This is a genomic window from Pandoraea sp. CB10b_02 (genome assembly GCF_002216225.1).
GTDB classification, from domain to species: domain Bacteria; phylum Pseudomonadota; class Gammaproteobacteria; order Burkholderiales; family Burkholderiaceae; genus Pandoraea; species Pandoraea nosoerga.
Window position 1 is genome coordinate 115,344 of the sequence record NZ_NJGW02000009.1, and the last position, 57,454, is coordinate 172,797.

The 57,454-nt window shown below is 65.9% G+C and carries 49 protein-coding genes (2 of these 49 only partly in view); 16 read left to right on the forward strand and 33 right to left on the reverse strand.

The window, feature by feature from the left end; translation table 11 throughout:
• From CDN36_RS11880 to CDN36_RS11915, 8 genes are all read right to left on the reverse strand, one after another.
• Window positions 1-260: the beginning of an inorganic phosphate transporter gene (locus CDN36_RS11880; protein WP_150555936.1), read on the reverse strand. Its footprint begins 751 nt before the window's first position; the window shows 260 of its 1,011 coding nt (coding positions 1-260); its start codon is at window positions 258-260; the stop codon falls past the left edge of the window.
• Between the two features lie 21 nt (window positions 261-281).
• Window positions 282-908 (reverse strand): DUF47 domain-containing protein, encoded by a 627-nt coding sequence (locus CDN36_RS11885; protein ID WP_150555937.1) that lies wholly within the window; start codon window positions 906-908, stop codon window positions 282-284.
• A gap of 113 nt (window positions 909-1,021) precedes the next feature.
• Window positions 1,022-2,389 (reverse strand): replicative DNA helicase, encoded by a 1,368-nt coding sequence (locus CDN36_RS11890; RefSeq protein ID WP_150556016.1) that lies wholly within the window; start codon window positions 2,387-2,389, stop codon window positions 1,022-1,024.
• Between the two features lie 306 nt (window positions 2,390-2,695).
• Window positions 2,696-3,148: a 50S ribosomal protein L9 gene (gene rplI, locus CDN36_RS11895; protein WP_150555938.1), complete on the reverse strand. Its 453-nt coding sequence runs from the start codon at window positions 3,146-3,148 to the stop codon at window positions 2,696-2,698.
• A 27-nt stretch (window positions 3,149-3,175) separates the two neighbouring features.
• Window positions 3,176-3,457, reverse strand: coding sequence for a 30S ribosomal protein S18 (gene rpsR / locus CDN36_RS11900; RefSeq protein ID WP_010803800.1), 282 nt, complete (start codon window positions 3,455-3,457; stop codon window positions 3,176-3,178).
• Between the two features lie 2 nt (window positions 3,458-3,459).
• Complete coding sequence (priB, locus tag CDN36_RS11905) at window positions 3,460-3,762, reverse strand: primosomal replication protein N (protein ID WP_150555939.1); 303 nt, start codon at window positions 3,760-3,762, stop codon at window positions 3,460-3,462.
• A gap of 46 nt (window positions 3,763-3,808) precedes the next feature.
• On the reverse strand, window positions 3,809-4,186 hold the full coding sequence (rpsF, locus tag CDN36_RS11910; RefSeq protein WP_150555940.1) for a 30S ribosomal protein S6: 378 nt from the start codon (window positions 4,184-4,186) through the stop codon (window positions 3,809-3,811).
• Window positions 4,187-4,370: 184 nt separating this feature from the next.
• Complete coding sequence (locus tag CDN36_RS11915; protein ID WP_150555941.1) at window positions 4,371-5,282, reverse strand: LysR family transcriptional regulator; 912 nt, start codon at window positions 5,280-5,282, stop codon at window positions 4,371-4,373.
• 135 nt (window positions 5,283-5,417) lie between these two features.
• Here CDN36_RS11915 and gcl point away from each other — a divergent pair, with 135 nt between their 5' ends.
• The 3 genes from gcl (at window position 5,418) to glxR (ending at window position 9,361) form a co-directional block, all read left to right on the forward strand.
• Window positions 5,418-7,184 carry a glyoxylate carboligase gene (gcl, locus tag CDN36_RS11920; protein WP_150555942.1) on the forward strand — a complete coding sequence of 589 codons (1,767 nt, stop codon included), beginning with the start codon at window positions 5,418-5,420 and terminating at the stop codon, window positions 7,182-7,184.
• A 188-nt stretch (window positions 7,185-7,372) separates the two neighbouring features.
• Window positions 7,373-8,164 carry a hydroxypyruvate isomerase gene (hyi, locus tag CDN36_RS11925; RefSeq protein ID WP_287496817.1) on the forward strand — a complete coding sequence of 264 codons (792 nt, stop codon included), beginning with the start codon at window positions 7,373-7,375 and terminating at the stop codon, window positions 8,162-8,164.
• A gap of 228 nt (window positions 8,165-8,392) precedes the next feature.
• Window positions 8,393-9,361 (forward strand): 2-hydroxy-3-oxopropionate reductase, encoded by a 969-nt coding sequence (gene glxR / locus CDN36_RS11930; RefSeq protein WP_277396696.1) that lies wholly within the window; start codon window positions 8,393-8,395, stop codon window positions 9,359-9,361.
• A 280-nt stretch (window positions 9,362-9,641) separates the two neighbouring features.
• Here glxR and CDN36_RS11935 read toward each other — a convergent pair whose 3' ends face one another.
• The 6 genes from CDN36_RS11935 to CDN36_RS11960 form a co-directional block, all read right to left on the reverse strand.
• Window positions 9,642-10,682: an asparaginase gene (locus tag CDN36_RS11935; RefSeq protein WP_150555945.1), complete on the reverse strand. Its 1,041-nt coding sequence runs from the start codon at window positions 10,680-10,682 to the stop codon at window positions 9,642-9,644.
• 238 nt (window positions 10,683-10,920) lie between these two features.
• Window positions 10,921-11,859, reverse strand: a complete 939-nt coding sequence (locus CDN36_RS11940) for a CysB family HTH-type transcriptional regulator (RefSeq protein WP_039410720.1) — start codon at window positions 11,857-11,859, stop codon at window positions 10,921-10,923.
• Between the two features lie 144 nt (window positions 11,860-12,003).
• On the reverse strand, window positions 12,004-13,080 hold the full coding sequence (locus tag CDN36_RS11945) for a sulfate/molybdate ABC transporter ATP-binding protein (RefSeq protein ID WP_150555946.1): 1,077 nt from the start codon (window positions 13,078-13,080) through the stop codon (window positions 12,004-12,006).
• A 49-nt stretch (window positions 13,081-13,129) separates the two neighbouring features.
• The gene (gene cysW, locus CDN36_RS11950) at window positions 13,130-14,035 is read right to left on the reverse strand and encodes a sulfate ABC transporter permease subunit CysW (protein WP_241013946.1); all 906 of its coding nucleotides are present in this window, start codon (window positions 14,033-14,035) and stop codon (window positions 13,130-13,132) included.
• 20 nt (window positions 14,036-14,055) lie between these two features.
• Window positions 14,056-14,919: a sulfate ABC transporter permease subunit CysT gene (gene cysT, locus CDN36_RS11955; protein ID WP_150555948.1), complete on the reverse strand. Its 864-nt coding sequence runs from the start codon at window positions 14,917-14,919 to the stop codon at window positions 14,056-14,058.
• 24 nt (window positions 14,920-14,943) lie between these two features.
• Window positions 14,944-15,984 (reverse strand): sulfate ABC transporter substrate-binding protein, encoded by a 1,041-nt coding sequence (locus tag CDN36_RS11960; protein WP_150555949.1) that lies wholly within the window; start codon window positions 15,982-15,984, stop codon window positions 14,944-14,946.
• A gap of 248 nt (window positions 15,985-16,232) precedes the next feature.
• On the opposite strand from CDN36_RS11960, the gene lexA reads away from it, so the two are divergent.
• Together lexA and CDN36_RS11970 are read left to right on the forward strand one after the other, a co-directional pair.
• Window positions 16,233-16,886 carry a transcriptional repressor LexA gene (gene lexA, locus CDN36_RS11965; RefSeq protein WP_287496818.1) on the forward strand — a complete coding sequence of 218 codons (654 nt, stop codon included), beginning with the start codon at window positions 16,233-16,235 and terminating at the stop codon, window positions 16,884-16,886.
• Window positions 16,887-17,119: 233 nt separating this feature from the next.
• Entirely contained in the window at window positions 17,120-17,548 is a 429-nt protein-coding gene (locus CDN36_RS11970; protein ID WP_287496819.1) for a hypothetical protein, read from the forward strand.
• A gap of 158 nt (window positions 17,549-17,706) precedes the next feature.
• On the opposite strand, the gene CDN36_RS11975 is transcribed toward CDN36_RS11970, so the two are convergent.
• Both CDN36_RS11975 and typA read right to left on the reverse strand, forming a co-directional pair.
• Complete coding sequence (locus CDN36_RS11975) at window positions 17,707-18,819, reverse strand: enoyl-CoA hydratase/isomerase family protein (protein WP_287496820.1); 1,113 nt, start codon at window positions 18,817-18,819, stop codon at window positions 17,707-17,709.
• Between the two features lie 251 nt (window positions 18,820-19,070).
• On the reverse strand, window positions 19,071-20,891 hold the full coding sequence (gene typA, locus CDN36_RS11980; protein ID WP_150555953.1) for a translational GTPase TypA: 1,821 nt from the start codon (window positions 20,889-20,891) through the stop codon (window positions 19,071-19,073).
• Window positions 20,892-21,169: 278 nt separating this feature from the next.
• On the opposite strand from typA, the gene CDN36_RS11985 reads away from it, so the two are divergent.
• From CDN36_RS11985 to CDN36_RS12005, 5 genes are all read left to right on the forward strand, one after another.
• The gene (locus tag CDN36_RS11985; protein ID WP_150555954.1) at window positions 21,170-21,700 is read left to right on the forward strand and encodes a MarR family winged helix-turn-helix transcriptional regulator; all 531 of its coding nucleotides are present in this window, start codon (window positions 21,170-21,172) and stop codon (window positions 21,698-21,700) included.
• A 116-nt stretch (window positions 21,701-21,816) separates the two neighbouring features.
• Window positions 21,817-23,334: an efflux transporter outer membrane subunit gene (locus CDN36_RS11990; RefSeq protein ID WP_150555955.1), complete on the forward strand. Its 1,518-nt coding sequence runs from the start codon at window positions 21,817-21,819 to the stop codon at window positions 23,332-23,334.
• Between the two features lie 92 nt (window positions 23,335-23,426).
• Entirely contained in the window at window positions 23,427-24,659 is a 1,233-nt protein-coding gene (locus CDN36_RS11995; protein ID WP_150555956.1) for an HlyD family secretion protein, read from the forward strand.
• Window positions 24,660-24,696: 37 nt separating this feature from the next.
• Entirely contained in the window at window positions 24,697-26,247 is a 1,551-nt protein-coding gene (locus CDN36_RS12000) for a DHA2 family efflux MFS transporter permease subunit (RefSeq protein WP_150555957.1), read from the forward strand.
• A 512-nt stretch (window positions 26,248-26,759) separates the two neighbouring features.
• Window positions 26,760-27,254, forward strand: coding sequence for an acyl-CoA thioesterase (locus CDN36_RS12005; RefSeq protein ID WP_150555958.1), 495 nt, complete (start codon window positions 26,760-26,762; stop codon window positions 27,252-27,254).
• A 210-nt stretch (window positions 27,255-27,464) separates the two neighbouring features.
• On the opposite strand, the gene truB is transcribed toward CDN36_RS12005, so the two are convergent.
• From truB to scpB, 7 genes are all read right to left on the reverse strand, one after another.
• On the reverse strand, window positions 27,465-28,451 hold the full coding sequence (truB, locus tag CDN36_RS12010; RefSeq protein WP_150555959.1) for a tRNA pseudouridine(55) synthase TruB: 987 nt from the start codon (window positions 28,449-28,451) through the stop codon (window positions 27,465-27,467).
• A gap of 246 nt (window positions 28,452-28,697) precedes the next feature.
• Window positions 28,698-29,123, reverse strand: coding sequence for a 30S ribosome-binding factor RbfA (gene rbfA, locus CDN36_RS12015; RefSeq protein WP_150555960.1), 426 nt, complete (start codon window positions 29,121-29,123; stop codon window positions 28,698-28,700).
• 83 nt (window positions 29,124-29,206) lie between these two features.
• Window positions 29,207-32,158, reverse strand: coding sequence for a translation initiation factor IF-2 (gene infB / locus CDN36_RS12020; protein WP_150555961.1), 2,952 nt, complete (start codon window positions 32,156-32,158; stop codon window positions 29,207-29,209).
• Between the two features lie 80 nt (window positions 32,159-32,238).
• Entirely contained in the window at window positions 32,239-33,714 is a 1,476-nt protein-coding gene (gene nusA / locus CDN36_RS12025; RefSeq protein WP_150555962.1) for a transcription termination factor NusA, read from the reverse strand.
• On the reverse strand, window positions 33,711-34,169 hold the full coding sequence (gene rimP, locus CDN36_RS12030) for a ribosome maturation factor RimP (RefSeq protein ID WP_039410682.1): 459 nt from the start codon (window positions 34,167-34,169) through the stop codon (window positions 33,711-33,713). The genes nusA and rimP overlap by 4 nt, the downstream gene beginning before the upstream one ends.
• A 369-nt stretch (window positions 34,170-34,538) precedes the next feature.
• A complete protein-coding gene (locus CDN36_RS12035) occupies window positions 34,539-36,227 on the reverse strand; it encodes a pseudouridine synthase (RefSeq protein ID WP_287496844.1) in 1,689 nt (562 codons plus the stop codon).
• 209 nt (window positions 36,228-36,436) lie between these two features.
• Window positions 36,437-37,702: an SMC-Scp complex subunit ScpB gene (gene scpB, locus CDN36_RS12040; RefSeq protein WP_287496821.1), complete on the reverse strand. Its 1,266-nt coding sequence runs from the start codon at window positions 37,700-37,702 to the stop codon at window positions 36,437-36,439.
• A 516-nt stretch (window positions 37,703-38,218) separates the two neighbouring features.
• On the opposite strand from scpB, the gene fnr reads away from it, so the two are divergent.
• Both fnr and CDN36_RS12050 read left to right on the forward strand, forming a co-directional pair.
• Window positions 38,219-38,947: a fumarate/nitrate reduction transcriptional regulator Fnr gene (fnr, locus tag CDN36_RS12045; protein ID WP_287496822.1), complete on the forward strand. Its 729-nt coding sequence runs from the start codon at window positions 38,219-38,221 to the stop codon at window positions 38,945-38,947.
• 358 nt (window positions 38,948-39,305) lie between these two features.
• The gene (locus CDN36_RS12050; protein WP_150555966.1) at window positions 39,306-39,740 is read left to right on the forward strand and encodes a YybH family protein; all 435 of its coding nucleotides are present in this window, start codon (window positions 39,306-39,308) and stop codon (window positions 39,738-39,740) included.
• A gap of 65 nt (window positions 39,741-39,805) precedes the next feature.
• Here the strand turns inward: CDN36_RS12050 and CDN36_RS12055 are convergent, their stop codons facing one another.
• On the reverse strand, window positions 39,806-40,753 hold the full coding sequence (locus CDN36_RS12055) for a LysR family transcriptional regulator (protein WP_287496823.1): 948 nt from the start codon (window positions 40,751-40,753) through the stop codon (window positions 39,806-39,808).
• A gap of 147 nt (window positions 40,754-40,900) precedes the next feature.
• Here CDN36_RS12055 and CDN36_RS12060 point away from each other — a divergent pair, with 147 nt between their 5' ends.
• A complete protein-coding gene (locus CDN36_RS12060; protein ID WP_150555968.1) occupies window positions 40,901-41,917 on the forward strand; it encodes a zinc-binding alcohol dehydrogenase family protein in 1,017 nt (338 codons plus the stop codon).
• 230 nt (window positions 41,918-42,147) lie between these two features.
• Here CDN36_RS12060 and CDN36_RS12065 read toward each other — a convergent pair whose 3' ends face one another.
• The 5 genes from CDN36_RS12065 to hrpA all read right to left on the reverse strand — a co-directional run bounded on the left by CDN36_RS12065 (window position 42,148) and on the right by hrpA (window position 50,584).
• Window positions 42,148-42,987 carry a competence/damage-inducible protein A gene (locus CDN36_RS12065; RefSeq protein ID WP_150555969.1) on the reverse strand — a complete coding sequence of 280 codons (840 nt, stop codon included), beginning with the start codon at window positions 42,985-42,987 and terminating at the stop codon, window positions 42,148-42,150.
• Window positions 42,988-43,134: 147 nt separating this feature from the next.
• Window positions 43,135-44,076 carry an EI24 domain-containing protein gene (locus tag CDN36_RS12070; RefSeq protein WP_150555970.1) on the reverse strand — a complete coding sequence of 314 codons (942 nt, stop codon included), beginning with the start codon at window positions 44,074-44,076 and terminating at the stop codon, window positions 43,135-43,137.
• Window positions 44,073-45,110: a sterol desaturase family protein gene (locus CDN36_RS12075; protein WP_287496824.1), complete on the reverse strand. Its 1,038-nt coding sequence runs from the start codon at window positions 45,108-45,110 to the stop codon at window positions 44,073-44,075. Before CDN36_RS12075 ends, CDN36_RS12070 begins: the two co-directional genes overlap by 4 nt.
• Before the next feature lie 64 nt (window positions 45,111-45,174).
• Window positions 45,175-46,173, reverse strand: a complete 999-nt coding sequence (locus CDN36_RS12080; protein ID WP_150555972.1) for a YVTN family beta-propeller repeat protein — start codon at window positions 46,171-46,173, stop codon at window positions 45,175-45,177.
• Window positions 46,174-46,498: 325 nt separating this feature from the next.
• A complete protein-coding gene (hrpA, locus tag CDN36_RS12085; RefSeq protein ID WP_287496825.1) occupies window positions 46,499-50,584 on the reverse strand; it encodes an ATP-dependent RNA helicase HrpA in 4,086 nt (1,361 codons plus the stop codon).
• Window positions 50,585-50,628: 44 nt separating this feature from the next.
• Between hrpA and argA the strand changes: the two genes are divergently transcribed.
• Window positions 50,629-51,978: an amino-acid N-acetyltransferase gene (gene argA / locus CDN36_RS12090; protein ID WP_150555974.1), complete on the forward strand. Its 1,350-nt coding sequence runs from the start codon at window positions 50,629-50,631 to the stop codon at window positions 51,976-51,978.
• Between the two features lie 221 nt (window positions 51,979-52,199).
• The gene (locus CDN36_RS12095; RefSeq protein ID WP_039410655.1) at window positions 52,200-52,475 is read left to right on the forward strand and encodes an oxidative damage protection protein; all 276 of its coding nucleotides are present in this window, start codon (window positions 52,200-52,202) and stop codon (window positions 52,473-52,475) included.
• Between the two features lie 259 nt (window positions 52,476-52,734).
• Here the strand turns inward: CDN36_RS12095 and CDN36_RS12100 are convergent, their stop codons facing one another.
• Window positions 52,735-53,802: a serine endopeptidase gene (locus tag CDN36_RS12100; RefSeq protein ID WP_287496826.1), complete on the reverse strand. Its 1,068-nt coding sequence runs from the start codon at window positions 53,800-53,802 to the stop codon at window positions 52,735-52,737.
• Window positions 53,803-53,817: 15 nt separating this feature from the next.
• Window positions 53,818-54,510 carry a ribose-5-phosphate isomerase RpiA gene (gene rpiA, locus CDN36_RS12105; RefSeq protein WP_150555976.1) on the reverse strand — a complete coding sequence of 231 codons (693 nt, stop codon included), beginning with the start codon at window positions 54,508-54,510 and terminating at the stop codon, window positions 53,818-53,820.
• A 228-nt stretch (window positions 54,511-54,738) separates the two neighbouring features.
• On the opposite strand from rpiA, the gene tal reads away from it, so the two are divergent.
• On the forward strand, window positions 54,739-55,689 hold the full coding sequence (gene tal, locus CDN36_RS12110; protein WP_502920360.1) for a transaldolase: 951 nt from the start codon (window positions 54,739-54,741) through the stop codon (window positions 55,687-55,689).
• A gap of 36 nt (window positions 55,690-55,725) precedes the next feature.
• On the opposite strand, the gene rlmB is transcribed toward tal, so the two are convergent.
• Window positions 55,726-56,517, reverse strand: a complete 792-nt coding sequence (gene rlmB, locus CDN36_RS12115) for a 23S rRNA (guanosine(2251)-2'-O)-methyltransferase RlmB (protein WP_150555978.1) — start codon at window positions 56,515-56,517, stop codon at window positions 55,726-55,728.
• A gap of 182 nt (window positions 56,518-56,699) precedes the next feature.
• A protein-coding gene (gene rnr / locus CDN36_RS12120) for a ribonuclease R (RefSeq protein WP_287496828.1) crosses the window boundary here: on the reverse strand, window positions 56,700-57,454 show its 3' end. Its footprint extends 1,795 nt past the window's final position; only the last 755 of its 2,550 coding nucleotides appear in the window; its start codon lies off the right edge, out of view; it ends in the stop codon at window positions 56,700-56,702.

The window sequence follows — 57,454 nt, forward strand, 5'->3', positions numbered from 1 at the left end:
AAAATCACGTAGTGATCGACGATCTCCGGGTGAACCGTGCCCTTGCCCACCGTCGCGGCCACTTTCAGGTGAAAGATGAACAGCGCGATGATATTGAACATGGCGGCGAAAGCCACCGCCTGGTGCGGCTTGAGCACGCCCGTCGACACCACCGTGGCGATGGAGTTGGCGGCGTCGTGAAAGCCGTTCATGAAGTCGAACAGGAGCGCCAGCGCGACCAGCAGTCCGACCAGCCAAAGGCTGATGTGCAGCGTTGCCATCGAAAATCTCCGCTCGGGCGCTCAGGCGTTTTCCAGCACAATGCCTTCGATGATGTTGGCAACGTCCTCGCACTTGTCGGTCACCGACTCGAGCAATTCCGACACGGCCTTCTGCTTGATGAGCTCCTTCACGTCGGCCTCTTCGCGGAACAGCTTGGAGAGCGAGGCGCGCAGCAGACGGTCGGCTTCCGACTCGAGTCCGTCGATCTCTTCGCACAGTTTGAGGATCTCGCGCGCCCGGTCCATGTCACCCAGCAGCGCCACGGTGCTTTGCACGCGCTCGCAGCACTTCACGCAGATCTCGCCGAGCGTGCGGGCCTCGGCCGGCACGCGCTTGATGTCGTACATCCAGACGGCCGTGGCGACGTCTTCCATCAGGTCCAGGATGTCGTCCATCGTGCTGATCAACTTGTGGATCTCGTCGCGATCGAACGGCGTGATGAACGTCTTGTGCATCAGGTCGATGGTCTCGTGCGTGATGCGATCCGCTTTCTTCTCGTTGTTCTGCACGGCGACGGTGCGTGCCTCGGCATTGGGCAGATCGTTGAGCATGGCAGACAGCTCGCGACTGCCGGCAACCATGCATGCCGCATGCTGGTTGAACAGCTCAAAGAACTTGCCCTCGGTGGGCATGAAGCGACCGAACATTATTGGAAAACTCCGGGTATTGAGAGGGGACGGGTCGACACAAAAACGTCACATTCTACCCTGTGCGGGCGTGCGCCGCCGCACGCCGATGGGCACAGGCAAAAATTTGCGTATCAGTACTGCGGACCGGCCAGATTGTCGAACTTCGTATAGGCCCCGATGAACGCCAGACGCACGTGACCGATCGGACCGTTACGCTGCTTCGCGATAATGATCTCGGCCGTGCCCTTGTCGGGCGTATCGGGGTTGTAGACTTCGTCGCGATAGATGAACAGGATGATGTCGGCATCCTGTTCGATAGCGCCCGATTCGCGCAAGTCTGACATCACGGGGCGCTTGTTCGGACGCTGCTCCAGACTGCGGTTGAGCTGCGAGAGCGCAATGACCGGCACGTTCAGCTCTTTGGCGAGGCCCTTGAGCGAACGCGAGATTTCGGAAATCTCGGTCGCGCGGTTCTCGCCCCCGCCCGAGCCGCTCATGAGCTGCAGGTAATCGATGATGATCAGCCCCAGCTTGCCGCACTGGCGCGCCAGGCGGCGAGCCCGTGCGCGCAGCTCCATCGGGTTGAGCGCAGGCGTCTCGTCGACGAACAACTGCGTCTCGTTCATCTTCTGCATCGCATGCGTGAGCTTCGGCCAGTCTTCGTCGATCAGCTTGCCCGTGCGCAGGCGATGCTGATCCAGACGCCCGACCGAGCCCAGCATACGCATGGCCAGCTGCGTGCCCGGCATTTCCATCGAAAACACGGCGACGGGCAGCCCCTCTTCCACGGCGATGTGCTCGCCGATGTTCATCGAGAAGGTCGTTTTGCCCATCGACGGGCGGCCCGCCACGATGATCAGATCGCCGCCATTGAAGCCCGAGGTCATGCGATCGAGATCGACGAAGCCGGTCGGAATGCCGGTGATGTCGCTGCCGCCCTCGCGGTGATAGAGTTCGTCGATGCGCTCGACCACCTGCGTGAGCAGCGGCTGGAGTTCGAGAAAGCCGCTCGAGCTACGCGAGCCTTCCTCGGCGATCGCGAAGACCTTGGCCTCGGCCTCGTCGAGCATCTGGCGCACTTCCTTGCCCTGCGGATTGAAGGCGTCGGAGGCGATCTCGTCGGCTACCGTGACAAGCTTGCGCAGCACCGCACGGTCGCGCACGATCTCGGCGTAACGGCGAATGTTGGCCGCGCTCGGCGTGTTCTGCGCCAGCGCGTTGAGATAGGCGAGTCCGCCCACCTCTTCGCCCTTGCCGGCGCTCGACAGCGATTCGAAGACGGTGATGACGTCCGCGGGACGATCGGAGGAAATCAGGCGACCGATGTGCTGGTAGATCAGCCGGTGGTCGTAGCGGTAGAAGTCCGACTCGGACACGAAGTCGCCGATACGATCCCAGGCGCTGTTATCGAGCAGCAGCCCGCCGAGCACGGACTGCTCCGCCTCGATGGAGTGCGGCGGCACTTTTAGCGAATCGAGCTGGGGATCGGGCGCGTTCATGCCGGGCATTATACCGTTCCCGCGATCGCGGTCCGAACCGGCATATTCCCGCTTGCGAGACGATTTTTCCGAACGTGGTTTGCTCAGTAGTTTCCCTGGAGGCAACATAAGGCGGAGCTATCGAACGAGACTAACGTGGGACGGCGCGCAACCGGGAGGCGGTCGGCGTTGATCAGTGTAATCCGTGCTTGCGTGACAAGCTGCCGCATCGGAAGGCTTTGAGACAGGCAGACATAAAAAAACGGAAGCCGGTAGACCCGACTTCCGTCCTTTTTATTCGCGTCGGGAAGCTGACGCGGATGCGACTTAGGCGTGCTCGCCCAGCACCGACACGTTCACGTCGACGACGACGTCCGTGTGCAGGGCCACTTGGACCGGGAAGTCGCCCACGGTCTTGAGCGGACCGTTCGGCAGGCGCACCTGCATCTTCTCGATCTTGAAACCTTGGCCGTTCAGGGCTTCGGCGATGTCGTAGTTGGTGACCGAACCGAACAGACGGCCGTCGACACCGGCCTTCTGCGAGATCTGAACGGTCAGGCCAGCCAGCTTTTCGCCTTCGGCTTGCGCGGCAGCCAGCTTCTCGGCGGCAGCCTTTTCCAGCTCGGCGCGGCGAACTTCGAATTCGGCGATGGCGTCCTTGGTGGCACGGCGAGCCAGCTTGGTCGGGATCAGGTAGTTACGTGCGAAACCGTCCTTGACCTTCACGATGTCGCCCAGGTTACCCAGATTGACGACCTTTTCCAGCAGAATCACTTGCATTATCTATTCTCCTTCGTCGACCGGCGATTAAGCACCGTGCAGATCGGTGTACGGCAGCAGCGCCAGGAAACGCGCGCGCTTGATGGCCGTATCGAGCTGGCGCTGGTAGTGCGCCTTCGTGCCCGTCAGACGAGCGGGGGTGATCTTGCCGTTGTCGCCGATGAAGTCCTTCAGCGTTTCGACATCCTTGTAATCGATCTGCTCGACACCGGCAACGGTGAAGCGGCAGAACTTCTTGCGCTTGAACAGCGGGTTCTGCTGTTGACGGCGACGATCAAACTTCTTGTTTTTACCGTTAGGACGCGGCATGTTCAACAATCCTTTTCAAATTCTTGCAATGCTGTGATGTGAAACACCAGGGTGCGGCTATTGCGATGCTTCTTGGCCAGGAACCCCGCCCACTGGGCCGGTCTCCCGAGTCCCAGCGCCGTGACCTTGGCACTGATGGGACCGATCGCAACCGCCGGTATCGAGAACTCGGTCTGACGGGGTACGCCCGCCTCTTCGACTGTTCCCTCGTGCGTCAGCGTGACATCGATCACGGGAAGTCCGGCCGGGGTATAGCGCAGCGTGCCGATTTCGGCGATGCTGGCCTCGAGCCGCAAGCGATTCACGTGGTCGACGTATCCGTTGACACCCTGATGCGTTCCGGTGCGCGACTTACGAAGCAGCGGCTTCGGTGGCGGGCGTCGCGGCAGCCTTCTTGGCTTCTTCGCGGGCCACTTCCTTCATCATCGGCGACGGGGCCGTCTCGGCCTTCTTCATGCGGACCACCAGGTGGCGCAGCACGGCGTCGTTGAACTTGAAGGCGTGCTCGAGTTCGTCCAGGGTTTCCTGGTCGCACTCGATGTTCATGCACACGTAGTGAGCCTTGGCCAGCTTCTCGATCATGTAGGCCAGTTGACGGCGGCCCCAGTCTTCGACGCGGTGGATCTGGCCAGCCTTGGCCGTCACCATGCCCTTGTAGCGCTCGATCATCGCAGGCACTTGCTCGCTTTGATCGGGGTGAACGATGAATACGATTTCGTAATGACGCATGTGAGCTCCTTATGGGCAAAGCTGCCTGGGCGTCAGAACCAGTGCAGCAAGGTTGCAGAACCCGCGATTCTAGCGGATTTCATGTCGATCATCAACTCCCGCCCTATCGGTGCCAGCGTGCACGGCCGGTCGGCGGCCTTGCCCCCTCTTGTCTCCTCTTGCCCCGTGGCTTCCCGCCCGCCCCTCAGGCGTTCTCCAGCCAGTAGTTAGGGCGCGCGTAGATCTGGCGCAGCTGCTCGATGAAAAGCCGCACGCGCGCCGGCTGGAAGCGTTGCTGCGGGTACACGGCGAGGATGTCGTAGTCGGGCAGCGCGTACTCGTCGAGCACCGTTTCGAGCTCGCCGGAGAGCAGCTCGCGCTGGATTTCCCACGTTGAGCGCCACCCCAGCCCGAGCCCTTCGAGCGCCCAGCGGTGCAGCAGCTCGCCGTCGTTGCAGTCGAGATTGCCAGCTACGCGGATCGTCACGAGCTTGCCCTGACGCTTGAAGTACCAGCCGCGCTGCTGGCCGCCCTGCAGGTTGAACGCCAGGCAATTGTGCCTGGCGAGGTCTTCCAGCGTCCTGGGACGGCCGTGGCGGGCGAAGTATGCGGGCGTGCCGCACACCACGCGCCGGTTCTGGGCGAGCTTCACGGCGACGAAGTTCGGATCGACCGAGCCGCCGATGCGAATGCCCATGTCGTAGCCCTCGCGCACGATGTCGACCACACGATCGGTGAGATTGAACGAGATCTGCACGTCCGGGTGCTGGCGCAGGAAGGCGGGCGCGTGCGGCGCCACATGCTTGCGGCCGAATGCCGCCGGCGCCGACACGATCAGGTGCCCCGACACCGCGTGACGTCCCGCGCTGATCTCGTTTTCCGCCATCTCCCAGTCGCCCAGCAACTGCTTGCACCGCTCCAGGAAAGCGCCGCCCTCCTCCGAGAGCGCCAGGCGGCGCGTCGAGCGGTACATGAGCTTGATGCCGAGCCGCTTTTCGAGAGCGTCGATGCGCCGCCCGAGGATCACCGGCGACACGCCCTCCTTGAGCGCGGCGGCGGCCAGACTGCCCGCTTCCGCGACCTGCACGAAGGTTTCGATCTGCTTGTAACGGTCCATCGCGTCTCCATTCGATACTTTTTGTTCTTAAAAAAACGATCTTTTGTGATCTTATCAAACAAATCGTACCGGCTTACAGTTGGCTCCAACGTCCATATCCCAACATAGCTACCCATTACCCATTGGAGGAGTCACATGGCCAAGATGACCGCCGTAGAGGCCGCCGTCCGAGTGCTCGAGAAGGAAGGCATCACGACCGCATTCGGTGTGCCCGGCGCCGCCATCAACCCGTTCTACTCGGCCCTGCGCAAGGCGGGCAGCGTCGAGCACGTGCTCGCACGCCACGTCGAGGGCGCCTCGCACATGGCCGAAGGCTACACGCGCGCCGAGGCGGGCAACATCGGCGTTTGCATCGGCACCTCGGGCCCGGCCGGCACGGACATGATCACGGGCCTGTACTCGGCCTGGGCCGATTCGATCCCCATCCTGTGCATCACGGGTCAGGCGCCGCGCGCCCGCCTGTACAAGGAAGACTTCCAGGCCGTCGACATCGAGTCGATCGCCAAGCCGGTCACCAAGTGGGCGGTCACGGTGCGCGAGCCCGCGCTCGTGCCGCGCGTGTTCCAGCAGGCGTTTCACCTCATGCGCTCGGGCCGCCCGGGTCCGGTGCTCATCGATCTGCCGTTCGACGTGCAGGTCGCCGAGATCGACTTCGATCCGCAGACTTACGAGCCGCTGCCGGTCTACAAGCCCGCCGCCACGCGCGCCCAGATCGAGAAGGCCATCCAGATGCTGATCGCCTCGGAGCGCCCGCTCATCGTCTCGGGCGGCGGCGTGATCAATGCCGACGCGGCCGACCTGCTCGTCGAATTCGCCGAGACGGTCAACGTGCCGGTCGTGCCCACGCTCATGGGCTGGGGCACCATCGCGGACGACCATCCGCTCATGGCGGGCATGGTCGGCCTGCAGACCTCGCACCGCTTCGGCAATGCCACCATGCTCGCCTCCGACTTCGTGATGGGCATCGGCAACCGCTGGGCAAACCGCCACACCGGCAGCATCGACGTCTTCACGAAGGGCCGCAAGTTCGTGCACGTCGACATCGAGCCGACCCAGATCGGCCGCGTGTTCGGCCCGGACTACGGCATCGTCTCCGACGCCAAGGCTGCGCTCACGCTGTTCGTCGAAGTGGCCAGGGAACTCAAGGCAGCTGGCCGTCTGCCGGACCGCTCGCAATGGGTGGCCGAGTGCCAGAAGCGCAAGCGCACCATGCTGCGCCGCACGGACTTCGACCAGGTGCCGATCAAGCCGCAGCGCGTGTACCAGGAAATGAACGCGTTCTTCGGCCGTGACGTGCGCTACGTGTCGACCATCGGCCTGTCGCAGATCGCCGCCGCGCAGTTCCTGCACGTGAACAAGCCGCGTCACTGGATCAATTGCGGTCAGGCCGGCCCGCTCGGCTGGACCGTGCCCGCCGCGATCGGCGCCAAGGTCGCATCGCCCTCGTCGGACGTCGTGGCGATCTCGGGCGACTACGACTTCCAGTTCATGATCGAAGAACTGGCCGTGGCCGCGCAGTTCAAGGTGCCCTACATCCACGTCGTGGTGAACAACTCGTACCTGGGCCTGATCCGTCAAGCGCAGCGCAACTTCGACATGGACTACTGCGTGCAGCTCGCGTTCGAAAACGTGAACTCGCCGGAAGTAAACGGCTACGGCGTGGACCACGTGAAGGTCGCCGAAGGCCTCGGCGTGAAGGCAATCCGCGTATTCGAGCCGAACGACATCCAGCCCGCGTTCGCCCAGGCCCGCAAGCTGATGGCCGAGTTCTCGGTGCCGGTGATCGTGGAAGTGATTCTCGAGCGTGTGACCAACATCGCGATGGGCACGGAAATCGACAACGTCAATGAGTTCGAGGAAATCATCGACGTGGTGGAGGAAGACAACGCAGTGACCGCCTGAGCGCGGCACCCGCGAGACCGGTTTGCGGGGCGTGTGCGTCCCCTCCGGCTGCGACTAGACCCCGTGACCGGCCAAAGTTCGCGCCCCGCAATCCTTGCAAGACCCCGAGACGCTTTGCAGCACGCCGTCTCACCCTGCTTCGAAATCGTCGAAACCACCCCCTAAAAAAAGAGAGAGGAGTCAGTGCAATGCCGAAATTTGCCGCCAACCTGACCATGCTGTTCAACGAGGTGCCGTTCCTCGACCGCTTCAAGGCGGCCGCCGCAGCCGGCTTTCGCGGCGTGGAATTCCTGTTCCCATACGCGTTCCATCGCGACCAGATCGCGGACAAGCTCAACCAGTACCAGCTCGACCTCGTGCTGCACAACCTGCCGGCGGGCAACTGGGATGCCGGCGAGCGCGGCATCGCGATCTTCCCCGACCGTGTCGCCGAATTCCGCGACGGCGTTGGCGAAGCGATCACCTATGCCAAGGCACTCGGCGTGAAGCAGCTCAATTGCCTCGTGGGCAAGCAAGGTGCGGATCTGTCGACGCAGGCCGCACGCGAGACGCTCGTGGGCAACCTGCGCTTCGCCGCCGATGCGCTCAAGGCCGAAGGCATTCGCCTGCTCGTCGAGCCGATCAACACATACGACATTCCCGGCTTCTTCGTGAATCGCACGAAGCAGGCGCTGGAGATCTTCGACGAGGTCGGCTCGGACAACCTGTTCCTGCAGTACGACATCTATCACATGCAACGCATGGAAGGCGAGCTCGCCAAGACCCTCGAGACGAATCTGGCGCGCATCGCCCACGTGCAGCTCGCGGACAACCCGGGCCGCAACGAGCCGGGCACGGGCGAGATCAACTACGCCTACCTGTTCGCGTTCCTCGATCGCATCGGCTACGGCGGCTGGATCGGCTGCGAGTACAAACCCGCGACCACCACGACCGAGGGCCTGGGCTGGTTCAAGGCCGCGGGCCTGCGTGAAGCGGCCTGAATCTTAGCGGCCTGAGTCCAAGCGGCCTGGGTCTTAGCGGCCCGAGTCTCTCGGACCACGGCGGGCACAGGCCTGCGCACACGCAGGACCCGCGCGTCGCTCCCCCTAGCGACAGGCAGCAAGACATGACGGCGTGCGCGCGCAGGACGGCACGCCGGCCGACGGTGTTTCGACGAGGAGGGCCCCGCCGGCCGCATGCAGGGGGCATGCGGCCGGAGCACGGGGACGATGGCGACAGTCGTGTCGCCGCCCTGCCCGGTTCGCGACATCGCCGGCACACCCCAACATCAAACTTTGGCAACAAGGAGTCTCGAAATGGCACAACTCGGTTTCATTGGTCTGGGCATCATGGGCGCGCCGATGGCGAAGCATTTGCAAAACGCCGGCCACAAGCTGTTCCTGTATGAGCGCCGCACGCCCCCGCAGGAGCTCATCGACGGCCAGGCTACGGTCTGCACGTCGGCCAAGGAAGTCGCCAAGCGCGCCGACATCGTCTTCGTGATGGTGCCGGACACGCCGGACGTGGGCGCGGTGCTGTTCGGTCAGGACGGCCTGGCCGAGGGCCTGAGCGCAGGCAAGATCGTCGTCGACATGAGCTCGATCTCGCCGATCGAAACGAAGGAATACGCCAAGAAGATCAAGGCGCTGGGCTGCGAGTATCTGGACGCGCCGGTCTCGGGCGGTGAAGTCGGCGCGAAGGCCGCCACGCTGTCGATCATGGTCGGCGGCTCGCAGGCCGCGTTCGACGACGTCAAGCCGTTCTTCGAACTGATGGGCAAGAACATCACCCTCGTGGGCGAGAACGGTGCGGGCCAGACCTGCAAGGTCGCCAACCAGATCGTGGTGGCACTCACCATCGAAGCCGTGGGCGAAGCGCTGCTCTTCGCATCGAAGGCGGGCGCCGATCCGGCCAAGGTGCGCGAGGCGCTGATGGGCGGCTTTGCCTCGTCGCGGATTCTCGAAGTGCATGGCGAGCGCATGGTCAAGCGCAATTTCGAGCCGGGCTTCCGCATCGCACTGCACCAGAAGGATCTGAACCTCGCGCTGCAAAGCGCGAAGGCGCTGGGCGTGTCGCTGCCGAACACGGCTACCTGCCAGGAGCTGTTCAACGCTTGCGCCGCCAACGGCGGCGCCGCGTGGGATCACTCGGGCATGGTGCGCGCGCTGGAAATGCTCGCCAACCACACGGTCGCCTGAGGCCCACCGTCGGAGACGCATCACGCGGCGTTTCCCTATCGGCATGACTTGCGCGACAGGGAAACGCCGGCTCACCGGGTAGTTCGCGAGAAGACCGAGAAACGGCGGCCGCATGACCGGCAAAGCCGTCGGCACGGGAGTTGAGAGGACCGGAAGACGGCCAGGACGGCCTGCCCGAGAACGGGCGGCGCGCTGCCGATCGTGACGGCGCCAGTCGAATGACTCGCGCCGTATTTTTTTGCCCCCCGCCAGAACGCGGCGGCCAAAGACGACGGTCGTCTCAGTATTCGTCGAAAAGGCTCTGCATGCGCTCGCGCGGCACGCCGGCCTGAAGCGCGAGCATCAGCAATACGCGCGCCTTGAACGGATGCAGGTTGCCTGCGCTTACGAAACCGTACTGATCGTCGGGCGCCGCGCCGTTGTGCATGACGTGACCGCTGCCCACGCGCGAGGCGCGCACCACGGTCACGCCGCGCTGCACCGCCTCGGCGAGCGCCTGCTGCAGCTGCGAGTGCAGCGAGCCGTTGCCCGTGCCCGCCACCACGATACCCTGTACGCCCGCCTCGACGAGGGCGTCGACGGCGATGCGCGAGACGCCCGCATAGCTCGACACCACCTCCACGGCAGGCAGCTCGCCCGACAGGCCGACGAACTCGCTCTCGACCGTGTGGTACTGCATGGCCGCGCGCTGGAACGCCACGCGCTCGTCCTGCACCCACCCCAGCACGCCGATCTCGGGCGAGTGAAACGCGTCGACCTTGTAGGTGCTCGTCTTGACGACGTCGCGCGCACAGTGGATCTGGTTGTTGATGGCCACCATCACGCCGCGTCCGACCGAAATCGGATCGGTCGCCACGCGCACCGCATTGAGCAGGTTGAGCGGGCCGTCGGCAGACAGCGCCGTTGCCGGGCGCATCGCCGCCGTGAACACCACGGGCTTGCGGCTGTTGACGGTCAGATGCAGGTAGTAGGCCGTCTCTTCGAGCGTGTCGGTGCCATGCGTGATGACCGCGCCCGCCACATCGGGCTGCGCCAGCAAGGCATTGACGCGCGCGGCCAGCTTTTGCCAGAGCGCCACGCTCATGTCCTTGCTGTCGATCTGCGCGACCTGTTCCGCATGGATGTGCGCAATGCTGCCCAGCGCGGGCACCGCCGCGAGCAGATCCTGGATGCCGAGCGCGCCGGCCTGATAGCCAGCCGTGCGGGTGGCGTCGGCCGCGCTTCCCGCAATCGTGCCGCCCGTGGCGAGCAGCGCAATGCGCGGCAGATCGCCTGCCGGCACGGCGTAGTGAGGCGTCGGATGGAAAGTGGTCAAGGTCATGCCAGCGATTGTATCCAATACTGCCGCGCTTCCCAATCGCCGAAAAAAGCCGCTAGAAAATGCCGCTGAAACAAGCGATTGCGCCGGGCGGCGAAACCGCCGCCGGCGTCATGACGATGTCGTGTCCGGCACTGCCGGCGCAGCCCGGGCATGGCCGTGAGCTCGCGCAAGTCGGCACGCGAACTTGATGCAGCGAATTCGGGCAGCGAATTCGGGCAGCGAACTCGGGCAGCGAAGTTCAGGCTGCAAATTCGAGCGCTTCGCGAAGCTGCGTCGAGATGTCCTGTTCCTTGAGCGCCGGAGCGAGCATCTCGATGAAGCGATATGCGTAGGAGCGCAGGAACGCCCCGCGGCGCAACCCGATGCGCGTGGTGCTCGGCTCGAAGGCGTTGTCCAGCTCGAGCACGGCCAGATCCTGGTCCTTGCGCGGATCGACCGCCATTGCGGCCACGATTCCCACGCCGAGTCCCAGCTCGACGTATGTCTTGATGACGTCCGTATCGAGGGCGGTGAGCACGATGTCGGGCACGAGCCCCTGATCCTGGAACGCCTTGTCGACGTGCGAGCGGCCCGTGAAGTCGCCGTCATACGTGATGATCGGGTATTCGGCGATGTCGGCGAGCGTCACGTTCTCGCGTCCGACGAGCGGATGCTCCTTCGGTACCACGGCCACGTGGTGCCACGAATAGCACGGGAAGGTCACGATGTCGGGGAAGCGGTCGAGCGCCTCGGTCGTGATGCCGATGTCGGCCTCGCCGTCGATGACCATCTGCGCGATCTGGCGCGGGCTGCCCTGGCGCAGCGCGAGATGCACCTTCGGGTACACGCTCGTGAACTGCTTGATGACCTGCGGCAGCGCGTAGCGTGCTTGCGTGTGGGTGGTGGCGACCACCAGATGACCGCTGTCCTGATCGGCGAACTGGCGCGCGACGCGACGCAGGTTCTCGGCGTCGAGCAGCATGCGCTCGATGAGCTGCAGCACGGCCTTGCCCGGCTCCGTGAGGCCCGTAAGGCGCTTGCCGCGACGCACGAACACGTCCACGCCGAGTTCGTCCTCGAGGTCTTTGATCTGCTTGCTCACGCCCGACTGCGAGGTGTAGAGCGCGCTGGCAGCCTCGGTGAGGTTCAGGTTCTGCCGGACTGCTTCGCGCACGTAGCGCAATTGCTGGAAATTCATGATGTGACTCCGCCCTATGGCTTGTCTGTCCGTGTTGACTGTTTTGGTTATGAACGGCTTGTCCTGCCCGGGCGCGCCGGCGTCCGACCGGCGTTGGCCCGTGCCGGCCCTTGCGCCTATGCACCCTTATGCCTGCGCCGCCCCTTATGCCTGCGCCGCAAATACGCGCAGCTGACGCGGCACGGCGCGCAGCGTCGCTCCGGCGTCCGCCTTCAACGCCTGCCAGCCCGAGCGCGTGAGCTCCGCTTCCCATACCGCGTTGCCGGGTGCGGCAAGCTCCACTCGCACGGTGCCGCCGAGCGGGATCGCGCGACGCACGGCCACGTCGACGCCCGGGCCGCCGTCGTGCGCGGGCAGCAGCGCGAGATCGTGCGGCCGCACGTAGGCGATCGCGCGGCCGTCCTGCGGCAGCGCGGGCAGGTCCTCGCGCGGCACCGTCACACGATACGCGCCGGCGTCCGCGATGAAATCGTGCGTGCGCAGCTCGCCCGGGAGCCGGTTGGCCGCTCCGAGGAACTCGTACACGAAGGCGCTCTGCGGCGTGTCGTACACGTCCTGCGGCGCGCCGATCTGCTCGACCTTGCCGCGATTCATCAGCACGATGCGGTCGGCGACTTCCAGCGCCTCTTCCTGGTCGTGCGTGACGAAGATCGTGGTGATGTGCAGCTCGTCGTGCAGCCGGCGCAGCCAGCTGCGCAGCTCCTTGCGCACTTTCGCATCGAGCGCGCCGAACGGCTCGTCGAGCAACAGCACCTTCGGCTCGACGGCCAGGGCCCGCGCCAGCGCGATACGCTGGCGCTGTCCGCCCGAAAGCTCGGCCGGATAGTGGTCGGCGAGCCAGTCGAGCTGCACCAGCCCCAGAAGTTCATGCACCTTGGCGCGAATCTGCGCGTCCGAGAGACGTTCTCGGCGCGACTTCACACGCAGGCCGAACGCCACGTTCTCGAATACCGTCATGTGGCGAAACAGCGCGTAATGCTGAAATACGAAGCCGACCTGCCGCTCGCGTGTGCCAACCGAGGCGACGTCTTCGCCATTGAGGACCACGCGCCCGGCGTCCGCGAACTCCAGCCCGGCGACGATGCGCAACAGCGTGGTCTTGCCGCAGCCGGACGGCCCGAGCAGCGCCACGAGCTCGCCCGTGGGGAATTCGAGACTGACGTCGTCGAGCGCCGCGAAATCGCCGAAACGTTTCGAAACCTGTTGTACCTGGATACTCATTCGTCTTGCTCCTCGATGCGTTGCCGCGTTGCCGTGCTGCCGCGGCGGCTCAGGCCTGAACGGCGTCTTCGCGCCGCGCGGCCTTGTCCAGCGCCAGCTTGCGCTCGGCCCACAGCTTGAGCGCGAGCGTGGCGAGCGCGAGCAGCGCGAGAATCGATGCCGCCGCGAACGCGCCCACCGTGTGGTAGTCGTTGTATTCGATCTCCACATGCAGCGGCAGCGTGTTGGTTTCGCCGCGAATGTGGCCGGAGACGACCGACACCGCGCCAAACTCGCCCATTGCCCGGGCGTTGCACAGAATCACGCCGTACAGCAGCCCCCATTTGATCTTCGGCAGCGTCACGCGCGTGAACACCTGCCAGCCGCTCGCGCCGAGCACGCGCGCGGCCTCTTCTTCCTCGCTGCCCTGCGCCTGCATGAGCGGAATCAGCTCGCGCGCCACGAACGGGAAGGTGACGAACACCGTCGCGAGCACAAGCCCCGGCAACGCGAACACGATCTTCAGGTTGTTGGCGTCGAGCCAGGCCCATAGCGGCCCCTGACGACCGAAGAGCAGCAGGAACGTCATGCCCGCAATGACCGGCGAGACCGAAAACGGCAGATCGATGAGTGTGGTGAGAAAGCTCTTGCCACGAAATTCGAAGCGCGCAATCGCCCACGACGCCGCCACGCCGAACACCAGATTGAGCGGCACCGCAATGAACGCGATCACGAGCGTGAGACGAATGGCCGAGAGCGCGTCCTCGTTGGTCAGCCCTTCCCAGTACGCGGCAAAGCCCTTGCCGAGCGCGGTGACGAACACCGACACGAGCGGCAGCACCAGGAACAGCGCGAAGAACAGCAGCGCCACACCGATGAGCACGGCCTTGACCGGCGCGGGCTCGTCGGTCGGGTCGGCGCGGCGTGCGGCGCTCGAGTGCGGCAAGGCGGGCGACAGTGCGAGTGAATCGGACATGATGGAAGCGTTCCCTGAAATCACACGCCGGCGGCGCGCCGACCCGAATGGCGGTTCTGCAGCCACCATTGCAGGGTATTGATGAGGAGCAGCAACACGAAGGAGATGCCCAGCATTACCACGGCCAGCGCCGCGGCGCCCGCGTAATCGAACTGCTCGAGCTTGGTCACGATGAGCAGCGAGGTGATTTCCGAGACCATCGGGATGTTGCCTGCGATGAAGATGACCGAACCGTATTCGCCGACGGCGCGCGCGAAGGCCAGCGCGAAGCCTGTCAGCAGCGCGGGCAGCACGGCCGGCAGGATGACGTGGCGCACCGTCTGCCAGCGCGATGCGCCCAGGCACGCCGCCGCCTCCTCCTGCTCGCGTTCGAACTCTTCGAGCACGGGCTGGAGCGTGCGCACGACGAACGGCAGACCGATGAAGGTCAGCGCCACGAAGATGCCCAGCGGCGTGAAGGCGATCTTGATGCCGAGCGGCTCGAACCAGCGGCCGATCCAGCCGTTCGGCGCGTAGACGGCCGCCAGCACGATGCCGGCCACGGAGGTAGGCAGCGCGAACGGCAGGTCGATGAGCGCGTCGACGAACCGCTTGCCCGGGAACGTGTAGCGCACCAGCACCCACGCCAGGATGAAGCCGAACACGGCGTTGAGCATGGCCGCCGCGAGCGAGATGCCGAACGTGAGGCGATACGACGCGAGCACGCGCGGCGAACCCACCGCGGCGACGAAGCTCGCCCAGTCGAGCGAGCTCGCCTTGATGAAGACCATGAGCAACGGCACCAGCACCACCAGGCTCAGGTACGCGACGGTGTAGCCCATCGTCAGGCCGAAGCCGGGCAAGGCACTCGGCTTGCGCCAGAGAGGAAACAGTGCGGTACTCATGCGAGGGTCTCCTTCGTCGCGCCGTTATTTCTTGGTGTAGATCTGGTCGAAGATGCCGCCGTCGGCGAAGTGCTTCGCCTGCGTCTTCGTCCAGCCGCCCAGGTCGGCGTCGACCGTGTAGAGCTTGAGCTTCGGATATTGCGCCTCATACTTCTTCGCGATTTCCGGCGAACGCGGACGATAGAAGTGCTTCGCGGCGATCTCCTGCCCTTGCGGCGAGTACAGCCATTGCAGATAGGCCTCGGCCACCTTGCGCGTGCCGTGCTTGTCGACGTTCTTGTCGACCACGGCGACCGGCGGCTCCGTCAGGATCGACGAGGACGGCACGACGATGTCGAACTTGTCCGGACCGAGATCCTTTACCGAGAGCAGCGCTTCGTTTTCCCAGGCGATCAGCACGTCGCCAATGCCGCGCTCGACGAACGTGGTCGTCGCGCCGCGCGCGCCCGAGTCGAGCACGCCGACATTCTTGTACAGCGCCTTGACGAACTCCTGCGCCTTCTGCTCATTGCCGCCCGGCTGCTTGAGCGCGTACAGCCATGCGGCGAGATAGTTCCAGCGCGCGCCGGCCGAAGTCTTCGGGTTCGGCGTGACGACGCTGATGCCCGGCTTGACGAGATCGCCCCAATCCTTGATCTGCTTCGGGTTGCCCTTGCGCACGAGCAGGACGATCGTCGACGTGTACGGCGTGGCATTGTCCGGCAGGCGCTTTTGCCAGTCCTTGCTCACGAGGCCGGCCTGCGCCAGTTCGTCGATGTCGGCCGAAATGCCGAGTGTGACCACGTCGGCAGGCGCGCCATCGAGCACGGTGCGGGCCTGCTTGCCCGAGCCGCCGTGCGAGGCCTTCACGTTCACCGTATCGCCCGCGACCTGCCTGTAATGCGCTTCGAAGGCCTTGTTGTAGTCGGCGTACAGCTCGCGCGTCGGGTCGTAGGACACGTTGAGCAGCGACACGCTCGCGGCGTGCGCCTGAATGGCAATGCCCGCGGCCAGCGCCACCGCACCCAGTTTCCCGAACGCCCTCACCAGCTGCTTAGCTTTCGATCCCCGTGCTGCTTTGCTCATGACTTGCACTCCTCGTTTGCTTACGTGTGGTAGGAGGCCAGTCTATGGGGGGCACTAAATAATTAAAAATAATTATTTTTCTTTTGTTTATGCCGGAATAAGGATTAGCGATTTCCTGCTGACGGCACGCCCGCGCCCGAGACCGCGGCATTCGCGCAAGCACTTCATGCAGTACATGAAGTTTTCACTTGCCTTTTTGCAAACACTGTACAAAAATACAGCCACCTGTGCTTCCATACAGTGACGCCATGATCAAACTTACCGCCCGTCAACAGCAGGTCTATGAATTGGTCCGACAAGCGATCGAGCGCACCGGCTTTCCTCCCACGCGCGCCGAGATTGCGGCCGAACTCGGCTTCTCTTCGGCGAACGCCGCAGAGGAGCATCTGCGGGCACTGGCGCGAAAGGGTGTGATCGAGCTGGCGGCGGGTCAGTCGCGCGGCATCCGCCTCAAGCGCCTGGACGAAGCGGGTGGCTCGCACCAGTTCACGTTGCCGCACATGGGCCTCATGCAGTTGTCGCTGCCGCTCGTCGGGCGCGTGGCCGCAGGCAGCCCGATCCTGGCGCAGGAGCACATCGAACGCAATTTCCAGTGCGATCCAAACCTGTTCGCCCGGCAGCCGGACTACCTGCTGAAGGTGCGCGGGATGTCGATGCGCGACGCCGGCATTCTCGACGGCGATCTGCTTGCCGTGCAGAAGGCGGCAGACGCCCGCGAAGGCCAGATCGTCGTTGCGCGCATCGGCGACGACGTGACCGTCAAGCGATTCCACCGCATCAAGGGCGGGGTCGAGCTCATCGCCGAGAACCCCGATTTCGAGAATATCCGCGTCGATGAAGGAAGCGGCGACTTCGCCCTGGAGGGAATTGCGGTCGGCCTGATCCGCAATAACGACCTCTGACGCGATATCCAGGCACCCCTTGATGCGGCATTCAAGCGGCATCCAAGGCGGTCGCTAAGCGTCTGTCCGGGCGCGCCGCGGCAAGCGGTACGCCCCGCTCCCTGAAGATTGGCATTTCCGTTTGCGCCGGGCTGGGTCCGGCGCCCGTGCCCTGCTGCGCCCGCAATTTGTGATTTGTGAAGCGATGCAACCGGACACGCCCCTCCGACCCACATTGAAAGAAGGATCGCATCATGGCTCGACTCTTTGGTTTGCTGCGCGCGTCGCTGGGTGAAGCGCGCGTTCGAGTGTCGTCGCAGGCACGGCTGTCCGCGGTGTATGGCCTCTCGGCGCTGTCCGGCCCGTTTGCTGCCGCACCGGCCATGGCCCGCTCATATACCGTGCCGGCCCGCACGCGCAACGCCGCGCTCTCGCGCACGCTGACGTCCGCCGTCGCGGCCACCGCGCGGCGCGCGTGCCCGGCCGGCAAGGCGGCCAAGGCCTCCCGCGACGTCCGCGGCCGAGAAGCGCCAACTTGCCGGCAAGTTCATGAGAAAGACGCCGGCTACGGCGTGCGGGTGTATCGCGACGTGTCGCATATCGTGATGGTGGGCAGCATCGCCGGCGTGTGCCGCAAGCTCGATCAGGCGGTCGGCGAGCAGTTCTGCCAGGCCGCCGTGTAACGCGCGAGCGGCACAGCTATGCGGCGCCACGCCGGCGGCTGGCCGCTTGCGACACAAGCCGCCGTGGCAACCATCGAGGCCTGGCGGGCGGCGCCGCCGGCACAACCCAACCCCGGCGGCTGCCGCGCCCGGTTGGCGACGGGCAGCCACCGCCCCGCTCACAGCCCCAGATCGCGCAAGGGGTTATCCGCACCGCGACGTTCTCCGTCGAAGAAGCGCGCCACGTCGGCGCGCGTCACGGCCTCGATGCTTGCGTGCTGCCAACGCGGCTTGTGGTCCTTGTCGACGACGAGAGCACGAATCCCTTCCACGCCTTCGGCGCCCATGCGGCCGTCGAGATTGAAGACGCTGCGCATCATCAGCCACTCCTCGCGCAACTCGTCGGCCAGCGACAGCTTGCGGGCACGGCGCACCTGTTCCAGCGTGACGCACACCATCAGCGGCGAGCGCTTGGCGCGCAGCAACTCCTCCGTCTCCTGCGCCCAGCCCGAGTATTCGCAACGGGCTTCGTGTTTGAGCGAGCGAAGGACGGCGGGCATGTCGGGCTGCCCGAAATGGTGGTCGATGGCGTCGCGCAACGGCGCGAGCTTGCCCGGCGCCAGACCGGCCGGAGGCAGGCTCTCGCGGGCAAAGTCGCGGGCGGCGTCGAGCACGGCCTGCGCATCTTGCCACTGACCGTTTGCCAGCAATTCGCACAGTGCGGGCAACGAGGCGCGCGGCAGCACCACGTCGGCCAGGCCGATCTCGCACGCGTCGACTGCACCGAACACGATGCCCGTCGTGCCGAGATACTCGCCGAGATGGCCTGCGAGGTTCGCGAGGAAATAGCCGCCGCCGACGTCCGGGAACAGGCCGATGGCGGTCTCCGGCATGGCCATGCGCGTCGCTTCGGTCACGATGCGCAGCGCCGCTGCCTGCGAGATGCCCATGCCGCCCCCCATCACCACACCGTCCATCAACGCGATGTAGGGCTTCGGGTAAGTGGCGATGGCGTAGTTCAGCCGGTACTCATCGGTAAAGAAATCCATGATGTCGGTGCGTCCCGCGCCGACGGCCTCATGGAAATAGCGAATGTCGCCGCCGGCGCACAGTCCCTTCTCGCCCTCGCCTTGCAACACCACGCCGAGGACGGCGCAATCGTCGCGCCAGCGGTCCAGTGCAGCGGCGATCGCGCGAATCATGTCGTGTGACAACGCGTTGAGGGCCTTGGGACGCGTGAGCGTGATGAACCCAATGCGACCACGGATTTCGGTGCGGACAAATTCGGTCATGGCAGGCGAGTGTTTCAGAATCGTCAATGGAACGAACGCCGTCGTGCGCGGCCACGGACCGCACGGGCAACGGCGCCCTCGGGGGCTATCAACGGCCCGCGGCGCTCACGGCACCGCACGCCCGACAGGACACATCACGGGCGATGGGCCAATAAAAAAGCCGGCGCAAGGCACCGGCTTTCTTCCAACCAACGGACGTTGCAGGCGCGCAGCGAACGGACGTCTGCCACGCGCTGTCGCCATCGCCGGGCTTACTTCTCTTCGCGTGCGGCGCGCTTGCGCTCGTGCTCCTTCAGGAAGCGCTTGCGCAGACGAATCGTTTGCGGGGTGACTTCGACAAGTTCGTCGTCGTCGATGAATTCCACGGCATATTCGAGGCTCAGCGCGATCGGCGGCACCAGACGCACGGCTTCGTCGGTGCCCGACGCGCGCACGTTCGTGAGCTGCTTGCCCTTGATCGGGTTGACCACGAGGTCGTTGTCGCGGCTGTGGATGCCGATGATCATGCCTTCGTACAGCGCGTCGCCCGGCGAGACGAACATGCGGCCGCGATCCTGCAGCTTCCACAGGGCGTAGGCCACGGCGGCGCCGTCGTCCTGCGAGATCAGCACGCCGTTGCGGCGCTCGCCCAGCGAACCGTCCTTGAGCGGCGCGTATGCGTCGAAGATGTGGCTCATCAGGCCCGTGCCGCGCGTCATCGACAGGAAGTCGCCCTGGAACCCGATCAGGCCACGCGCCGGAATGCGGTACTCCAGACGCGTGCGACCGCGGCCGTCCGAGACCATGTCGAGCATTTCGCCCTTGCGGCGGCCGATTTCTTCCATGACGGCGCCCTGATGATCGTCTTCCAGGTCGATGGTGAGCAGCTCGTAGGGCTCGTGCTTCACGCCGTCGATTTCCTTGAGCACCACACGCGGACGCGACACGGCCAACTCGTAGCCTTCGCGACGCATGTTCTCGATGAGAATCGTCAGGTGCAGTTCGCCTCGGCCCGACACTTCGAAGACGGAGTCCTCGGCCGTGTCTTTCACGCGCAGCGCCACGTTGTGGTTGAGTTCCTTGTGCAGACGATCGCGGATCTGGCGGCTCGTCACGAACTTGCCCTCACGGCCGGCCAGCGGCGACGTATTCACGCAGAAGTTCATCGTGAGCGTCGGCTCGTCGACGGTCAGCAGCGGCAGCGCTTCCGGCGTGTCCACGTCGCAGATCGTCGCGCCGATGCCCACGTCCTCGATACCGTTGATCAGCACGATGTCGCCAGCTTCCGCGCCATCCGACATCACGCGCTCCAGGCCCTTGAACGTCAGCACCTGGTTGATCTTGCGCTTGAGCACTTCGCCTTCCGGACCGAAGCGCATGGCGACTTGTTGGCCCGGCTTGATGCGACCGCGCGTGATGCGGCCGATACCGATACGTCCCACGAACGTCGAGTAGTCGAGCGAGCTGATCTGCAACTGAAGCGGCGCGTCCACGTCGGCCTCGCGCACGGGCACGTGCTTGAGAATCGCGTCGAACAGCGGGCGCATGTCGCCCTCGCGCACGTCGGCGTCGAGGCTGGCGAAGCCGTTGAGCGCCGAGGCGTAGACCACCGGGAAGTCGAGCTGCTCGTCGGTCGCGCCGAGCTTGTCCATCAGGTCGAACGTCTGGTTGATCACCCAGTCCGGACGTGCGCCGGGACGGTCGATCTTGTTGACCACCACGATCGGCTTGAGGCCGAGACCCAGCGCCTTGCGGGTCACGAAGCGGGTCTGCGGCATCGGGCCTTCGACGGCATCGACCAGCAGCAGCACGCTGTCGACCATGGAGAGCACGCGCTCGACTTCACCGCCGAAGTCCGCGTGGCCCGGGGTGTCGACGATGTTGATGTGCGTGCCTTCGTATTCGACGGCGCAGTTCTTGGCGAGGATCGTGATGCCGCGCTCTTTTTCGATGTCGTTCGAGTCCATCACGCGTTCAGCGATCTGCTGGTTTTCGCGGAAGGTGCCGGACTGGCGCAGCAACTGGTCGACGAGCGTGGTTTTGCCGTGGTCGACGTGCGCGATGATGGCGATATTACGGAGAGCGCGGGTCATGAAAGAGGTGCTCGAAAAGCCTTTGGAGAATCCGCGATTCTATCACTTGCGCATGTCTCACGTCATGGCTTTTCTGCGATGCAACAACGACTTGCGCGGCCATGCCGCCGACTTTGCGCAAACGTCGCTCCCTTGCCCCGCCCTCCCACCGCACCTTCCACTAGAGCGATCCGTCTACATTTCGTTGAAATATTTGCCTAGTCAACTATTGCATCATCTTGCATTTTATTAAGTGGACGCTATAATCGTGACAAGTCAATTATTGCATCAGCACGAAAATGTCAGAGCCGTCCGTTTCCCTTTCCGCCTCCTCGACGCCGCCGCCGGGGGCCGCCGGCAATGCCGGTGCGGCCAGCGCCGCCGCCGAGGCGCCGCGTAACGCCTACGACATCGACGATTCGCTGGGCTATCTCGTCGCTCGGGTGCGCCAGTTGATCATGGCCGAGCTCACGAAGGAGACCTCGCAGTACGGCCTGACCAGCACGCAAGCGACCATGCTCTACAAGGTCGCGACCGGCAAAAGCAAGACGGCGGCGGATCTGGCGCGCGATTACTGTATCGATGCGAGCGCCGTCACGCGTCTGCTCGACCGGCTCGAGGCGCACGGCCTGCTGGTGCGCGAGCGCAGCAAGACGGATCGCCGCACGGTGGAGCTCGGCGCCACCGAAGCGGGCTACGCCATGGCCGACCGCATGCCGGACATCTTCGTGCGCGCCGCCGATCACCTGTTGCGCGGCTTCACCCCCGAGGAAGTGGGTTTTCTCAAGAGCCTCCTGCGGCGCGTGATCGTCAACGGCGAGAGCGGATAAGCGATCTCGACCCGTCACTCCAAGAAAAAGCATGCCGGGTCCACTATTTCACGAACCCGGCATCGCCCGATTCCTGTTTATTGTCAGTAGAAGACTTCACTCGTAAAGGTTTTGCGATGAAAGCGGCCTCACCGTTCCTCCCGCGTCAGCGGGTCCGCTCAGCGATCTCCGCCCTGTGTCTGGCGGCCGTGACGCTGGGCTTCGCCGGCTGTGCGAATTTCGCCGGCATTCACAGCGACAAGCAGATCAGCACGCCGGATCAGTATCAGACCCAGCGCAGCCTTCCCTCGGAAGGCGGCCAGTGGCCAGGCACCGACTGGGCCCGGCGTTTCGGCGATCCGCAGCTCGTCTCGCTGATCGACGAAGCCCTCGCGGGCAACCCCGACCTGGCCATGGCCGCCGCGCGACTGAAGTCGGCGCAGGCCCAGGCCGAAGGCGCCGCCGCGGCGCTGCTGCCGTCGGTCAGCTTCTCGGGCGACGTCTACCGTCAGAAATTCACCGAGAACACGATCTATCCGCCGGGCTACGGCGGCAACTGGTTCACGCAGGGCGACCTGACCGCCGCGCTGTCGTGGGAGCTCGACCTGTGGGGCAAGAACCGCGCGGCGCGCGCGCAGGCCATCTCGGCCGAGCGCGCCGAGCAAGCCGAAGACCAGGAAGTGAGGCTCGCCCTCGCCACGGCCGTCGCCCGCACCTACAACCAGCTCGCGCAGCAATATGCGTTGCATGACGTGCTCGAGCGCACGGCCCGACAGCGTCAGAGCCTCGGCAAGCTGACGGCCGATCGCGTGCGCGCCGGACTCGACACGCAAGTCGAACAGAAACAGGCCGACAGCAACACCGCCGATATCGCCACGCAGCTCGCCCAGCTCGACGGCCAGATCCTGCTCACCCGCCACCAGCTCGGCGTATTGCTCGGCAAGGGGCCGGACCGCGGCCTGGAAATCGAGCGCCCGAAGCTCGCCGAATTGCCCACGCCGGCGCTGCCCGACAACCTGCCGCTCGCCCTGCTCGGCCGGCGTCCCGACATCGTCACGGCGCGCTGGAGCGTCGAGGCGCAGCTCAAGGGCGTCGACGTCGCGAAGGCGCGTTTCTACCCGGACGTGAACCTCAACGCGGCATTCGGCTATTCGACCTTCGGGCTCGGCAAGCTGATCGACCCGAGCAGCCAGAACATCCAGTTCGGCCCGGTCATCTCGCTGCCGATCTTCGACGGCGGACGCCTGCGCGCCAACCTCAAGGGCCAGTACGCCGCCTACGAAAGCGCGGTGGCGAACTACGACTCCACGCTCAACAAGGCGCTGGGCGACATCGCCGATCGCATGTCGTCGATCCGCTCTGCCGACAAGCAGATGGTGTCGCAGCGCGTGGCGCAGGACGCCGCGCAACGCGCCTACGAGCTGGCTGTCGACCGTTACAAGGCGGGTCTCGCGCCGCAGTTGACCGTGCTTGCCGCCGAATCGTCGCTGCTGGCGCAGGAACAGGCGCGCGTGAATATCGAGAGCGCTCGCCGCGATCAGCAGATCGGTCTGATCAAGGCGCTGGGCGGCGGCTTCGACGCCCAGGCTGCCGGCCTCGTCGTGGGGCAGGAGCGCCCCGCCCAGGCCGAGGGCGACGCCGCGCAGACGCACTGAGCGCGGCCCGGACCGACTCGCAAGACACGAAAGATACGAAAGACAGACAAGACAACGTCAAAGCACATTGAGAGATTAGTACGGAGCGAATGATGAGTGAGAACCAACAGCAAGCGCCTGCCCAGCAGCCGGCTCAGAGCAATGGCAAGCGCCGCCGCATGATGCTGACGCTGACGGCCGTGATCGCGATCGCGGCCATTGGCTACGGCGCCTACTACGCGCTGTACGCGCGTTACTACGAAGACACCGACGACGCCTACGTCGCGGGCAACGTCGTGCAGATCACCCCGCAAGTGGCCGGCACGGTCACCGGCGTGAAGGTCGACGACACGCAAATGGTCAAGGCCGGCCAGCCGCTGGTCACGCTCGATCAGACGGACGCGCGCGTGGCGCTGCTGCAAGCCGAGGCGAATCTGGCGCAGACGGTGCGCCAGGTGCGCACGTACTTCGTGAACAACGACGCCTATGCCGCCACCGTCGCGATGCGCGAATCGGAGCTCGCCAAGGCACAGGCCGACGTGAAGCGTCGCGAGATGGCGATCGCCACGGGCGCCGTGTCGCGCGAAGAACTGGCCCACGCGCAGGACGCCGTGAAGGCCGCGCGCGCCGCGCTCGAACAGGCGCGCGCGCAACTCGTGTCGAACAAGGCGCTGACGGACAAGACGTCGGTGACCACGCACCCGAACGTGCAGCAGGCCGCAGCAAAGGTGCGCGCATCGTACCTCGACTACGCCCGCACCACGATCCCGGCGCCGGTCGACGGCTACGTCGCCAAGCGCTCGGTGCAGGTCGGCCAGCGCGTCGCCACGGGCGCCCCGCTCATGGCACTGGTACCGCTCAACCAGGTGTGGGTCGACGCCAACTTCAAGGAAGTGCAGATCGCACACATGCGCGTGGGGCAGCCCGTGACGCTCACGGCCGACGTGTACGGCTCGTCGGTCGAATACAAGGGCACGGTCGCCGGTTTCTCGGCGGGCACGGGCAGCGCATTCTCGCTGCTGCCGGCGCAGAACGCCACGGGCAACTGGATCAAGGTGGTGCAACGCCTACCGGTGCGCATCGCGCTCGATCCGAAGCAGCTCCAGGAGCATCCGCTGCGCGTCGGCCTGTCGATGCAGGTCAAGGTGAACGTGCGTAACACCGACGGCAAGGAACTGGGCGAAGCGCCCGCGCTGCCGGTGTACTCGACCGACGTCTACGACAAGGTGGGGCACGACGCCGACGACATCGTCGCCAGGATCATTACCGAGAACGCTGGCGCCCCGCTCGCTTCGGGCAGCGCCAACGACACGCGCAATCAGCCGGCTCGCGCTCGTCCCCTGTAAATCGGAGGGGGGCGCGCCCCGCCCCCTTTGACATCTCATGGCAACTCAAAACGCTCCTGGCCCCCTGTCGGGGGGCCAGCTGGTCCTTGGCACCATCGCGTTGTCGCTCGCCACGTTCATGAACGTGCTCGACACTTCGATTGCCAACGTGTCCATTCCCGCGATCTCCGGCGACCTCGGCGTCTCGTCGAGCCAGGGCACGTGGGTGATTACGTCGTTCGCGGTGGCCAACGCCATCTCGGTGCCGCTCACGGGCTGGCTGACCGAGCGCTTCGGCGCGGTGCGGCTCTTCATTACGTCGATCCTGCTCTTCGTGCTCGCCTCGTGGCTGTGCGGCATGGCGCCGACGCTCGAATTCCTGCTGGCCGCGCGCGTGCTGCAAGGCGCGGTCGCCGGTCCGATGATTCCGCTGTCGCAATCGCTGCTGCTCTCGAGCTATCCGCCCGCCAAGAGTTCGATGGCGCTCGCGCTGTGGGGCATGACCACGCTCGTCGCGCCGGTCATGGGCCCGATTCTCGGCGGCTGGATCTCGGACAACTACCATTGGCCGTGGATCTTCTACATCAACGTGCCGGTCGGCATCGCGGCCGCTTACGTCACGTGGATGATCTACGCCAAGCGCGAGACGCCGACGCATCGCAAACCCATCGACACGATCGGCCTCGCGCTGCTCGTGGTGTGGGTGGGTTCGCTGCAGGTGATGCTCGACAAGGGCAAGGAGCTCGACTGGTTCAACTCGTCGACCATCGTGATGCTCGCGCTCGTGGCGCTCGTCTCGTTCTGCTTCTTCGTCGTGTGGGAGATCACCGAGAAGCATCCGGTCGTCGACCTGACGCTGTTCAAGCGAATCAACTTCACCGGTGGCGTGGTGGCCATCTCGGTCGGCTACGGGCTCTTTTTCGGGAATCTGGTCATTCTGCCGCAGTGGCTGCAGATCTATCTCGGCTACACCGCGACGGAGGCCGGTCTCGTGATGGCGCCCGTGGGGCTCTTCGCGATCATCCTGTCGCCGGTGATCGGCAAGTTTCTGCCGAAGCTCGACGCGCGCTGGGTGGTGACCGTCTCGTTCCTGCTGTTCGCGCTCGTGTTCCTGATGCGCTCGCACTTCAACACGCTCGTCGATACACGCACGCTGATGATCCCGACGTTCCTGCAGGGCGTGCCGATGTCGATGTTCTTCATCCCGCTCACGGCCATCATTCTGTCGGGGCTGCCGCCGAGCCGCATCCCCGCGGCCGCGGGTCTGTCGAACTTCGTGCGTATCACCTGCGGTGCGGTGGGCACGTCCATAGCGACGACCGTGTGGGACAACCGGATCACGCTGCACCACGCGCAACTGACCGAGCATCTGACGCCCTACGATCAGCCGTTCAACGCCTCGGTGGAATCGCTCAATCAGCTGGGCATGTCCACGGCGCAGGCGCATGGCTATCTCGATCGCGTTGTCACGCAGCAGTCGGCGATGCTCGGCGCGAACGACATCTTCTGGATCTCGGCGCTGCTCTTCGTGCTGATGATCGCGATGGTGTGGATCACGCGGCCGATCAAGGGCGGCGGTGGCGGCGACGCCGCGGCCGGGGCGCATTGACGCTGTGCGCCGATGCCGCGCGGCCGATTCGCGAATCCCGCGGTTCGTCGCGGCGGCCGATCACGTTGCGCTGATGCCGATGCGCTGATGCAAGGGCTTCCCCCCGAGTGCCCGGCCCTGCTCTGTATTACCGGGCACTTCTTGAACCCCGCTGACGTTGGCGGGGTTTTTTTCGTCCGTTGCGCGCACCGGCGATGTCGATGGGGTCGCGCGAAGCCGCATGCCGCATGCATATCACCGCATAAAGCTGTCTAGAGCCGCCTAGAACTGCCTAGAACCGCCTAACGCTACCTAAAGCCGTACAAGGCATCGGTGGCGGCAATGCGCGAAGGCGAGCGCAGCATTGCCGCGCACAAACGCATACATGGCAAGGCGCGCGAAAGCGTGCGTCGGCGCCCTACGGCACGACGGCGCGCGTTTCGCGTATTCGCAGTATCATCGTGGCGCGATCGGCCGTGCGCTGCCTGGCGCGAGCCGGCCAAAGACCCTATTCCCCTGCTGAACTGAACGCCATGAACACCCCCCAGAACCAGAGCGAGCGCTCCGAGATCACTTTCCGTTTCCTGGCTGAGCCGGCCGCCGTCAACTTTGGCGGCAAGGTGCATGGCGGCTCGCTCATGAAGTGGATCGATGAAGTGGCCTACGCCTGTGCAGCCACCTGGTCGGGCCGCTATTGCGTGACGGTCAGCGTTGGCAACATCCATTTCCACCGCCCGATTCTCGTGGGCAATCTGGTGGAACTGCGCGCGCGCATCGTCGCGACCGGTCGCACGAGCATGCATATTCACGTATCGGTCCACGCGGGAGACCCGAAGTGGGGCGAACTGCGCCAGACAACCGACTGCCTGATGGTTTTCGTCGCCGTGGACGAGAGCAATCACCCGGTGAGCGTACCGTCCTTCGAACCGAAAACAGACGAGCAGAAGGCGCTCGCCAAGTACGCCATGGACGTGCGCGCCGCGCTCGGCGCGATCGACGCCATGAAGCCCGGCAACGCCACGATCTGAACGCCACGATTTGAACGCCACGACCCGAGCGTCGGGACTGACGCACGCCGAGAGCGCGGCAGCACAAGGCTGTCTCGTCGCGGCGATCTTCGGTGTCTTCTGCGGTAAGGGTTGCGACGCCCGTCGCCGATCATTGCGAAATGCGGGGCCGGGAGCCGGTCGGCCGGGGCTGCATGCTCCACGGCTGCGCGCGCCCGACGCGGGCGGGCGTCATTGCGTCTTGAGCAGCCGCTGCGGCGTCAGCAGGCCTTCGCCATCGAGCCGCGCCACGCCGAGCAGGCGGGCGCCGGCGGCATCGCTTGCCTCGGCATAGACCTTGACCTCGATCGCGTCGTGCGCCGACGCGCAGGCGCGCAGCGGCTGCGGACAACGCGCGTCGTCCAGGCGCAGGCGCTGACCATGGCTGAAGCGCTTCGTGAGCGTCTCGTCGAGCCATACGGCGGGCAGCGTCCTGAGCAACGCATCGACGGGCGCCAGTCGCTGCACGCGTTGCGCATGGTCGAGGGCGGCCAGCATCTCGAGCGTCACCGCTCCCTCCAGCGTGAGCGGTCCCACCGCCGTGCGCCGCAGCCCGCGCAGGTGAGCGCCACAGCCCAGCGCCTCGCCAATGTCTTCGGCCAGCGTGCGCACATACGTGCCCTTGCTGCATGTCACCCGGAAGGTGAACTCGGCGGCGCCGGGCAGCGAGCACGTCACCAGTTCGAGCGATCGAATCGTGACCTGGCGCGCTTCGCGCTCGAGCGTCTGCCCGGCGCGCGCGTATTCGTAGAGCGGCTTGCCGTCACGCTTGAGGGCCGAGTACATCGGCGGCACCTGTGAAATCGGGCCGGTAAAGCGCGGCAGAATCGCGCGAATCGCGGCCTCGTCCACCGTCACCGGTCGCGTTTGCAACACCTCGCCTTCCGCGTCGCCTGTCGTGGTGGTCTCGCCCAGACGCACGTGCGCCTCATACGTCTTGTCGGCGTCAAGCAAGTCCTGCGAGAACTTCGTCGCCTCGCCGAAGCACAGCGGCAGCAAGCCCGTGGCCAACGGGTCAAGCGTGCCCGTATGCCCGGCCTTCACGGCCTGGAGCAGACGCTTGGCCCTGACGAGCGCATCGTTGGACGACAGGCCGAGCGGCTTGTCGAGCAGCAGCACGCCGTCGAGGGCAAAGCGGGGAAGTTTTTGGCGGGGTGCCTGCGAACGCGGGTCCGTCATGATGCGGGGATGGCTTGATGAGTTCGTGGAAATTCTACCGCGCCGCCGCGACGCCACGGCGCCGCGGCATGCCGGCCAGCTTCGGCGCACGGTCTGCGATCGACTTTCGCCCTTCGGCGCCCTCGGGCACCTTTCGGCACTCAATACGTTGGCTTAGGTGCGGTTTGCGCGGTCTAGACTCGGGTTGGGCGCGGGTTGGGCGCGGGTTGGGCGCGGTTTAGGTGCGGTTTTGGCGGCTGAGGCCGCTTACTTGCCGTCGTCCTCGTCGCCGTCTTCCCGGGCGCCGCGCGGTGCCTCCTCGTCCGCCGCGTCCTTCGCGCGCGTGGCGTTTGCCGTATCGATCAGCCGCGACATCTCGATGGCGCGTTCAATCGACTGATCGTAATGGAAATGCAGGGTCGGCACCGTGTGAATGTGCAGCCGCTTGAACAGCAGATTGCGCAGATAGCCGGCCGCCTCGTTGAGCGCTTCACCGGTCTGCTTCGGATCGCCGGTAAGCGTCGTGTAAAACACTTTCGCGTGCGCATAGTCGGGGGTGACTTCCACGCTTTGCAGCGTGACCAGCCCGATGCGCGGGTCCTTCACTTCGCGTTGGATCAGTTCCGACAGATCGCGTTGGATCTGGTCGTTGATGCGAAGATTCCGACCCGGAACGCCACGTTTCTTTGCCATGACAAACTCGCTGATAATGCAATGGCCCACGCCGCCGGTTTCCCGGCTCGGTGGGCCATTGCACTTCCGTTGGGCAGATCGCGTTACAGCGAACGCGCAACTTCCGTGATTTCGAACGCTTCGAGCTGGTCGCCTTCGGTGATGTCGTTGAAGTTCTTCACCGACAGACCGCACTCGAAACCGGACTTGACTTCCTTCACGTCATCCTTGAAGCGCTTGAGCGAATCGAGCTCGCCCGTGAAGATGACCACGTTGTCGCGCAGCACGCGCACGTGCGACGAACGCTTGACGAAGCCGTCGAGCACCATGCAGCCGGCCACCGTACCGACCTTCGGCACGCGGAACGTCTGACGCACTTCGATGAGACCGGTGATCTCTTCCTTCTTCTCCGGCGCCAGCATGCCCGACATCGCTGCCTTCACTTCGTCCACGGCGTCGTAGATGATGTTGTAGTAACGAATGTCGATACCGTTCGACTCCGCCAGCTTGCGCGCCAGTGCGTCCGCACGCGTGTTGAAGCCGATGATGACCGCCTTCGAAGCCGTGGCCAGGTTGACGTCGCTCTCGCTGATGCCGCCCACCGCCGCGTGCACGATCTGCACGCGCACTTCGGGCGTCGAGAGCTTGTTGAGCGACTGCGCCAGCGCTTCTTGCGAACCCTGCACGTCTGCCTTGATGATGAGCGGCAGCGTCTTGACTTCACCTTCGGCCATCTGCTCGAACATGTTCTCGAGCTTGGCGGCCTGCTGCTTGGCGAGCTTCACGTCGCGGAACTTGCCCTGACGGAACAGCGCGATCTCGCGTGCCTTGCGCTCGTCCTGCACCACCAGTACCTCTTCGCCGGCGCCCGGGACTTCGGACAGCCCCTGGATTTCCACCGGAATCGACGGACCGGCTTCCTTCGCGTTCTTGCCGGTCTCGTCGAGCATCGCGCGTACACGGCCGTAGGCCTGGCCGGCCAGCACCATGTCGCCGCGATTGAGCGTGCCCGACTGCACGAGAATCGTCGCGACCGGGCCCTTGCCCTTGTCCAGCTTCGCCTCGATCACGATGCCCTTGGCCGGGGCGTCCACCGGCGCCTTCAGTTCCAGCACTTCGGCCTGCAGCAGCACGTTCTCGAGCAGATCGTCGATGCCCGTACCGGTCTTGGCCGACACCGGCACGAACGGCGAATCGCCACCGTACTCTTCCGGCACCACGCCCTCGGCCACCAGCTCCTGCTTCACGCGCTCGGGGTTGGCTTCAGGCTTGTCGATCTTGTTGATCGCCACGACGATCGGCACGCCGGCCGACTTCGCGTGAGCAATCGCTTCCTTCGTCTGCGGCATGACGCCGTCGTCGGCCGCGACCACCAGAATCACGATGTCCGTGGCCTGCGCACCGCGGGCACGCATGGCCGTGAAGGCCTCGTGACCCGGCGTATCTAGGAACGTCACCGTGCCGCGCGGCGTATCGACGTGGTACGCGCCGATGTGCTGCGTAATGCCGCCCGCTTCGCCCGCCGCCACCTTCGCGCGACGGATGTAGTCGAGCAACGAGGTCTTGCCGTGGTCGACGTGACCCATCACCGTGACGACCGGCGGGCGCGGCAGCGCTTCGGCCACCGACGCCTCGTTGCCCAGTTCCAGCAGCGTCTCCGGGTCGTCGAGCTTCGCGGCAATCGCACGGTGGCCGAGTTCCTCGACCACGATCATCGCCGTTTCCTGATCGAGCACCTGGTTGATGGTTACCATCTGGCCCATCTTCATCATCAGCTTGATGACTTCCGCGGCCTTGACCGACATCTTGTGCGCCAGATCGGCGACGCTGATCGTCTCCGGCACATGCACGTCGCGCACGACCGGCTCGGTCGGGGCCTGGAAGGCCTGACGCTCGTCCTGCGCGTGGCGGTCGCCACGACGGCCGCCACGGCCGCCGCTGCGCCAGCCGTCCGCGCCACCGCTCGTGTCGCCGCGCGTCTTCATGCCGCCGCGCTTGTTGCGGTTATCGGCATCCTTCTGCCAGGCACCGCCCTTCTTGTCCTTCTTGTCCGCCGCGCCGGCCGACGTGGACGGCGCCGCCGTGACCGGCTTCTTGTCCGCCGGCTTGGCCGTGGCCGCGCCCTCGGGCTTGGCCGGCTTGTGCAGCGTGCCCTTCGCTTCGGGCTTGGCGCCCGCCGCGGCCGCCGGCGCCGGTTCCGGCGCCTTGAGTACGCGCCGCGGCGCGTTCATCATTTCGCGAATGGCGCGCGCTTCGGCTTCGGCCGCTGCACGGCGCTTGCGAATCGCCTCCTCTTCGGCACGCGCCTTGTCGGCCGCAGCGCTCGCCTTCTCGGCCGCCGCACGCGCTTCCTCGCTGGCCTTGCGGGCCTGCTCGCGCTCGGCGTCCGCCTTGGCAGCCGCCGCCTTCTCCGCGGCAGCCTTCTCGGCCTGCGCGGCCTTTTCGGCGTCGGCCTTGGCCGCCTTGTCCGCTTGCGCGTCGGCCTGCGCCTCGGCAGCCTTCACCTTCTGTTCTTCGGCCGCCTTCGCGGCCGCGGCGCGCTCCGCTTCCTCGCGAGCGCGGCGCTCGGCGGCTTCCTTTTCCTCGCGCTCGCGGCGCTCGGCTTCCTCGCGCTCGAGCTGCTCCTGGCGACGCTTCAGTTCAGCGGCCTCGGCGGCCAGACGCTCCGCCTCGCGGCGTGCGTCTTCCTCGCGCTGGCGAAGCGCCTCGTCTTCCGCGGCGGCGGCCGCGGCGCTCTCGGCGCCTTCCGTGATGTCGTCGCGCTTGACGAAGGTGCGCTTCTTGCGCACTTCGACCTGAATCGTGCGCGCCTTACCGGTCGCGTCGGCTTGCTTGATTTCCGAAGTCTGGCGACGCGTCAGAGTGATCTTCTTTTTGTCGCCGTCGCCAGCACCGTGCGACCGGCGCAGGTGCTCCAGCAGACGGGCCTTGTCGGCTTCCGTCAGCGAATCGTCGGCGCTGAGTTTGTCCACGCCGGCGGCTTTGAGTTGCTCCAGCAACACGCCGGCCGGCATTTTCAGTTCTGCAGCAAATTGGGCTACGTTGATGCTCGCCATTCAAACCTCTTCAAGCAAGGCCACGCGCCTTGCGGTTAACTTCAAAGTTCACTGTTCCATATGCATGCCGGGGCAGGTCATCATTGGAACCAGTGCTCTCGCGCTTTCATGATCAGGGTCTTCGCGGCTTCCTCGTCGACACCGGTCATCTCGGTCAGTTCGTCGACAGCCAGTTCGGCCAGATCATCGCGCGTCTGAATTTCATGCTCGGCCAGCTTGGCCAGCAGCTCGGGCGTCATGCCTTCGAGGCTCTTCAGATCGAGCGCAACACCCTCGACCTTCTCCTCGGTGGCAATCGCCTGCGTGAGCAACGCGTCGCGCGCACGATTGCGCAGTTCATGCACCGTGTCCTCGTCGAACGCTTCGATTTCCAGCATTTCGTTCAAGGGCACATAGGCGATCTCCTCCAGGCTCGAGAAACCTTCCTCGATCAGGATGTCCGCCACTTCCTCGTCCACATCCAGACGCTGCATGAACAGCGCGCGCAGCGCGCCGCGCTCCTCGTTCTGCTTCTCGGCCGATTCGTCCGGCGTCATGATGTTGATCTGCCAGCCCGTCAACTCCGACGCGAGACGCACGTTCTGGCCGCTGCGGCCGATCGCCACCGCCAGTTCGTTCTCGTCGACGACCACGTCCATGCTGTGCTTCTCTTCGTCCACGACGATCGATTGCACGGCCGCCGGCGCCAGCGCGCCGATCACGAACTGCGCAGGATCTTCCGACCACAGCACGATGTCGACGTTTTCACCGCCGAGCTCGTTGCGCACAGCCTGCACACGCGTGCCGCGAATGCCCACGCAGGTGCCGATCGGGTCGATGCGCTTGTCGTATGCCACCACGGCAATCTTCGCGCGCACGCCCGGATCGCGGGCGGCCGACTTGATCTCCAGCAGGCCCTGCTCGATTTCCGGCACTTCCATGCCGAACAGCTCGATCAGGAATTCCGGCGCCGTGCGCGAGAGTTCGATCTGCGGGCCGCGCGCCGTGCGATCGACCTTCACGATGTACGCGCGAACGCGATCGCCGATACGCAGGTTTTCCTTCGGAATCAACTGGTCGCGGCGCAGCAACGCTTCGACGCGGCCCGATTCGACGATCAGATTCCCCTTGTCGAGACGCTTGACCGTGCCGGTCATGATCTTCTCGCCACGCTCGAGGAAGTCCGACAGGATCTGCTCGCGCTCGGCGTCGCGAATGCGCTGCAGGATCACCTGCTTGGCCGCTTGCGCGCCGATGCGACCGAACTCGACCGACTCGACCGGCTCTTCGATGTATTCGCCGACTTCGAGCGCCGGGTTTTCTTCCTTCGCTTCGAACAGCAGGATCTGCTTGTCCGGCTCTTGCAGGCCGGCCTCGTCGGGCACTACCAGCCAGCGACGGAAGCTCTCGTGCTCGCCCGACTCACGGTCGATGTGCACGCGAATGTCGACGTCTTCGGTGTAGCGCTTCTTGGTGGCCGAAGCCAATGCTGCTTCAAGCGCGCCGAACACGACATCCTTGTCGACGTTCTTTTCGCGCGCGAGCGCATCGACCAACAGCAATACTTCGCGACTCATCGTTTGCGACTCCTAAAATCAATCTGCGGCACAAGGCGCGCACGGTCAATATCCGCGAGGGTGAATTCGAGCAGCGCCGGGCCGCCCTTGCCTTCGAACTCCAGGCTCAGGTTCTCGCCCTGCGGCGCCTGCAGGATGCCGCGGAACTGCTTGCGGCCTTCGAGCGGCACACGCAACGTGAGACTCACTTCTGCGCCGGTGAAACGCTCGAAGTCGCGCAGCTTGCGCAGCGGACGATCCAGCCCCGGCGACGACACTTCGAGTCGGTCGTAATTGACGTTCTCGACCATCAGGACATGCGAGAGCTGACGGCTCACCGTCTCGCAGTCATCGATCGTGATGCCCTCCGGCTTGTCGATGTACACGCGCAGCAAACCGCCGCCGGCGCGCTCAAGATCGACCAGCTCGTAACCCAGGCCTTCGACCGTGGTCTCGATCAGTTCTGGCAATTGCAACTTTACTCACCCTAGAAAAACTCGCGCGCATCAGCAGCGCCCGACATGTTGCGCGCCCCGCATGGGACGTCGCACGATACCCGCCTGGACCGTCCGGGCCGGCGTGCCCGCGTCGACACACCCACTCCCCGACACGGCGGTATCGGCCGCGCAAAACGCTCGCGGCAAAAAAAAATGGGCGAAACGCCCATTTCTTACAGCCTCATTGCGCATGAGGTGCGCGCCGCAACAGAACGTGTGACGCGCAAACCAGCTTATTCGTTGATTTTATATGGTTTTGGGCCAATTTGCAACGCTTGGCGCGGCAAATGCCCATCGCACGGGCATCGATGCGACATTGCCGCACCGCGGAAGAACACGTTTGCGCGATCAGCGCGAGCGGTTCCCGCCGCGATTTCCCCGGTTGCCTTGATGGCCGCCGCCCGCACGGTTGCCGCCGCGGCTGCGATTGCCGCTCACGTTACCGTTCACATTGCCGCCTCGCGACTGGCCGCCAAAACCGCCGCCGGCGTTGCCGCCGCCAAAGCGACGCCCCTCGCCGCGGGGCGCGGGCGTCTGCCCGGGGTAGCCGCCGCTCGGGCCGACGAACGCCGTGAGCGGGTTGGCGCGCGGGCGCCGCGACTGTCCCGGCTCGCGGGCGAAGACGCCCAACGCCGTTTGCATCGGATCGGGCTGACGACGCGGCTCCTTCGGCGCCCCGGCCTTGCCGCCGCGACCACTCTTGCCTTTCTCGTCCGAGCCCGCCCCCGGCATCTTCATGCCGACCGCCGCGAACAGCGAACGCACCTGTGCGTCGTCGAGCTCTTCGTAGCGACCGCGCTTGAGGCCGCGCGGCAACGTCAGCGGGCCATAACGGGTACGGATCAGGCGGCTCACCATCAGGCCGGCGGCGTCGAACATGCGACGCACTTCGCGATTGCGGCCTTCGGTCAGCGCGACGTGATACCAATGGTTGGAGCCTTCGCCGCCACCGTCCTGCAGACGCAGGAAGTTGGCCTGACCGTCTTCCAGCTCGATGCCGCGCAGCAGTTGCTGGCGCGACGCTTCGCTCAACTGGCCGACCGTGCGCACCGCATATTCGCGCTCGATGCCGTAGCGCGGATGCATGAAGCGGTTGGCCAGATCGCCCGACGTCGTGAGAATCAGCAGGCCCTCGGTATTGAAGTCGAGACGCCCGACCGCGAGCCATTTGGCCGTTTTCATCGGCGGCAGACGGTCAAACACCGAAGCGCGGCCTTCCGGATCCGAATGGCTGACGATTTCGCCGGCCGGCTTGTGATAGAGCAGCACGCGCGGCGGCTTGCTCGTGATGCGGCGCTTGACCAGCTTGCCGTTGATGCGCACCTGGTCGGTCGGCAGAATGCGCTGGCCGATGTGGGCCGGCTCGGCATTCACCGACACACGCCCCGCGAGAATCAGCTCCTCCATCTCACGACGCGACCCCATGCCCGCTTCGGCAAGCACCTTGTGCAGTTTCGGCGCCTCGTCGTCGGGCGAGAGCACGCGACGCTCGGCGGGACGGCGGCCGCGCTTGGCCGCAGCCTTGGCGTCGGCGTCGGACTCTTCGCTGTCGAAGCCGCCCGAGGTCACGAAAGCGAACAGGTCGTCGCCGTCGCCCTTGCCTGCCTGGGCGCCATGCGGGCCGCGGGCGCCGCCGGGCGCCCCCTTGCGGCCACGCCCCTTGCCGGCGCCTTGCCCCTTGCCACGCGGCGATGCGCCGTTGGCGCCACTGGCACTATTGGCACCATTGGCGCCCGCGCCCCCCGCCTGCGGCGATTGCCCTGCGCCGTCGCGCTTGCCGCCACGCGACTTGCGGGCGGCGTTGCGACCACGCCCTTGCGCAGCCTGCGGCGCGCCTTCGTTGAGTGCAGCGCCGCCGTCGAGGCTCTCGCCGGACGACGCATGCTGCGTTGCCTCCGGTGCCAACGACTCGCCGTCGTCGCCCTCGCGCTTGGCTTGCTGGGCTGCACGCCGGCGGGCGATCAGACTGCGCGGACCGCGACGCAAGCCACGGCGCGACGCCTTTTCATCGCCGCCCTCGCCTTCCGGCGCGCGCATTTCGGCACCGGCATCGCGTGCGTGCAGGTCCTGGGATTCTTCGTTTTGTTTCAACACAACCTCATTGGAAAACGGGATCGTTGCGAGCAGGCGGTAAGTCGCTGCCCTGATCCGTGTTCGCACCATGAATGCGCGGCAAATGCTTGCCGCGACTTCGTTCTTATCGCAAACGGCCTCGAGCGTGCGCACGGCGCAAGTGCGCCGGCGCCTCAGGTGCCGGTGACGAGATTCTTGTCGTCCCCGCGGTTCTCGTCGTCATTCGTCGTGTCGGACATGGGCTGTCCGGCAGCGGCTTCATTCGCCGCCGAGTCGGCAGCGTGCGGGGACACCTCCTGCGTTGCCGACGTGACGGGATCCGCCGTCAGCGTCGTCACGTTCTGCGCATCTTGCGGCAGCTCGTCACCAGACGGCACCGCAGTTCCCGATTCTTCGGAAAATTCCTCATGCCCGGCGCCCGGCGCGACATCTTCTTGGCCGGCCTCGCCCTCGGCATCCCGAGACGGCTCATCGCTATGCACGGCTTGCGCATCGCGCTCGCCGTCCCTATCGATGTCCGTACCAGCGTGGCCGTTCGCAGCGCCGATCTGCTCACTGACGTGCGTCGCCGGCGCGAGTTCCGCATCGAACGCCGCAACGGCGGAATCTGCCTCGGCGCCCGGCCCATCCGACGCATCCGGCGTACCACCGACAGCCCGCGGGGTCTCGCCCTCGGCCAGCGCGGCGTCGAGCAAGGCCGCTTCGGTGAGCGCGTCGTCTGCCGGCGACGTCACCGGTGCGCGTTGATCTTCGGGCAAGCCCTGCGCGAGCGGCAGGTCGTCCGCGCGGGCCTCGGCCAGACGCGCGAGCGCGTCGGCATCGGCCACGGGGACGTCTTCGGACACTGCCCCATCGCCATCCTCGCCCTCGGCTCGCTCGCCGAACTCGATGTTCTGCTGCGCGAGCAGATCGATCTGCGCCTGTGCCGCGGGGTCTTCGAGCGGCGGCAGCGCGTCGAGCGCGCGCAGACCCAGATCGTCCAGGAAGGCCTTGGTCGTCGCATACAGGCCGGGACGCCCCGGCACGTCGCGATGACCGATCACCTCGATCCAGCCACGGTCTTCGAGCTGCTTGATGATCTGCGTGTTGACGGTCACCCCGCGAATCTCTTCGATGTCGCCGCGCGTGACCGGCTGACGGTACGCAATGATCGCCAGCGTCTCCATCACGGCGCGCGAATACTTCGGCGGCTTCTCCGGATTGAGGCGATCAAGGTATTCGCGCATGCGCGGACGGCTCTGGAAACGCCAGCCGGTGGCCAGCGCCACCAATTCCACACCTCGGCCATCCCATTGCACGCGGATTTCCTCGAGCAGCGCGCGCACCGTGTCACTGGACACGGCGTCATTGAAGAGCTTGCGCAGGTCACCGACCTTGAGCGGCTCCTGCGCGCAGATCAACGCGGTCTCGAGGACGATTTTCGCCTCTTGGGTATTCATGTGCGACTAAGCAAACCGGGGGCTTGGCAACCCGGAATCAGGAATAAATGGATGCTTGGAACACGGGAAACGGTCGCAACCGCTTCGCATAAGCGCGCGCCCGTTTGTGTTCGGTCGTAGTGACGGCGGCGCGACCAGGATGCTTCGAAACGACCTGCCGGGAAAACGCCCAGGCCGATAGTGCGGCGAGACGGACGTCCGGTATGTGCGCAATTATTACTGAAACGCCGACGCCCGTAAAGCGTCGTCGAAACCCGGGCCTCGCTCCCCCCCTTATCCCATCATCCCCTCCCCCCTTGCGCCACCGTGTCGCACAACCCGCGTCAAAGCGCGCCGGCACCGCACACCGCATCCGCCGCATCCGCCACCCGGCAAGGGCGTGCGCCGAGGCGGCCCGCGCCAGGCGCAGGCCCCGCGCGCCGTCCACGAATCGCGGGCGCACAGCCGTGCGCCCTGGCGTAGAGACGACGGGTGCACGCCTCATGGTAAACTTCTGAAATAACTTCAGGGGCCTCCATGACCACCGAAAACGGTCGCATTCCGATCGCTCAGCCCCGTTGTTCCACATGCTCGCTGGGGCAGTTCTGCCTGCCCGTCGGCATCCCGACGCCCGAGCTGGAACGACTGGATGCGCTCGTCAACGAACGCCGCCGCCTCAAGAAAGGCGAAGTGCTTTATCACGCCAACGATTCGCTCAATGCCGTCTACGGCATTCGCTTCGGCTCCCTCAAGAGCTGCGTTACCGCACCTGACGGCCGCGAGCAGGTCGTCGGCTTCCATCTGCAGGGCGAGCTCATCGGGCTGGACGCCGTTGCCGACAGCCACCATCCGAGCACGGCCATCGCGCTCGAGGACAGCGAACTGTGCATCGCCCGCTTCGGCGAGCTGGAGACGCTCTCGCGCCAGGTGCCGTCGCTGCAGCGCCAGTTGCATCGCCTGATGAGCCAGGAAATCCGCAACGAACACCAGCAACTGCTCGCGCTCGGCACCATGCGCGCCGAGGAGCGGCTGGCCGTGTTCCTGCTCAACCTGTCCGAGCGGCTGGCCGCGCGCGGCTACGCCGCCAACGAATTCGTGCTGCGCATGAGCCGCGAAGAAATCGGCAGCTTCCTCGGCCTCAAGCTCGAGACGGTCAGCCGTCTTTTCTCGCGCTTTGCGCAGAACGGCATGATCGAAATTCGCCAGCGCCACGTGAAGATCATCGACGCGGCCGCGCTGCGCGAGCTCGCCGGCGTACCGTGCTGACGGGCAACCGGGGGCGCCTTCGCCCCCCCTTCACCGCTCGTCCCATATCCCACACCCCTGCGCCGTCTTCCCCTTTTTCCCCATCCCCACGCCCTCCGGCATCGCCAGACAACGCTTCCCCGCGTTTCGGATAAGCTACCGGCCCGCCCGGGCGCCCGCCTTGCGCCAGATCAAGAGTCGCGCCGCGTCGCGACGGCGCTCGCCCGCGCGCGACGCGGCCGGAGCAACGTTCGACAAGCCCGGGCAAACGCTCCATAATCGGCGCGTTCGCCGGGTCGACCGACGCATGCCCCGCTCATCGTCTGCAACGTCGCTCGAACGCACTCCCCGGCGCGTCACACCGACGGAGGCCGCCGTTATGCCCGCAGCCATATACCTGAGTCCGGAAGACGCCGAGCACGCGTACTACGAAGCAGTGCGCGCCGGCGACACCGATGCGCTGATGGACGTCTGGTCGGAAGACGAGGAGATCGTCTGCATTCATCCCGCGGGGCCGCGCCACGTCGGTCCGGCGGCGGTGCGCGCCAGTTGGCGGCAAGTGCTGGCCAACGGCGGCCTGCAGGTCGCCGTCAGCCATCTGCAGGTAGCCCACAATCCGCTTTGCGCCGTGCACAACGTGCTCGAGCAGATCCTGGTCGAGTCCCATCCCGAGGCGCGCTACGCGTTCGTGCTCGCAACGAACGTCTATCTCAAGGAAGCGGACGGCTGGCGGCTCGTCCTGCACCACGCCAGTCCCGCCATCGGCCACGAAGACAGCAGCACGCAGGCCTCGCGCGCGCACCGGCTGCATTGAAAAGGCGCCGCCGGCGCCGCGCTCGGCGTGTGCGGCATCCCGTGCCCCGGCCCTCGCCGGCCAGTTCATGCGCCGGCCGCACCGTGCGCCGCACTGTGGCCACCGTCCCCGTTTTCGACATCCCAGTACGGGACCGGGCCGAACCGCGCCTGCAGGAATTCGATCAACGCGTGCGTCTTGGGCGGCACGAACGCCCGGCTCGGGTAGACGGCCCAGATCGCCACTTCCTCGGCCAGCGGATAGGCCGGCAGCACCGGCACCAGCTCGCCTCGCTTCAGATGCACGCCGACGTCCCACGTCGACTTCAGCGCAATGCCGAGCCCGGCCAGCACGGCGTCGCGCAGCACCTCGCCGTTGTCGGACGCGAGCCGCCCGTTCACGCGCACGCTGAGCGCGCCGCCGGGCGTCACGAAGCGCCAGTCGCGCTGCTCCCCCAGAATCAGGCAATCATGCGCGGCGAGATCGCCCGGATGCCTGGGCACGCCGCGCGCGGCCAGATAGGCGGGAGACGCACACAACGTCCGGCGATTGGGCGCCAGTTTGCGCGCGACGAGTGACGAATCTCGCAACGCCCCCACCCGAATCGCCAGGTCCACGCCTTCCTCGATCAGATCGACGACCCGGTCCGTGAGCCGGAAATCGAGCGATATGCCGGGGTACTGCGCCAGGAACACGGGCAGTGCGGGCGAGACGTGCTGGCGTCCGAACGAGGACGAACACGATACGCGAAGGCGCCCCTGCGGCGCCGCGTACCCCTGCCCCACGCTGGCGAGCGCCTGCGCTTGCGCGGCAAGTAGTACCTGCGCATGTGACAGAAACTGCTCGCCTTCCTGCGTCAGTGCAACGCGGCGCGTTGTTCTGTGCAACAGACGCGCGCCCAGCACACTTTCGAGCTGCGCCAGGCGTGTACTGGCGCTCGCCGGCGACAGTCCGCGCTCGCGCCCGGCCGCCGATACGTTACCCAGCGCCGCTACGCGAACGAACAATGCGACCGCGTCGAGGTCCAATGCCATTTGATGGATATTCCAAAAAATCTTTTCGTCATTATGCGGATTATCAAATCAATCGACCAGCCGTAATCTTGCCCGACTCCATTGCGAGCCTCGCAGGTGTCGCCAACGCATCCCCCGGCGGCGCCTATCATCAACAGGAGAAAACCGATGAAAGCCGTAGGACTGACCCGATATCTGCCCATCGACGACCCCAGGTCGCTCGAGGACATCGAATTACCGACGCCGACACCCGCCGGGCACGACCTGCTGGTGAAGGTCGAAGCCATTTCCGTGAACCCCGTCGACACGAAGGTGCGTGCGCCCAAGGACAAGGTCGAGGACACGCCGCGCGTACTCGGCTGGGACGCGGCCGGCACCGTCGCCGCCGTCGGACCGGACGTCAAACTGTTCCAGGTCGGCGATCCGGTCTACTACGCGGGCAGCATTACGCGGCCGGGCACGAACAGCGAATTCCATCTGGTGGACGAGCGCATCGTCGGCCACATGCCGACGTCGCTCGACTTCGTGAACGCCGCCGCCCTGCCGCTCACGACGATCACCGCGTGGGAAGCCCTGTTCGACCGCCTCGGCATCGCCCCGGACGGCGCCGATCAAGGCAAGTCGATTCTGATCATCGGCGGTGCGGGCGGTGTGGGCTCCATCGCCATCCAACTCGCGCGGCGTCTCGCGCAGCTGACGATCGTGGCCACGGCGTCACGGCCGGAATCGAGCGACTGGTGCCGTCAGCTCGGCGCGCAGCACGTCGTCGATCACACGCAGGACATTCCTGCGCAACTGCTCGCGCTCGGTCTGCCGCAAGTGGACTACGTGCTGTGCCTGAACGACACCGATTCGCACTTCCCGGCAATGGCGCAGGCCGTCGCCCCGCAGGGCAAGATCTGCTCGATCGTGGAGAACGCCGGCCCGCTCGAGGTCGGCCTGCTCAAGAGCAAGAGTGCCACGTTCGTCTGGGAATTCATGTTCACGCGAGCGATGTACGAGACGCCTGACATGATCGCGCAGCACAAGCTGCTCACCGAGGTGGCACGGCTGATCGACGCGGGCACGCTGCGCACGACCCTGGGCGAAGTGATCGGCCCGATCAATGCCGTGAACCTGCGCCGCGCACACGCGCAGCTCGAAGGCGGCCGCACCATCGGCAAGCTCGTCCTGGCGGGATTCTGACTGACGAGAAGCGCGACCGACGCCCGATAGCGCAACGGCGCTTGCCCGTCAAAGGCAAGCGCCGCTTCCTTGTGCGCCTCATGCTCTCTCGGGCTCTCTCGGACTCTCCCAGACTCTCCCGAATTCTCGCCTGCGCGCTAGCGCCCGGCCGGGCGCAATTCGCTACGAGACGAACACCGCACGTCGATCGGCCAGCGGCCGGAGGGCCGGCACCCGCGGGCCTGCCCCTCCTACTTCGCCGCGCGCGCCGTGCCCTCCGGCACGGCCAGCGCATCGGCCGGGTGAATGATCTCGCCGCCCAACGCGCTCACGCCCGCGAGCAGCCGCTCGAACGCCGCGCCGACCAGCGCGGAATCGCCCTTGACGCCCAGATCGATGTGACGTCGCGCGTACACGCCGCCGCGCTGCGCATCGCCCACGCTGGGCAAGCTGAACACCTTCACCCCCGCATATTCGGCTTCGATGGTTTCCATGAGCGGCGTGAGCGTCGATTCCGCCAGCCCGAAGACAAGCACCGAGCGTTCCGCGTGCTGCGTGAGGTGATGCAGGTCGGCGTAGTACGTGTCGAGCACCCAGGCCATCATCGGCCATGCCATGACCGGGAAGCCGGGCATGAAGTGATGGTGATCGATCGAGAAGCCCGGAATCTTGTTGTACGGATTGGGCAGGATCCGCGCCCCGACCGGGAACTCTCCCATCTTCAGGCGATGCCGGTTGTCGGGCTGGCTCATGTCGGCGCGCCCGTCGGGGCTCGTGTCGGCAATGCGTTCCATGATGAGCGCCTCGGCTTCGGGCGTGAGCACGAGCGGAACGTTGAGCGCCGCGGCCGCGCACTGGCGGGTGTGATCGTCGGGTGTGGCGCCGATGCCGCCGGTCACGAACACGATGTCCTCGCTCGCGAACGTGCGGCGCAGCGTGGCGGTAATGCGCGCCGGGTCGTCGCCGACGTACTCGGCCCAGCCGAGCTGCATGCCGCGCTCGGTGAGCAGTTCGATGATCTTGGGCAGATGTTTGTCCTGGCGACGTCCGGAGAGGATTTCGTCGCCGATGATGATGATGCCGACCGCCATGATGCTTCCTTTATCTGTCGTCAGGGGGCTGGGAGGGACTTGCCGGTTGTGCGCGTCATGCCGTCGTGCGGGTCATGCCGACTACCGCCGTGCGGCGCGGCCCGATAGCCGGAATGACCGGGCCGCGATTCGACGATTGTGCCACTTTCACGACGAACCGTTGGGTGACCCATGCGACCCATGCGGGCCGGAGGCAGACGATGCGGGCGGCAGGTCCTCCGTCTCGGGCAGCGGTGTGCCCGCCATCGGCAGGACCGTCGCGCCGAGCGTCGGCTCGTGCCGCGCCGCGGCCTCCTCCTCGAGCCGCAGCCGCGACAAGGCGCGCAGACAATAGTGGGCGAACCACAGCGCCGAGAACACGAAGATCACCACGTAGAGCCAGATCGCCAGCAGCGCGATGACGGGAAACAGCACGATCATGATGACCGAGGATACCCACAGCAGCGTCGGTAGCGAGCCGAGCAGCCCCGTCGCAACGCCGATCACGAGCAGCGGCAAACGGCGTTCGCGCACGATGCGGCGCCGCTCCTCCGGGCTCGCGTGAAAAGCAAGTGCATCGTAGGTCATCACGCGATACGTGAGCCAACCCCACAGCAGCGGCGGCACGATCGCGAAGAACGGCGGCACGAGCCACAGCGGCAGCGTCAGCAGCGCTGCGACGAGAAAAACCGCCGTCGCGCCGAGCGACTGCCCGAGGCTGCCCCAGAACGAGCCGCCGCGCCGGGCTTCGAGATGGATGAAGTGACGGCGCGACAGATGCCGCAGCACCGCGGGCATGGACCAGCCGGCAATGAGCAGCAGCGCCGTCACGACGATCAACGGCACGAGCAGCGCCACGAGAATGAACGGTGCGAGCGCCATGCGCACGCTGTCCACGCCGAAGTAGTTGAAGAAGCGGTAGATCCACTGCGTGAACGACCACTGCTCGAGCCACACGCGCAGAAAGTCGGTAAACGGCTCCCAGCCGAACCAGATCACGGCGCCCCACACGAGGCCCGAGACGACGAACGGCATGGCGGTAAGCCACAGCATGCGCGGGTGCAACAGACTCACGAGCGCGCGGCCAAGCGCGCGAAGCATATCGTTCATGCAGATTCGGTACGGTCGGTGCGGGTCGCGGAATCGGCGCCGGGGCCGGCGGCCCGGCGCGGGCGAAGGCTCGCCCAAAGGCGTTGCAGGCCGAGCCACTGTTGGGCCCAGAAGCCCTCGCCGTAGTCGACCAGCCGGCCCGCGGGCGGCGGCAACTGATCGCGAATGCCGGTGGCGACGCCCGCGCGCGAAAAGTCGGCGGTGCCCAACGCCATGTCCCACCACGGGAACAGCACGCCGAAGTTGCAGCCGCGATGGCGCCCCTCGTGGCCGACGCCGATCGCATGATGCCGGCGGTGGAACGCCGGGCTCACGAGCAAACGCTCGCCGAGCCGGCCAAAGCGCAGGCGCGTGTTGGTGTGCTGCAGGCTCTGCAGCCAGTCCGACACCGCCACGAGCAGCACGAACTGCACCGGGCTCACCCCGATCACGATGGCAATGACGGCAAAGAAGGCCGCCTTGATCAGATCGTCGAGCAGGTGGTTGCGGTTATCGGTCCAGAACGACATCTGGCGCTGGCTGTGATGCACGGCATGCAGCGCCCACCACCATCGGAACGTGTGGCTCCAGCGGTGATACCAGTAGCCGGCGAAATCGAGCACCAGCAGATAGACGAGGAAGCTCACCAGCGCATGATCGGTCACGCCCGGCCAGAGATCCTCCAGATTGACGTTGACGAAGCCGGCGAGCCGCAGCCACGCCTGCAGAGCGTCGAAGAGCGGGCGCAACACGAAGAAGAACACCAGATTGAACAGCCCGAGCCGATGCACCAGCGTGTAAATTACGTCTACGCGCACGGCACGTCGCTCGCGCCACCGCTCGGCCGGCGCGAGCCACTCGAGCGGGCGCAGCAGCGCGAGCATCAGCACGATCTGGAGCACGCCGATCAGGAAGAACTGGACGGCGTCGAAGGCATCGTCGGCAAGCGACATCAGCCCGGTGGCGTACAGCACGGGCTGCACGATGCGGGTGTAGATCTCGGTCTGCGCCGCCGAAAAAGCGGCGTAAAAACCGTCGACCAGCGAATCGAACATGTCACGGGGCCGGGCGTCGTGGCGACGCCCGGTCAAATAGCGCGCGGGCGGCAATGCCCCGATGTTACAGCACTGGTGCGCGGTCGTAGAAATAGATCCCGTGCGGCGAGCGCCCGACCGCAATGGTGTTGACGAGCTTGCGTGAGGCCAGGTCGATGATGCCGACCTTGCGGGCCCAGCGGAACGTCACCCACAGCGTCTTGCGATCGGCCGAGAGCTCCATGTCGTCCGGGCCCGGCAGCAGCCCGGTGATATTGCCGACGTTGGTGAGCGCGTCCTGATCGATGATGCTGATGGTGCTCGACACGCGGTTGGAGATAAGCACGTGCTTGCCGTCGGCGAGCGAGCGGAAGTTATGGGCGCCCCTGCCCGTCGGGATCGTCTTCACCACCTTCTGGTTGCGCCAGTCGACCACGGCGGCGTAGTCCGCGCCTGTCATGCCCACGAGCAGATACTTGTCGCCCGGGGTGAGCCAGACGCCGGCCGGGCTGTCGCCCACCTTCATCTTCCACAGCACCTTCTGCGTGGCCAGATCGATCGCCGCGATCTCGTTCGATTCCTGCAACGAGATGAACACGAGCCGGCTGTCCTGAGTGAACACCAGGTGGCTTGGCATCTTCTTGAGCGGGATGCGCTGGGCAACGCTCAGGTTCTTGCCGTCGTAGCGGTACACGTCCACGCGATCGAGGCGCAGGCCGTTGGCCACGAACCACTTCTTGTCCGGCGAGAAGCCGATCTGGTACGGGTCCTCGATGTTCTCGATCTTGCGCTGAATTTGGCCCGTCTTCGGGTCCAGGAAAACAAGGTTGTTGCCCACCGAGTTCGCCACGATGAGCGACTGGTTGTCCGGCGTCGCCATCAGGTGATGGGGCTCCTTGCCGACCGGGAACGTCTGAATGACCTTCTGTGTGGCCTTGTCGATCAGGCTGACGCTCGCGTCGGCCGAATTGAGCACGACGACCACGCCGTCGCTCGCGGCAGGCGTCGCCGCCGCGGCGGGGCCGGCGAGTGCCGCAAGACCGAAGGAAGCCGCCAGGCCAGCGGCGATCAGAAGTTTGCGCATTGCAGAATCTCTCGGGAGAAAAAGAGGGAGAAGCCTGGGTCGGCAGATCGCCAACGGGGTCGCGCACGGACCGTCGTCGCACGCACACCGCACCTCGCCGTCGCACAAAAAAGTTTCGCTATTGTAGGCCGGGAACGCCCCGCCAGCGCGCCGCGGCGCCGCCTTTTTTGATCTGACGAAACACAATTGCAACACTTGTTGACGTCGCGCAAACCCGCCTGTGCTCGGCGTACCAGAATGGCACCCGCCCCCACGGGGAGCGGGCGCCATCGAGCATCGGGTCGCCCCGCCGGCGCGCCGCGACGCCCGGCCCGCGCGCCTTGCCTTAACGTTGCAGCGCCTCCCACACCTTGTGCAGGCGCTTGACGGATACGGGCATCGGCGTGCGCAATTCCTGCGCGAAGAGCGATACGCGCAGTTCTTCGAGCAGCCAGCGGAACTCGTCCAACCGGGCGTCGTCGTGATCGCGCCGTTGCGACGTGGCGCGCTGCCAGTTCTGCAACAGCGGCGCGAGCTCGTTCATGGCGCGAGCGTCGCGCGACGGATCGGCCTTGAGCTTGTCGATGCGCGCGGCCATCGCCTTGAGGTAGCGAGGGAAATGCGCCAGTTGCGCATAAGGCGTGTCGATCAGGAAGCGCTTGCCGACCAGCCGCTGCAACTGCGCCATCAGGTCGGCATGGGCCTGCGCGAACGGCCTGGCCTGTGCGAGCTTTTTCTGCAACGCGGCGTACTCGGCGAGAATCTGCCCCGCCAGCCGCGCGATTTCCTGCGCGAGCAGCGTGAGCCGCCCTCGCCCTTCGTCCTTGCGCGCGACGAACGACGCGTTGTCGCTCGGCCAAGGCTGCTGAAGACATGCGCGTTCGAGCGCCAGGTCCACGATCTGGGCGCGCAGTTCTTCCTGCGTGCCCAGATTCATGTATTGCATCGCCATCTGTTGCAGGCCCGGAATGTTCTTTTCCAGATACTTCACCTGCTCGCGCAGCTGGATCGCGAAGAGTCTTCGCAGCCCGGCGCGATGCTGACGCTGCGCCTCGTCCGGATCGTCGAACACCTCCAGATCGCAGTGATCGCCGCGATCGACGAGCGCCGGATAGCCGAACAGGATCTGCCCGCCCCGCCGTATCTCGAGCATCTCCGGCAACTCGCCGAAACTCCACGTCGTGAGATTGTCGTAGCGGCTCGGCTCGACAGCCGCAGCCGGCGCCCCCGAAGACGCCTTCTGCCCGCGGGCTGGCACCTTGCCGCCCGCCGGGCCGGCCTGCGGCGCAGATATCCGGGCCTCGCCCGCGACGTTGCCGGTCGGCGTCGTACCACTCCTTGCCGCCAGCGCCTGGAACGTGCGCTGCGCCTGCTGGCCGAGTTCGGCGCGCAACTGCGCGAGATTGCGCCCCATGCCGAGCTGACGCCCGTGCTCGTCGATCACCTTGAAGTTCATCGACAGATGCGCCGGCAGCATTTCGAGCTTGAAGTCGCTCGGCCTGAGCATGACGCCTGTCGCTTCGCGCGCGTCGGCAATCACTGCGTCGAGCAGCGCCCCCTGTCCGAACGTGGCCCGATCGACGAAACCGGCCGCGTATTCCGGCAAGGGCACGAAGTGGCGCCGCAGTTTCTGCGGCAGCGACTTCATCAGCAGATGGACCTTCTCCTTGAGCATGCCCGGCACGAGCCATTCGCACCGGCGCGCATCGACCTGGTTCAGGGCATACAGCGGCACCGCGAGCGTGACCCCGTCACGCGGCGACCCCGGCTCGAAGTGGTACGTGAGCGCCATTTCCACGCCCGCGATCGCCGTCTTCTTCGGGAACAGGTCGGTCGTGACGCCGGCGGCCTCGTGACGCATCAGGTCCTCGCGCTCCAGGAACAGCAACCGGGGCGCTCCCCTGGCCGTCTCGCGATACCAATGCTCGAAGCCCGCGCCGTCGTACAGGCCGGCGGGCACATGCGCGTCGTAGTACGCGTAGATCAGTTCGTCGTCGACGAGCACGTCCTGCCGACGCGACTTGTGTTCGAGCTGCTCGATATCGGCGATGAGCTTGCGGTTGTGCGCATAGAACGGGAGCTTCGTCTCCCATTCGCCTTCCACGAGCGCGCTGCGCAGGAATATCTCTCGCGCGCGGCGCGGATCGCGCGGACCGAAGTTCATGCGCCGGCGCGCGTAGATGGTGAGCCCGTAGAGCGTGCCACGTTCGTAGGCGACGACCTGCGCGGCCTTCTTCTCCCAATGCGCGTCGGACAACGACGTCTTCACGAGGTGCCTGCCCACGCGCTCGATCCATTCGGGCTCGATGCGCGCAACGCAGCGTGCGTACAGACGGCTGGTCTCGACGAGCTCGCCGGCCATGACCCAGCGCCCGGCTTTCTTCACGAGCGACGAGCCCGGCCAGATATGAAACTTGATGCCATGCGCGCCGAGGAAGTGGGGATCGTCGTCGGCCTTGCAGCCGATGTTGCCCAGCAACCCGGCGAGCAGCGCCAGGTGCACCTGCTCATAGGTGGCCTCGGTCTCGCTGATGCGCCAGCCCTGCTCGCGCACGACCGTGAGGAGTTGGCTGTGGACGTCGCGCCATTCACGCAGGCGCAACTGCGAGAGGAAGTTGTCGCGGCACGCCTGCGCGAGCAGGCGGTTCGACTTCTTGTGCGCGATGGCTTGCTCGAACCAGTGCCAGATCTTCAGCCACGAGAGGAATTCGCTGCGCTCGTCGGCAAACTTGCGATGCGCGTTGTCGGCGGCGTCCTGCGCCTCGATCGGCCGGTCGCGCGGGTCCTGCACCGCCAGCGCACTCGCGATGATGAGCACTTCGCGCAGCGACTGGTGATAGCGCGCGGCGAGGATCATGCGGCCAACGCGCGGGTCGAGCGGCAGGCGCGCCAGCTCGCGGCCCAGCGGCGTGAGCTGATTGGCGTCGTCGACCGCGCCCAGTTCGTTGAGCAACTGGTAGCCGTCGGCGATGGCGCGTCCGGGCGGCGGCTCGATGAACGGAAATTCCTCGACCTTCGCGAGCCGCAGCGACTGCATGCGCAGAATGACCGCGGCGAGCGACGAGCGCAGGATCTCCGGGTCGGTGAAACGCGCACGCGACTGGAAATCCGTTTCGTCGTACAGGCGAATGCAAACACCGTCGGCCACGCGCCCGCATCGGCCGGCGCGCTGGTTGGCGGCGGCCTGCGAAATCGGTTCGATCTGCAGCTGCTCGACCTTGTTGCGGTACGAATAGCGCTTCACGCGCGCGGTGCCCGCGTCGACCACGTAGCGAATGCCGGGCACGGTGAGCGACGTTTCGGCCACGTTCGTGGCGAGCACGATGCGCCGGGCGTTCGACGGCTTGAACACGCGCTCCTGCTCGGCGGCCGACAGCCGCGCGTATAGCGGCAGAATTTCGGTGTGCGGCGGATGGTGCTTGCGCAGCGACTCGGCGGCCTCGCGAATTTCGCGCTCGCCGGGCAGGAAGACCAGCACGTCGCCGGGGCCTTCGCGGCAGAGTTCGTCGACGGCGTCGACGATGCCGTCCATCAGATCGCGTTCGCGGTCCCTGGCGCTCGCCCGGCCGGCCTCGCGCCCATCACGTCCATCCCGCCCCTGCGCGGCGGCGATGCGCGCATCGTCCTGGATTGGCCGGTAGCGCACTTCGACCGGGTAGAGACGGCCGCTCACCTCGATGACGGGCGCCGGGCGCAGATTGTCCCCCTCGCCCGTGCCGAAATGGCGCGCGAAGCGCTCGGCGTCGATGGTGGCCGAGGTGATGATCACCTTGAGATCGGGTCGGCGCGGCAGCAGTTGCTTGAGATAGCCGAGCAGGAAGTCGATGTTCAGGCTGCGCTCGTGGGCCTCGTCGATGATGATCGTGTCGTAGGCGCGCAACAGCGGATCGGTCTGCGTCTCGGCGAGCAGAATGCCGTCGGTCATGAGCTTGACCGAGGCACCTCCCGAGAGCGTATCGTTGAAGCGGACCTTGAAGCCGACGATTTCGCCCAGCGGCGTGTTCAGCTCCTCGGCGATGCGGCGCGCGGTGGCCGAGGCCGCGATACGGCGCGGCTGCGTGTGGCCGATCAGGCCGGTGCCGCCCGCGCCGAGGCCACGGCCGAGTGCGAGGCAGATTTTGGGAAGCTGCGTGGTCTTGCCCGAGCCGGTCTCACCGCTCACGATCACGACCTGGTGCCCGGCAATGGCGCGCGCGATTTCTTCGCGGCGGCCGGACACGGGCAGCGCCTCGGGGAAGGTGATTTCAGGCACGCGATTGGCGGCGGCCTGCCGGCCGGCGAGCCGTTCGGCCTCGCGCGCGGCGCGCTCCGCCGGCGTGGCGCGAGCTCCGGGCGCCGCCGCCGTTTGCCGTGCGGGACCGCGCGTGTGCCCCGGCGCCGTCACTTTCGGCTTCGGGGGCTTCGATTGTCGATTTCGTTCATCACTTGCCATGGGCGCGCATTATATAATCTGCGCATGTTTGCGCACGTACACTCATGCTGACCGAACCCGACCCCGCCGTACAAGACGAAGAGACCGCCCGCCAGGCCCAGTTCGTGGACTGGCTGCGCTCGGTTGCCCCCTACATCCACGCATTTCGCGACAAGACGTTCGTCGTCGCCTTCGGCGGTGAGCTGGTCGCCGCCGGCGGGCTCGACTCCCTGATCCAGGACGTCGCCCTCCTGTGCGCCATGGGCATGCACATCGTGCTGGTGCACGGCTCGCGGCCGCAGGTCGAAGAGCAGATGCGCCTGCGACATATCGAGTCGCACTTCGCCCAGCAAATGCGCATCACGGACGCCGCGGCGCTCGAGGCGGTGAAGGAAGCGGCGGGCGAATTGCGGCTGGACATCGAGGCGTCGATCAGCCAGGGCCTGCCGAACACGCCCATGGGCAACGCGCGCATCAGCGTGGTCTCGGGCAACTTCGTCACCGGCCGACCGGTCGGTATCGTCGACGGCGTCGACTTCCAGCATACGGGCGTGGTTCGCAAGGTGGACGCGGAATCGATTCGCCTCTCGCTCGCCAACGGCAAGATCGTGCTGCTCTCACCGCTCGGCTTCTCGCCGACGGGTCAGTCGTTCAACCTCACGATGGAAGACGTGGCTTCGTCGGCGGCCATCGCGCTGCGCGCCGACAAGCTGATCTTCATTACCGAGACGCCCGGCATTCTCAACGAATACAACGAGCTGCAGCGCGAGCTCACGCTCGAAGACGCGCAGCGCATGCAGTCGCAAGGCACGCTGGACCGCGATTCGGCGTTCTACCTGAAGTACGCCACGCGCGCTTGCCGGGCCGGCGTGGCCCGCGCCCATATCGTGCCGTTCGCGCTCGACGGCAGCATGCTGCTCGAACTGTTTTCGCACGACGGCGTGGGCACCATGATCTCTTACGAGAATCTCGAGAGCCTGCGTGAAGCGACGATCGACGACGTCGGCGGCATTCTGCAACTGATCGAACCGCTCGAAGCGGACGGCACGCTCGTGCGCCGCGGCCGCCACCAGCTCGAGCGCGATATCGACCACTTCTCGGTCATCGAGCACGACGGGCGGCTGTTCGGCTGCGCCGCGCTCTATCCGTACCCGACCGAGCGCATCGGCGAGATGGCCTGCCTCACGGTCGACCCGGAAGCGCAGGGCTCCGGCGACGGCGAACGGCTGCTCAAACACATCGAGCAGCGCGCCCGGGCGCGCGGACTGGAACGCCTGTTCGTGCTCACCACGCGCACCGAGCACTGGTTCCTCAAGCGAGGCTTCGTCAAGGCCGGCGTGGACGACCTGCCCGCCGACCGCCGCCGCCTCTATAACTGGCAGCGCCGCTCGCTGGTGCTGATCAAGAAACTGTAACGGTGAACGGGGCGGCCGGCACGCGCGATGCAACGCGTCTCTTGTGTTGCGCCTCGCTGCCCCCATATCCCGCTATCGACGATCGACGGACAGATCCACCGGCCGATCGGGAATGACACACCCGCCCGGGCAGGCGCGGCCAGTCTGCACCGCCACCGCCCGATAACGCGGCAACCCACTTTGTTGCCATCCGGCATACCACGATTACGAAGGAGTTCCCCATGGCCCGCATGGTCCAATGCGTCAAACTCGGCAAAGAAGCCGAAGGTCTCGATTTCCCGCCGATGCCCGGCGAACTCGGCAAACGCCTCTGGGAAAGCGTCTCCAAGGAAGCGTGGGCCGGGTGGCTCAAGCAACAGACGATGCTCATCAACGAGAATCGCCTGAACATGGCCGACCCGCGCGCACGCCAGTACCTCGTCAAGCAAACCGAAAAGTACTTCTTCGGCGAAGGCGCCGACGTCGCGCAAGGGTACGTACCGCCGGCGTCGGAATAAACCAGGGCCGGGCATCGTCCCACTATCCAGCCCCGAAGGCCTCCCCCGGACATCAGCCGGACATCAGCCGGACTCGCGGCAAAAAGGACTGCCGATTGGAGGCGATCGGGGGGCGATTGAGGAGCGATTGACGAGCGATTGAGGGCGCCGATCCGTCCCCGCACTCGCACACAGCGCCTTCCGTCAAAAGCAAAAGGCTGAGTTCCCGGATTTCGGGCTCAGCCTTTTGCTCTGCGCTCGATCGCCTGGGGCGGCGTCGCTATGCGGCGCTCACTGCACCTCCTGCGCCACTACCCGCCGAACGCGCCCCGCAGTGATGGCAGAAGTGCGCGAACGCGTTCTTTCGCGTGGTGCACGTCCCGCAACGATCGAACAAACAGATGCCGCAGTGCACGCAGAAGTCGCGCTCGACATCGTCGAGCTTTACCGGCCGCTCACAACCCGGACACACCGATTTCGCCAGACGCGCTTGCGCCAGATCGTATGACAACGTCTTGCGCCGCTCCTCGTCCGGCAACTGCTCTTCCGCCTTCTGACGCGCCAGATATCGCTGCAGCGAGACGATCGCATAGCGGCCGATCAATACCGTCAGCACAATCCCCACAAGGTAGCGCACGTAGCCGCCATAGTCCGGCAGATACGGCACCAGCTCGACGAAGAACGCGAACAGCGCGAAAAAGATGAAACCCCAGACGAACGGCCACCACGTGCTCTTGCGCTGACGCACCAACAGCCAGCCCGCCACCGCCAGCAGCGGCAAGGTCAGCGCCAGACGAATGCCGAAGACCTTCAACTCCCGCGCGTGCTGCATGGCGGCCAACTGCTCACCGGCCGCCGTGTCGAGCGCATCGCGCGCATTGCGCGCCGACTGGACGCTGCGTTGCGCATCGAGCTGTTTGGCTTCAAGACCGTCGACCTGCGTCTGCGCATCGCGCTCGGCCGCCTTGAGCGCGTCGAGCGCTCGCGTGCGCGACACGAGCTCGGCATCCTGGCTGGCCTGCGCCGTGGCCGTGCGCGTGGCGACCCAGTCGTTGAACGACTCGCGCGCGTTGCGATACGCCGTGCTGCGCGCCTTGAGCTGAAGACGCGCCGTCTCCAGTTGGCTCGCCACATCTTCGAGCTGCGTCTGCGCCTGCCTGATGGCTGCATCCGCGCGCCGCGCCTGCACCGGGTCCACGAAGGATTCGAGCGTCGGCGCCTGCGCCACGCCCGGCAACTGATCGACGACGAGACCGCCAAGACCGATCAGGAACGCCGCAAACAGCACGGCAATCAGCCACAGTCCTCGACGGAACCAGGTTTCGGGAAGACGACGCGATCCAGCCATCCTGCCCTCCGGCGATCAGCTCTTGTAGTCGATGGTGCGCACGCCTTGCGGCGTGCCCATGAGCGTGATGTCGGCGCCGCGCTGCGCGAAGAGGCCGACCGTCACCACGCCCGGGATCTGATTGACCTGCGTCTCGAACGCGACGGGGTCGAGGATCTGCAGACCGTGCACGTCGAGGATCGCGCAGCCGTTGTCGGTCACATACGGGCTGCCGTCGGCCCGCACGCGCGCCTGCGGCTTGCCGCCGAGCGCCGCCAGCGCGCGCGCGACGCTCGCCTGCGCCATGGGGATGACTTCGACGGGCAGCGGGAACACGCCGAGCACGGCCACTTCCTTGGAAGCGTCGACCACGCAGACGAATTCCCTGGCCACGGACGCGACGATCTTCTCGCGCGTGAGCGCGCCGCCGCCGCCCTTGACCATATGGCCGAGCGCGTTGATTTCATCGGCCCCGTCCACATAGACGGGCAGGCTCTCGATCTGGTTGAGGTCGAACACTTCGATGCCATGCTTGCGCAGGCGCTCGGTGCTCGCTTCGGAACTGGAGACCGCGCCGCGATATCGGCCCTTGTGCGCGGCCAGCGCGTCGATGAAGCAATTGGCCGTGGAGCCGGTGCCCACGCCGATCACGCTGCCCTCGGGCACGTGTTGGTTCACATAGTCGGCGGCTGCCTGGCCGACCAAGCGTTTGAGTTCGTCCTGGGTCATGGGGAATTCCGGCAAAGTTTGGTAAAGTCGGAAGTTTACCGGAGTCGGACGGGACGCGCCGTATTTCGTGGCCCCGCGCCTCTCGCACGACAGCGGCAGGCCGCATTTGGCCAGCCCCCGTCATCGAGACTCGACGCTCGACTCCTGCCGTCCCGCGCCGGTCGCGTCCCCCTCTGTCGGGTGCGCTCGGCATCATGTCACGCAATGCACTGTCGCAAGGCCGCTCTCATGAACCTGCTCGACCAGCTCAAACGCCACACGATCGTCGTCGCCGATACGGGTGACTTTCAGGCGATGGCCGCCTACAAGCCGCAGGACGCCACCACCAACCCCTCGCTGATTCTGGGCGCGGTGCAAAAGGACGCCTACCGGCCGATCCTCACGCGCGTGGTCGGCGAGCATCGCGCCGAGTCCACCGACGAAATCATCGACCGTCTGCTGATCGCCTTCGGGCGCGAAATCCTCGACATCGTGCCTGGGCGCGTGTCGACCGAGGTGGATGCACGGCTGTCGTTCGACACTGCGGGCACGGTCGCCCGCGCGCGCAAGCTCATCGCAATGTACGAAGCGCAGGGCATCGAGCGCGAACGCGTACTCATCAAGATTGCGTCGACGTGGGAAGGCATCCGCGCGGCCGAAATCCTCGAGCGCGAGAACATCCGCTGCAACATGACGCTGCTCTTCTGCCTCGTGCAGGCGGCCGCCTGCGCCGAAGCCGGTGCGCGACTGATCTCCCCGTTCGTCGGCCGCATTTACGATTGGCACAAGAAATCGGCAGGCGCGAATTGGGACGAGGCGGCGAACGCCGGCGCGAACGATCCCGGCGTGCGCTCCGTCTCGGCCATCTACCGCTACTACAAGCACTTCGGTTACGAAACGGAAGTCATGGGCGCCAGCTTCCGCTCGACGGGGCAAATCCTCGCGCTGGCCGGCTGCGATCTGCTCACGATCAGCCCGGCGCTGCTCGAACAACTGCACACGACCGAAGGCGAAGTCAAGCGCGAGTTGGATCCGAAGGCAGCCCGCGAGGCCGTGGTCGATCGCGTGAAGACGGACGAGCCGTCCTTCCGCTTGCAGCTCAACGACGACGCGATGGCCACCGAAAAGCTCGCCGAAGGCATTCGCGCATTCGCCGCGGACGCCATCAAGCTCGAAGCGCTGATCGACGCGGCACGCTAGGCGCACCCGCCGCTCACGCGGCGCGCGCGGGCGAGCTTACTTCGCCGGCTTGATCGCCGCGGCTGCCGCGCTCACCGTCGCGCGCTGGCGCACGGCCTCATACAGGCAAACGGCGCTGGCCACGGAGACGTTCAGGCTTTCGCAGCCGCCGGCCATCGGAATGCGCATCAGCGAGTCGCAGTTCTCGCGCACGAGGCGGCGCATGCCCTCGCCTTCCGCGCCCATCACGATGGCCATCGGGCCCCTCAGATCGGTGCCGTAGATGTCGGCTGGCGCGTCGTCCGACGTTCCCACCACCCAGATGCCGCGATCCTTGAGCTCGCGCAGCGTGCGCGAGAGATTCGTCACCATGATGTACGGCACGGTCTCGGCCGCCCCGCTGGCGACCTTGGCCGCCGTGGCGTTCAGGCCGACGGCGCGATCCTTCGGCGCGATGACGGCGTGCGCGCCTGCCCCGTCGGCCACGCGCAGGCACGCCCCGAGGTTGTGCGGATCGGTCACGCCGTCGAGCACCAGCAACAGCGGCGGCCCCGAAATGCCGTCGAGCAACTCGTCCAGATTGAGCGCCAGCGACACTTCCTGCGCCCGCGCGACCACGCCCTGGTGCCGCGACGATCCCGCCATGCCGTCCAGACGTTTGCCGTCGGCCTGAATCACCTTGATCTTGACGCCCGGCGCGCCCTTGGCCGATTCCACATGCTTCAGGAAATCCGTCATACGCCGATCGCGGCGGCTCGGGTCGTAGTAGATCTCCTCGATGCTGCCGGCATCGTGGCGCAGGCGTGCCGTCACGGCGTGAAAGCCGAACAGCAATTTCAGTTGACTCATTTCACATCCTCAAAATAGCGTGTGCGCGGCTCGCTCGGGCAACGTGGCACTCGAGCGGCACAAAGCACGACGGCGGCGGTGCCCGGTAGGACAACCGCCGCCGCATCAGACTCGCGGGCACCACATGCCGCCCGCCGCCGGCACAAGGCGCCCATCTTACTGCAAACATCGCATTGCGCGGTTTATCCGCGCCGCGGCTTCTTCGCCGGACCTCCCGAATGCTTCGCCGGCGCCTTGCTGCCGCTGCGCTTGGCCGGCGCCGCGCCTCGCTCGGCGCGCGCGGCCTTTACCCTCGCCGACTTCGGCTTGGCGGGGCGCTTGCCGACCGGCGCCGGCTGCACGCCGTTGAGCAGCGCACCGCCCTTGGGCAGTTGACGGATGCTCGGGCCGGCGCCGGCCGTTCCGGCGAGACCCGGCGTGCCCGCTGCCGGCGCCGGGACCGGTGCACCGCCGCGCTCGGCGCGTCCCGAGGTCTTCGCGAGCGAGCGGGCATTCGGTTCGCGCACGAGCCGGAAGTCGATCTTGCGGGCGTCGAGATCCACGCGGCTCACCTGCACGCGCACACGGTCGGTCAGACGGTAACGGATGCCGGTGCGCTCGCCGCGCAGTTCGTGACGCACTTCGTCGAACTGGAAGTAGTCGCTGCCGAGTTCCGTCACGTGTACGAGGCCTTCGATGAACAAATCGTCGAGCTGCACGAAAATGCCGAACGAGGTGACGGCGCTTACCGTGCCGCCGTACTCCTCGCCGAGCTTGTCGCGCATGAAGTAGCACTTGAGCCAGGCCTCGACGTCGCGCGAGGCTTCGTCCGCGCGGCGCTCGTTGGCCGAGCAATGCAGGCCGAGCTCGTCCCAGATGGCGTCGCGCTTCTTCGCCGAAGGCGCCTTCTTGCTCTTCGCGGCCTCGTCGTCCTTCTGCAGCTTGCGCGCGTGGGGCG

Bases quoted from the DNA above. Each gene is read 5' to 3' on its own strand.
- fnr (WP_287496822.1), top strand. From the start codon at position 38,219: ATGACCACCGAAAACGGTCGCATTCCGATCGCTCAGCCCCGTTGTTCC.
- CDN36_RS12055 (WP_287496823.1), bottom strand. From the start codon at position 40,753: ATGGCATTGGACCTCGACGCGGTCGCATTGTTCGTTCGCGTAGCGGCG.
- CDN36_RS11940 (WP_039410720.1), bottom strand. From the start codon at position 11,859: ATGAATTTCCAGCAATTGCGCTACGTGCGCGAAGCAGTCCGGCAGAAC.
- CDN36_RS12075 (WP_287496824.1), bottom strand. From the start codon at position 45,110: ATGTTCGATTCGCTGGTCGACGGTTTTTACGCCGCTTTTTCGGCGGCG.
- lexA (WP_287496818.1), top strand. From the start codon at position 16,233: ATGATCAAACTTACCGCCCGTCAACAGCAGGTCTATGAATTGGTCCGA.
- rpsF (WP_150555940.1), bottom strand. From the start codon at position 4,186: ATGCGTCATTACGAAATCGTATTCATCGTTCACCCCGATCAAAGCGAG.
- infB (WP_150555961.1), bottom strand. From the start codon at position 32,158: ATGGCGAGCATCAACGTAGCCCAATTTGCTGCAGAACTGAAAATGCCG.
- CDN36_RS11885 (WP_150555937.1), bottom strand. From the start codon at position 908: ATGTTCGGTCGCTTCATGCCCACCGAGGGCAAGTTCTTTGAGCTGTTC.
- CDN36_RS12080 (WP_150555972.1), bottom strand. From the start codon at position 46,173: ATGCGCAAACTTCTGATCGCCGCTGGCCTGGCGGCTTCCTTCGGTCTT.
- CDN36_RS11990 (WP_150555955.1), top strand. From the start codon at position 21,817: ATGAAAGCGGCCTCACCGTTCCTCCCGCGTCAGCGGGTCCGCTCAGCG.
- CDN36_RS11935 (WP_150555945.1), bottom strand. From the start codon at position 10,682: ATGACCTTGACCACTTTCCATCCGACGCCTCACTACGCCGTGCCGGCA.
- CDN36_RS11995 (WP_150555956.1), top strand. From the start codon at position 23,427: ATGAGTGAGAACCAACAGCAAGCGCCTGCCCAGCAGCCGGCTCAGAGC.
- argA (WP_150555974.1), top strand. From the start codon at position 50,629: ATGCTGACCGAACCCGACCCCGCCGTACAAGACGAAGAGACCGCCCGC.
- hyi (WP_287496817.1), top strand. From the start codon at position 7,373: ATGCCGAAATTTGCCGCCAACCTGACCATGCTGTTCAACGAGGTGCCG.
- typA (WP_150555953.1), bottom strand. From the start codon at position 20,891: ATGACCCGCGCTCTCCGTAATATCGCCATCATCGCGCACGTCGACCAC.
- rpsR (WP_010803800.1), bottom strand. From the start codon at position 3,457: ATGCCGCGTCCTAACGGTAAAAACAAGAAGTTTGATCGTCGCCGTCAA.
- CDN36_RS11945 (WP_150555946.1), bottom strand. From the start codon at position 13,080: ATGAGTATCCAGGTACAACAGGTTTCGAAACGTTTCGGCGATTTCGCG.
- CDN36_RS12060 (WP_150555968.1), top strand. From the start codon at position 40,901: ATGAAAGCCGTAGGACTGACCCGATATCTGCCCATCGACGACCCCAGG.
- CDN36_RS12100 (WP_287496826.1), bottom strand. From the start codon at position 53,802: ATGGCTGGATCGCGTCGTCTTCCCGAAACCTGGTTCCGTCGAGGACTG.
- scpB (WP_287496821.1), bottom strand. From the start codon at position 37,702: ATGAATACCCAAGAGGCGAAAATCGTCCTCGAGACCGCGTTGATCTGC.
- CDN36_RS12050 (WP_150555966.1), top strand. From the start codon at position 39,306: ATGCCCGCAGCCATATACCTGAGTCCGGAAGACGCCGAGCACGCGTAC.
- CDN36_RS12095 (WP_039410655.1), top strand. From the start codon at position 52,200: ATGGCCCGCATGGTCCAATGCGTCAAACTCGGCAAAGAAGCCGAAGGT.
- rbfA (WP_150555960.1), bottom strand. From the start codon at position 29,123: ATGGCAAAGAAACGTGGCGTTCCGGGTCGGAATCTTCGCATCAACGAC.
- cysW (WP_241013946.1), bottom strand. From the start codon at position 14,035: ATGTCCGATTCACTCGCACTGTCGCCCGCCTTGCCGCACTCGAGCGCC.
- nusA (WP_150555962.1), bottom strand. From the start codon at position 33,714: ATGAGTCGCGAAGTATTGCTGTTGGTCGATGCGCTCGCGCGCGAAAAG.
- CDN36_RS12000 (WP_150555957.1), top strand. From the start codon at position 24,697: ATGGCAACTCAAAACGCTCCTGGCCCCCTGTCGGGGGGCCAGCTGGTC.
- rpiA (WP_150555976.1), bottom strand. From the start codon at position 54,510: ATGACCCAGGACGAACTCAAACGCTTGGTCGGCCAGGCAGCCGCCGAC.
- cysT (WP_150555948.1), bottom strand. From the start codon at position 14,919: ATGAGTACCGCACTGTTTCCTCTCTGGCGCAAGCCGAGTGCCTTGCCC.
- CDN36_RS11985 (WP_150555954.1), top strand. From the start codon at position 21,170: ATGTCAGAGCCGTCCGTTTCCCTTTCCGCCTCCTCGACGCCGCCGCCG.
- hrpA (WP_287496825.1), bottom strand. From the start codon at position 50,584: ATGGCAAGTGATGAACGAAATCGACAATCGAAGCCCCCGAAGCCGAAA.
- CDN36_RS11970 (WP_287496819.1), top strand. From the start codon at position 17,120: ATGGCTCGACTCTTTGGTTTGCTGCGCGCGTCGCTGGGTGAAGCGCGC.
- truB (WP_150555959.1), bottom strand. From the start codon at position 28,451: ATGACGGACCCGCGTTCGCAGGCACCCCGCCAAAAACTTCCCCGCTTT.
- CDN36_RS12065 (WP_150555969.1), bottom strand. From the start codon at position 42,987: ATGGCGGTCGGCATCATCATCATCGGCGACGAAATCCTCTCCGGACGT.
- CDN36_RS12035 (WP_287496844.1), bottom strand. From the start codon at position 36,227: ATGCGCGCGCCGGAAGGCGAGGGCGGCGATGAAAAGGCGTCGCGCCGT.
- CDN36_RS11915 (WP_150555941.1), bottom strand. From the start codon at position 5,282: ATGGACCGTTACAAGCAGATCGAAACCTTCGTGCAGGTCGCGGAAGCG.
- CDN36_RS11975 (WP_287496820.1), bottom strand. From the start codon at position 18,819: ATGACCGAATTTGTCCGCACCGAAATCCGTGGTCGCATTGGGTTCATC.
- rplI (WP_150555938.1), bottom strand. From the start codon at position 3,148: ATGCAAGTGATTCTGCTGGAAAAGGTCGTCAATCTGGGTAACCTGGGC.
- CDN36_RS12070 (WP_150555970.1), bottom strand. From the start codon at position 44,076: ATGAACGATATGCTTCGCGCGCTTGGCCGCGCGCTCGTGAGTCTGTTG.
- glxR (WP_277396696.1), top strand. From the start codon at position 8,393: ATGGCGACAGTCGTGTCGCCGCCCTGCCCGGTTCGCGACATCGCCGGC.
- tal (WP_502920360.1), top strand. From the start codon at position 54,739: ATGAACCTGCTCGACCAGCTCAAACGCCACACGATCGTCGTCGCCGAT.
- rlmB (WP_150555978.1), bottom strand. From the start codon at position 56,517: ATGAGTCAACTGAAATTGCTGTTCGGCTTTCACGCCGTGACGGCACGC.
- CDN36_RS11960 (WP_150555949.1), bottom strand. From the start codon at position 15,984: ATGAGCAAAGCAGCACGGGGATCGAAAGCTAAGCAGCTGGTGAGGGCG.
- gcl (WP_150555942.1), top strand. From the start codon at position 5,418: ATGGCCAAGATGACCGCCGTAGAGGCCGCCGTCCGAGTGCTCGAGAAG.
- CDN36_RS11890 (WP_150556016.1), bottom strand. From the start codon at position 2,389: ATGAACGCGCCCGATCCCCAGCTCGATTCGCTAAAAGTGCCGCCGCAC.
- CDN36_RS12005 (WP_150555958.1), top strand. From the start codon at position 26,760: ATGAACACCCCCCAGAACCAGAGCGAGCGCTCCGAGATCACTTTCCGT.